Below are 56,753 nucleotides of genomic sequence, written 5' to 3' on the forward strand. Positions count from 1 at the left end.
CGCGTGCAGGTCGACCAGGGTGTCGACCAGGCCCAGGACCGCCCGCCGGGTGCGCTCGGGGCCGATCGCGGCGAGCTGGCCGGCCGAGCGGTAGGGCACTCCGTCCACGTACTCCATGACGTAGAACGGCGCCCCGAGGACCGACTCGTCCTCGCACAGCAGCACCGTCTCCGGCACCGGCACGGCCGTGCCGTGCAGTGCCCGGATCACCCGGTGCTCGCGCCGCATGTCGTGCGCCGTGGCCAGGACGTGGCCGAGCGGCGGGCGGCGCACCACCCAGCGGGCGGTCCCGTCGGTGATCTCGTACGTGAGATTCGACCGGCCGCCTTCGATCAGCCGGCCGCGCAGTGCCCCGGCCACGAGCCCCGGCCGCGCCCGGTCGAGATGACCGCGCAGCCGCTCCAGATCGAGGCCCAGGGGGCCGGCTGAAGCGGACGCTGACGCTGAGGTCATGGTGCGCACCTCCGTACGGAGTGGACGAGGACGAGACGAACGAGAGACATCATGCCGACCAGTCGGTATGTCGTCCAGTGCGCGGGGTGGACGAGTGCGGGCCGGAGGGGATCCTCCGGCCCGTCGGCGGGTCAGAACGGCGGCGTCACGCGTGGCAGAGGATCGGCGTCCCGCCGTTCATCACGGTCATGTCCTGGAGCACCGTCAGTATGTTCAGCGGCACCCCTTCCGGCTCGCCGGCCAGCTCCGCGTACGCCCGGTGCAGGTTCGCCACCAGCCGCTCGCTCTCCCGCCAGGACCCGAACTCGCCGAGATCGGCCTCGCGGGCCACCTCCAGCGGGGTCAGCCCCTTCGCCCGGCCCTCCCCGGCGAGCTCGGCGACGTACCGCAGATAGCGCTCGGTGGCCTCGTAGGCGGACGGGTCCGTCAGCGGCCCGTGACCCGGTACGACGGTCTCCGCGCCCAGCGAGCGCAGCAGCTCCAGCGCCCGCAGCGAACCGGCCAGAGAGCCCATCGCCAGGAACGGCGTGCCCTCGGCGAAGACCAGGTCGCCGGTGAAGACGGTCCGCTGCCGCGGGAGCCACACGATCGAGTCCCCGGTGGTGTGCGCGACGCCCGGGTGGATGACCTGCACCTCCGTCTCGCCGAGGTGGAGGGTCATCCGGTCGGTGTACGTGAGGTCGGGTGCGGTGATCTCGATCGCGCCGAAGTCGGTCGCCGGCCAGATCATCTCCAGCTGGTGCCCGGCGGCGAGCTGCTCGGTGCGCGCGTTGTCGTGCCCCAGGATCAGGGCCTCGGGGGCGAAGACACCGTTGCCGTACGTGTGGTCGCCGTGGTGGTGGGTGTTGACCACCGTGCGCGGCAGCGGCACCCCGGCCGCCACGACCGCCTCGCGCAGGGCCAGCGCCCGCCGCTCGGTGGCCGCGGTGTCGATGAGCAGGGTCCGGCCGCCGTCGTTCACGAAGCCGGCGTTGTTGAGGCACCAGCCCCCGTCCGGCTGGACGTAGGCGTACACCCCGGCCGCAGGCTGGACGAGGTACGGCTCTTCGGCGGTCATGTGTGCTCTCCCCGGGTGGCTTTGACGGGCGTTCGGCATCCTGCCAGTCGCGGCGGCGCGAGGGGAGGGCGGGGCGGCGGGCGTTGCGGGGCGGGTGGGGCCAGTTCGGCGCGGGGCTGTGGTTCCGGCGGGGCGGGGGTGACGGTGCCCCAGTCGGCAGGAGGGCCCGTGACGGGCGGTCGGGAGGCGGGGAGGGCGGGCCGCTGGGGCTGCCTTGGCTGCACCCCGGTGGGGATTTCGTGCTCCCGGTTCTGCGGCTTCCGCCCACACCCCCGGTCGGCATTTCGTGCTCCCGCCCGCCGGGCCCCGGCCCGCGGCGCGGCGGGGTCAGAAGATGACCGCCACCGCGGAGACCGACAGGGCCACCGTGCACGCCACCGCCGCCAGTGCCCACCGCGGGGCGAGCCCGGGCGGCCGGTCCGCCGCCAGCTGCCGCAACCGCCGGTGCGCGACCCCGAGGAACGCCAGCCAGATCAGCGCGATCGCCGCCGCCCCGATCACCTCCAGCGGCGAGCCCGACCCGCGCAGCGCCGCCCGCAGCGCCAGCACCGCCGTCACCGAGCACGCCAGCGTCGTACGCCGCCACGCGAGGCGGGTCCGCTCGGGCTGCAGCCCCGCGTCGCGGCCCGTCGTACCGGAGGCCGTCACCGACTGCTCGTCCAGCCCAGCAGCACCACCAGCACCATCGACACGGCGACCAGCCCCACCCCCAGGCTCAGCACCACCGGGAACCGGGACAGCGGCAGGTCCTCGCCCCGCCGCATCGCCCGCTCGCACCGCACCCAGTGGTTCACCGCGCGCAGCGCACAGGCCGCCCCCACCGCGAGCAGCGAGAGGGCCATCCCGACCCGCACCCCCCAGCGCAGGTCGGGCAGGAACTGGTCCACCGCGAAACCGCCGCCCACCAGGGCGAGGGCGGTCCGGATCCAGGCCAGGAAGGTCCGCTCGTTGGCCAGCGAGAACCGGTAGTCGGGGGTCTCGCCCTCGTCCCTCAGCCGCTGCGGCGCGAACCAGAGGCGCACGTCCTTGACGAAGTCGATCACCCGATCAATCTACTGGGGGGACTCCCGGTGCGCGCGCAGCCGCCGGTACGCCTCCAGCCCGTCCGGCACCCACTCCCACTCCCCGGCCGCGACCCGCTCCGCCAGCTCCTCCTCCGAGAGCCACGCGTGCCAGGCCACCTCCGACTCCTGCGGCCGCACCGGCAGATCGCAGCGCACCTCGTGCACGTACGACCACCAGGCCCCGCCCGGCCCCTCGTACAGGAACTTGAACAGCGGCACCGGCTGCGCCAGCCCCGCCACGCCCAGCTCCTCCTCCGCCTCCCGCAGGGCGGCCCGCGCGTAGCTCTCGCCGGCGCCCAGCACCCCGCCCACGAACATGTCGTAGGCCGACGGGAAGACCAGCTTCGACGCCGTCCGCCGGTGGACGAAGATCCGCCCATGCGCGTCCCTGGCCTGCACGAACACGCACCGGTGGAGCAGCCCGCCCGCGTACACCTCGCCCCGCGGCGCCTGCCCCGTCACCCGGTCGTCCCGGTCCACCACGTCCAGCACTTCATCAGCAGCAGTCACACGGTTCATCCAACCACCGCTGTTGACTGGTTACCGCTCCGTAGCCAAGGATCTGCCCCACCACCGACCGGAGGACGGGTTCGCCATGACGTACGACGCAGACGTGATCGTGATCGGGGCCGGGCTCGCGGGCCTCGCGGCCACCGCCGAGCTCGTCGACGCGGGCCGGAAGGTCGTCCTGCTCGACCAGGAGCCCGAGCAGTCGATCGGCGGCCAGGCGCACTGGTCCTTCGGCGGGCTGTTCTTCGTCGACTCGCCCGAACAGCGGCGGATGCGGATCAAGGACAGCCGCGAGCTCGCCCTCCAGGACTGGCAGGGCACCGCCGGCTTCGACCGCAAGGAGGACGCCTGGCCGCGCCGCTGGGCCGAGGCCTACGTCGACTTCGCGGCGGGCGAGAAGCGGCCCTGGCTGCACGCCCAAGGCGTCCGTTTCTTCCCGGTGGTCGGCTGGGCGGAACGCGGCGGCTACGACGCGAACGGGCACGGGAACTCGGTCCCCCGCTTCCACATCACCTGGGGTACCGGGCCCGGCCTGGTCGAGCCCTTCGAGCGGCGGGTCCGCGCCGGGGTGGCCCGCGGCCTCGTCCAGCTCCGGTTCCGCCACCGGGTCACCGGGCTCGCCCGGACGGCCGGCGCCCTGGACACCGTCACGGGCGAGATCCTGGAGCCCTCCGACGCCGTACGGGGCACCGCGAGCGGCCGCGAGCGCACCGGGGACTTCTCGCTCCGGGCCCAGGCGGTGATCGTGACCAGCGGCGGGATCGGCGGCAACCACGACCTCGTACGCAAGCAGTGGCCGGCGCGGCTCGGCACCCCGCCGCAGCGGATGCTCTCCGGGGTCCCGGCGCACGTGGACGGCCTGATGCTGGGCATCGCCGAGGAGGCCGGCGCCAGCCACATCAACAAGGACCGCATGTGGCACTACACCGAGGGCATCGAGAACTGGAACCCGATCTGGTCCCGGCACGGCATCCGCATCCTGCCCGGCCCGTCCTCGCTCTGGCTGGACGCCACCGGCAGGCGGCTGCCCGTACCGCTCTTCCCCGGATTCGACACCCTCGGCACCCTCGACCACATCATGAAGACCGGCCACGACCACACCTGGTTCGTGCTCAACCAGCGGATCATCGGCAAGGAGTTCGGCCTCTCGGGCTCCGAGCAGAACCCGGACCTGACGGGCAAGTCGATCCGCGACGTCATCGACCGGGCGCGGCAGGCCGTACCGGGACCGGTGAAGGCCTTCATGGACAACGGCGCGGACTTCGTCGTCGAACGCGACCTCGCCTCGCTGGTGCGCGGCATGAACGCGGTCACCAAGGAGGACCTGCTCGACGAGGAGACCGTCCGCCGCGAGATCGTGGCCCGGGACCGGGAGATCGCCAACCCGTTCACCAAGGACCTCCAGGTGACGGCCATCCACGGTGCCCGCAAGTACCTCGGCGACAAGCTGATCCGCACCGCCGCCCCGCACCGGATCCTGGACCCCAAGGCGGGCCCGCTGATCGCGGTACGCCTCTCCATCCTGACCCGCAAGTCCCTGGGCGGCCTGGAGACCGACCTGTCCTCACGGGTCCTCACCGGGTCCGGCGACCCGCTGCCGGGCCTCTACGCGGCGGGCGAGGCGGCCGGCTTCGGCGGCGGCGGGGTCCACGGCTACCGCGCCCTGGAGGGCACCTTCCTCGGCGGCTGCATCTTCTCGGGCCGCGCGGCCGGTCGCGCCGCGGGCAGGGCGGTGGGCTGAAGCCGGCTCCGGCCCCTCGCCGCGCTGCCCTAGGGCAGCGGCAGGCGTTCGACGACCCGGAAGCGTTCCGCGACGACCAGTGTGTCGTCGGCCACCGTGAACCCCGGGTCGCCGAGGACCTCCCGTATCTGCGGCCCGTGCCAGTACCGCTCGTGGGAGGAGCGCCATTCGGCCACAGACGTGTACCCCTCGCCCTCGTCCACGGCGTGCCCGAGGTCCACCTCCGCGAGCGGCAGCACCCGTACGTCCGTCACCTCCAGGACGGCCACCGGACGCTCGGCGGAGTCCATGACCGCCATCTGCCCGCCCACCACCGGCAGGGGGTCGCCGGTGACCTCGTATTCGGTCAGCAACCCGGTCGTCGTGGTCTTCGCGCCGCTCAGCACCGCTGCCACCAGGGTGTCGCGCAGCGGCCCGGGGAAGGCGAACAGGGCCGGCGGGAGAGCGTCGTACGTCGTCATGGGCCCACCCTACGGTCGCGCCGGCAGTGGCCGCGAACAGGTTTGAGCGCCTCAACTGGCGTCATGTACATACCAGTTGAAACGCGCCACGCGGTGGACTGGACCTTGACGCGGAGCTGTACCTACCGCTTTGCTGTGCGTGATCATCCAGCCGAACCGTCCGCCCGCGCCCGTGCCCTGGAGGGAATCCCGCGGATGTCCCCGCCTCCGCCGCCCCTCGGCCGCGCCCGCAAGCGGGACGCCCAGCTCTTCGACCCGGCCCTGTGCGACACCGAGCTGGTCGACGTACGCGCCCAGTTCACCCAGGGTCGCTGGGCCAAGGCCCGCTCCCTCCTCGTCGGCACCGGCGACGACTGGGACCGCCGCGGCCACCGCGTCGTCGTCCTGGCCGAGACCCCGGCGGCCACCGCCTGGGCCCGCGAATGGCTGCTCGCCGAACCCGAGAGCGCCGACGCCGCCACCCTCCTCGCCTGCGCCGCCGTCTTCACCGCCCTGCGCCGCAAGGGCACGCCCGAGGCCGCCGAGGAGGCCTGCCGCCGGGCCGCCGCCCTGCTCCCCACCGACCCCACCCCCTGGCTGGCGCTGCTCATGCTCTCCCGTGCCTTCGGCACCGAGGAGGAGTTCAGCCGCCACTTCGACCAGGTCCGGGCCCGCCACCGCGAACACCACCACGCCCACCACCTGATGGTCGCCAAGCTGGCCGAGCACACCCCCGGCTCCGGCCACGACCCGCTCCACGAGGCCTACGACTTCGCCGCCTGGGCCGCCGAGGAGTCCCCGGCCGACTCCCCGCTCGCCGTCCTCCCGGTCATCGCCCACGCCGAGCGCTACCGGGTGCTCGCCGCCACCGAGGGCCGCACGCCCGACGGGGCCGCCGCCCACTGGTCGAGCCGCCGCGCCCGCCAGGTCCTGCGCTCCGCCTTCGACTGGTGGCTCGAATGGGAACGCGAGGACCACCCCCGCAACCGGGTCGACCTCAACTTCCTCGCCCACGCCAAGCTCTGCGAGGGCCGCCCGGCCGAAGCCGCCGCCCTCTTCCACCGCATCGGCAGCCACGCCACGCCCGCCCCCTGGTCCTATCCGGACCTCGACCCCCGCAAGGCCTTCCTCGCCGCCCGCAGCGCCGCGCTCGGCACGGCCTGACGCACACCCCCGCTCGACCGCACCCCGGCACTCCTGCTCGACAGCACTCCCGCTCGACTGCACGCCGCTCGATCGCACCCCCGCCCCACAGCACCCCGCTCCGCTCGACCTCCCCCCGAAAGGACACCCCGCCATGGCGACGGGCAGATCCAACACGCTCAGCACCGCGCCCGAGATCCGCACCTACAAGGGCCAGGACCGCGCCCTGCGCGCCGACCGACTCGGCACCGCCGGCCTGCTGCTCTCCGTACTCGCCGCAAGCGCCCCGCTGATGGTGGTCGCCGGCGTGATGCCCACCACCTTCGGCGTCATGGGCGTCGTCGGCCAGCCGCTGCTGTTCGTGATCCTCGGCATCGTGCTCGCGCTCTTCAGCATCGGCTACGCCGAGATGAGCCGGCACGTCCACAACGCCGGCGCCTTCTACGCGTACATCGCCCGCGGTCTCGGCCCCACCGCGGGCGCCGGTGCCTCGCTCGTCGCCCTCGTCGCGTACAGCGCCATGCAGGTCGGTGTCTACGGCATCCTCGGCTTCGAGATGTCCGGCCTCTTCGCCAGCTACCTGCACATCACCGTCGCCTGGTGGATCCCGGCCCTGGCCGCCGTCGCCGTCACCGGCGCGCTCGGCTGGCTCAAGATCGACCTCAACGCCCGGGTCCTCGGCGTCCTCCTCCTCATCGAGTGCGCCCTCGTCGTCGTCTTCGACGTCGCCGCCCTCGGCGACCCCGGCCCCGAAGGCCTCTCGATGCACGCCTTCAACCCCGACACCCTCGGCGGCGCCGGACTCGGCACCGCCCTCTGCTTCTGCATCGCCGCCTTCGTCGGCTTCGAGCAGTCCCCGGTCTACGCCGAGGAGACCAGCAAGCCCCACATCGTCGTCTCCCGTGTGATGTTCCTCGCCGTCGGCTTCGTCGCCCTCTTCTTCGCGTTCAGCGCCTGGGCCCTCACCGTCGCCACCGGCCCCTCCGAGGTCGTCAAGACCTCCGCCGGGGCCGGCCCCGGCCTGCTCTTCCAGCTCACGGAGGGCCGCCTCGGCACCACCTTCACGGACGTCCTGCACGTCCTCTTCGTGACCGGCATGTTCGCGGCCATGCTCAGCTTCCACAACGTGGTCGCCCGCTACGCCTTCGCCATGGGCCGCGAGGGCCTGCTCCCGGCGGCCTTCGGCCGGACCAGCGCGGGCACCGGCGCCCCCGCCACCGGCTCGCTCCTGCAGACCGTCATCGCCACCCTCGTCGTCCTCGCCTTCGCCTTCACCGACGACAAGCCGGCCGGCGACCCCACCACGCCCGTCCTGCACCTGTTCACCTGGATGGGCAGCGTCGGCGCCCTCGGCGTGACCCTTCTCATGGCCGCCGCCTCCTTCGCCGTCATCGCCTTCTTCGTCCGCCGCGGCACCGCCGGGGCGCAGGTCTGGCGGCTCGTCGCGGCCGGCGCCGCCGGGGTCGCGCTGCTCGGCATCGCCGTGTACACGGTGAAGGACTTCGGCGTCCTGATCGGTGCCGAGGAGGGCTCCGCGCTCAGCTGGCTCCTGCCCGGGATCACCGGCGCCGCCGTCGTGGCCGGGCTGCTGTACGGGGTCGTCCTGCGCAGCAGCCGCCCCGAGGTGCACGCCCGCATCGGCCTCGGGAACGAAGCCTTCCGCCTCGATCAGGCGGCGGAGGCCGCCCCGCGCGACTGACCTCCACGGCCTCGCTTTCGTGCTCGTACGAAGCCCCCGGTACCTGTTTCCATGGTCGCCGGGGGCTTCTGTGCGCGGAGGTCGGGTTTTGGCCGTGGCCGGGGGCTCATGGTCTCCTGGGGCGACAAAACCACCGGACCGCCCCACAGGTGACACCACCCAGCTCCCCTGCGCGGCGGTCCGGACCTGCCTGTCCCACCCACGAAGGCGAAGTCCTACATGAGTGACCGCACCTTGACCGAGGCCCCGGCCCCGGCGTCCTCCCGCCACGTCGACGCCGGTGACGAGGGCTACAGCAAGGACCTCAAGTCCCGCCACATCAACATGATCGCGATCGGCGGGGCGATAGGCACCGGCCTGTTCCTCGGCGCCGGCGGCCGCCTCGCCAATGCGGGCCCCTCCCTCGCGATCGCCTACGCGGTGTGCGGCATCTTCGCCTTCTTCGTCGTCCGGGCCCTCGGCGAGCTCGTGCTCTACCGGCCCTCCTCCGGCGCGTTCGTCTCCTACGCGCGCGAGTTCATGGGGGAGAAGGGCGCCTACACGGCCGGCTGGCTGTACTTCCTGAACTGGTCCACGACCACCGTGGCCGACATCACCGCCGCCGCGACCTACGCGCACTTCTGGTCCATGTTCACCAGCGTCCCGCAGTGGGTCCTGGCCCTGATCGCCCTCGCCGTGGTCCTGACCGCGAACCTGATCTCGGTGAAGTACTTCGGCGAGATGGAGTTCTGGTTCTCCCTGGTCAAGGTCGCCGCCCTGGCGGTCTTCCTGCTCGTCGGCATCTACCTGGTCGCCACCAGCCACGAGATCGACGGACACACCCCGGGCCTGTCCTCCATCACCGACAACGGCGGCATCTTCCCGTCCGGCATGCTCCCGATGCTCCTGCTGCTCCAGGGCGTGGTCTTCGCGTACGCCTCCGTGGAGCTGTGCGGCGTCGCCGCCGGTGAGACCGAGAACCCCGAGAAGATCATGCCGAAGGCGATCAACTCGATCATGTGGCGTGTCGGCCTCTTCTACGTGGGCTCCGTCATCCTGCTCGCGCTGCTGCTGCCGTACTCCGAGTACTCCTCCGACCAGAGCCCCTTCGTCACGGTCTTCGACAAGCTCGGCATCCCGGGCGCCGCGGGCGTCATGAACCTGGTCGTCCTGACCGCGGCCCTCTCCAGCCTGAACTCCGGCCTCTACTCCACCGGCCGCATCCTGCGCTCGATGGCCATGTCCGGCTCCGCGCCGAAGTTCACCGCCCGCATGAACAAGGGCAAGGTCCCCTACGGCGGCGTGCTCTTCACCGCCGCCTTCGGCCTCGCCGGCGTCGGCCTGAACTACCTGATGCCGAAGGACGCCTTCGAGCTGGTGCTGAACTTCGCCTCGCTGGGCATCCTCGGCACCTGGGCGATGGTCATGATCTGCTCGCTGTTCTTCTGGCGCCGCGCGCAGCAGGGCACCCTGGAGCGCCCGTCCTACCGCCTGCCCTGGGCCCCGTACACGCAGATCGTCACGCTGGTGTTCCTGCTCGCCGTGCTGGTCCTGATGTGGTGCGACGGCGGCGTCGGCCGCACCACGGTCCTGTGCGTCCCCGTCATCGGGGCCGCCCTCGTCGGCGGCTGGTTCCTGGTCCGCCGCCGCGTGGCGGAGATCGCAGCCGGCCGCTGAGGCCTGTCGGCGGCCGTACCGGCCCCACGAAGAAGGACCCCGCCCGAGGCGGGGTCCTTCTTTTCGCTGCGGGGCTCCTTGCCGCGAGGCCGCGGATCAGGCCTTCTTGACCACGCTGGACTTCAGCTGCATGGCTCCGAAGCCGTCGATCCGGCAGTCGATGTCGTGGCCGTCCACGCCGTCGATGAGCCGGATGTTACGCACCTTGGTGCCGGCCTTGATCCCCGAAGGGCTCCCCTTGACCTTGAGCGCCTTGACGACGGTCACGGTGTCACCGTCGGTCAGCACGTTGCCGACGGCGTCCTTGACGACGCGCTCCCCGGCGCTCTCGCCGTCCTGCGCGCCACTCTCGCCGGGCACCCACTCGTGGCCGCACTCGGGGCACACCACGAGGGCGTTCATCTCGTAGGTGTACTCGCAGGAACATTTCGGGCAAGGCGGAAGATTCTCAATCACCCCTCCAGGATATCCCCACCCGGTCCGGGGCCCGGCTCCGCATATCAGGTCCCCAAACGCCGAGAACCCCACCGAAGTGGGGTTCTCGCTCTGTGTCCGAGGGGGGACTTGAACCCCCACGCCCGATAAAGGGCACTAGCACCTCAAGCTAGCGCGTCTGCCATTCCGCCACCCGGACAAGGTGTCTGTCTCGCGTCCCTCGCGGGCCGTTCCGACGTGGAAAACATTACCAAACATTCCGGGGTCCTCGATCACACCCCCCGACGGCCGGGGATCGCCCTTGGGGAGAGCTGCCCAAAGCGGGAGGATGGAGAGGCAGTCGGTTTACCGATCAGTGGGAGGAAGCAGCGTGAGCGAATCGAGCGCGGGCAGGACCGTCTCCGGCGAGGACGAGGTCGTCGACCTCTGCCGGGACCTCATCCGGATCGACACCAGCAACTACGGAGACCACTCCGGCCCCGGCGAGCGCAAGGCGGCCGAGTGGGTCGCGGAGAAGCTCGCCGAGGTCGGACTGGAGCCGCAGATCTTCGAATCCCACAAGGGGCGTGCCTCCACCGTCGCGCGCATCGAGGGGGAGGACCCGTCGAGGCCGGCGCTGCTGATCCACGGGCACACCGACGTCGTGCCCGCGAACGCCGCCGACTGGACGTACGACCCCTTCGCCGGCGAGATCGCGGACGGCTGCGTGTGGGGCCGCGGCGCCGTCGACATGAAGGACATGGACGCGATGACGCTGGCCGTCGTACGCGACCGGCTGCGCAGCGGCCGCAAGCCCCCGCGGGACATCGTGCTGGCCTTCCTCGCCGACGAGGAGGCGGGCGGCGTGTACGGCGCCCGGCACCTCGTGGACAAGCACCCCGGGCTGTTCGAGGGGGTCACCGAGGCGATCGGCGAGGTCGGCGGCTTCTCGTTCACCGTCAACGAGAACCTGCGGCTGTACCTGGTGGAGACCGCCCAGAAGGGCATGCACTGGATGCGGCTCACGGTGGACGGCACCGCGGGCCACGGCTCGATGACGAACAACGACAACGCCATCACGGAGCTGTGCGAGGCCGTGGGCCGGCTCGGCCGCCACCAGTGGCCGGTGCGGGTCACCAAGACCGTACGGTCCTTCCTGGACGAGCTCTCGGACGCGCTCGGCACCCCGCTCGACCCGGACGACATGGACGCGACCCTGGCCAAGCTCGGCGGCATCGCCAAGATGGTCGGCGCGACCCTGCGGAACTCGGCCGCCCCGACCATGCTCGGCGCCGGCTACAAGGTGAACGTCATCCCCGGCCAGGCCACCGCGCACGTCGACGGCCGTTTCCTGCCCGGCTACGAGGACGAGTTCTTCGCCGACCTCGACCGGATCCTCGGCCCGCGCGTGAAGCGGGAGGACGTGCACGGGGACAAGGCCCTCGAGACGGACTTCGACGGGAGGCTCGTCGACGCCATGCAGGGCGCCCTCAAGGCCGAGGACCCGATCGCGCGCGCGGTCCCGTACATGCTCTCCGGCGGCACCGACGCCAAGTCCTTCGACGACCTCGGCATCCGCTGCTTCGGCTTCGCTCCGCTCCAGCTGCCGCCGGAGCTGGACTTCGCCGGGATGTTCCACGGAGTGGACGAGCGGGTGCCGGTGGACGGGCTGAAGTTCGGCGTGCGCGTGCTCGACCGATTCATCGACAACTGCTGAGTTTCGGGAACGTGTGCGTTTTCCACTGAGAAGAGTGAATGCGCTCATACGCTCGTAGCCCTGGTGATCCCTCCTCGTTACAGGTGGTGCGGTCCGCGGCTGGGACCGCATTGCCAACTAGGAGGAACAATGTTCAAGAAGGTTGTCGCCGCTGCGGCTGCCACCGGTGGTCTGGTTCTCGCGGGTGCGGGCCTGGCTGTCGCCGACGCGGGTGCCCAGGGTGCGGCCATCGGCTCCCCCGGCGTCCTGTCCGGCAACGTCGTCCAGGTCCCGGTCCACGTTCCCGTGAACGTCTGCGGTAACACGATCAACGTGGTCGGCCTGCTGAACCCGGCCTTCGGTAACCACTGCGTCAACGCCTGACGCATCTGAAGTCTTGGGCCCCGGAGCGCATTCCAGCGCTCCGGGGCCGCCGGGCTTTTGGGGCCCGGCTGTTCGTACACAGCAGGGGGATTGATCACAGATGCGACGACAGGCAGCGGTCACCAGGAAGACCCTGATCACCATGGCGGCCGCGGGGGGTGTGCTCGCGCTGGGTGGGGGTTACGCACATGCGGACTCCGGCGCTTCCGGCCATGCCGCCAACTCCCCGGGCGTGCTGTCCGGGAACACCGTCCAGGCGCCCGTGGACGCTCCGGTGAACGTCTGCGGCAACACGATCACGGTCGTGGGGCTGCTGAATCCGGCCTTCGGGAACGGCTGTTCCCCTCACTCGGCCACGCAGGACCCCCAGCCCGGACACCCGGGCCAGCCCGGTCAGCCGGGCCAGCCCGGTCAGCCGGGCCAGCCCGGACACCCGGGCCAGCCGGGTCACCCGGAACAGCCCGAGGAGCCGGACGAGCCGTGCGACCAGGATGAGCCGGGCCACCCCGGACACCCCGGCACGCCGGGCCACCCCGGACAGCCGGGCAACCCCGGAAACCCGGGCACCCCGGGCCAGCCGGGTAACCCCGGGACCCCCGGTAACCCGGGGACGCCGGGTAACCCCGGGACCCCCGGTAACCCGGGGACGCCGGGTAACCCCGGGACCCCCGGAAACCCGGGCACGCCCGGCCACCCCGGCGGTGCCACCGGCCCCGGCACCGGCGGCGTCACTCCGGCCACGCACCCCGGCCAGGGGATCGCGCCCGCTCAGCACGCGGGGCTCGCCGCCACCGGCGCGGGAGACGTCCTCGGCGTGGGCCTCCCGCTCGCCGCCGGCACGCTGCTGGCCGGTGCCGTGCTCTACCGGCGCGCCCGCAACGCGGCCTGACCGGGCCCTCACGACGCGGGCCCCGGACTCGGGGCCCGCGTCACCAGGTCGCGCGGACCTGACGGATGATCCGGCGGCGCAGCCGCACGCGACGGCTGCCGTCCCGATGCAGGGTGAGTCGGTCGAGTTCCCAGTTCCCGTACTCGGCATGGTCGGTGAGCAGGCGGGTCGCCTCCTTGCGGGGCACACCGCGGGGCACGTACACGTCGACAAATTCGTATTCCGGCATCGAATCTATTGTGCGGGCAGACCCCTGCTACGGATAGCGTCTGCACTATGTCTGATGCCGCTCTGCCCAGTGTTGCCGAGGTACGCGCCGCCGCCGAGGCGGTCAAGGCCGCGCTCGACCGTCACCTCGCCGCGGTCGAGAGCAGGATCGGGGACGAGGACCCGGCCGTCTACGCCGCATTCAACGAACTCGCCGCCGCTGCCGAGGAGTACGACGAACTCCTCTACGACCGGTACGACGAGGTCACCCCCTTCGAGATCCCCACGCCCGAGGACGGTGTCCCGTACACCGGGCCCGCCGAGCCCGCCGCCTTCAGCGTGTTCATCCGCCGCGACTACGCCGTCGCCGAACCGCCGAGGCTCATCGCCCAGGCCGAGCGGGTCGCCGCGCACGACCGGGAGGCCGACCTCGTCCACGACGGCGGCACCGCCGGTGCGCTGGGCGTGCTCTTCGGGGAGTACGAGCCCGACGAGATCGCCTCCCGCTACAAGGAGTTCGGCCTGGAGGAGGGGGACTCCACCCTCTGGATCGCGGCCTCGGAGGAGGTCGCCGAACCGGGGGAGTGGCTGGGCTCGCCCTTCGGACACACCGATCCGCAGGACGTGCTGCACCGGTTCGACGTCAGCTCCGTCTTCGACGAGGAAGCCGACGACTTCGACGACGACGAAGAAGAGGAAGCGGAGGCGGAGGCGGACGAAGCGGAGGACGCGGGCGGCCATGCGGCGGCGCCGGGCCTGACGCCCGCCTGACCCCGGCCCGCACGCACGACACCGCGGCCCCCGACCCGGACAGGGCGGGGGCCGCGGTGCGCGCGGGTCACTCCGGCTGGTCCTGCGCCGCCGCCAGGGCCCGCAGCAGGCCGGTCAGCCGGGTCGTACGCGGCTTCGGCAGCACCTCCGCGACCGCGCGCGGCAGCGCCTGGTCGACGCCGTGCACCACGGACAGATGCCGCTCCGCCCGCCCGAACGCCGTGTACACCCAGTCCCGGGAGAGGGCCTGCGCCGCGTCACCGGGCAGCACGACGACCACGGCCGGCCAGCGCGCCCCGACGGCCTGGTGCGCCGTCACCGCCCAGCCGTGCCGCACCTGCGACTCCACCTGCTCCTTCGGTACGACGATCCGCGCGCCCGCGGCGTCCAGGTGCAGGCCCTGCGCGTCGGCCGACACCACCCGGGCCGGCACGGCCCGCCCGGGCGAGGGCACGTGGACGACGCGGTCGCCGGGATCGAAGCCGCCGAACCGGCCGGGGCCGGGGTTCAGCCGCTCCTTGAGGGCCGCGTTCAGCGCCCGGGTGCCCGCCGAGCCGCCGTGGCCCGGGGTGATCACCTGGACGGCATCCGCCGGGATCCCGAAGGCGCGCGGCACCGACTCGGCCACCAGCTGCACGGCGCGGTGCACGGCCTCCCCGGCGCCCTGCACCGGGACGATGACGACCTCCTTGCCGGGGGCTTCGACCTGGTTCAGCTCGCCGATCCCGACCCCGGAGACCAGCTCGCCGAGGGGGCCCGGGTCGGGCGTGCGGGAGACCAGCTGCGGGCAGGCCCGGGCCGCCAGCACATCGCCGAACACCCGCCCGGGCCCGGCGGATCCGAGCACCCCGGGGTCCCCGGACAGCACCAGCCGGGCCCCGTCGGGGACGGACTCGACGAGCGCGGCGGCGGTCTCCACGTCCAGCTGCGGGGCGTCGAGGACCACGAGCAGGTCCAGCGCGAACTGCCCGTCCGCGTCCCGTCCGGGCCCCTCCGTCCCGGCGAGCAGCCCGGCCACGGTGACGGCGCCCTGCGCGGGGGTGTGCGCGGCCAGGCAGACGCGCAGGCCCAGGTCGCGGCAGGCCGCCAGCAGGGCCAGCGGCTCGGTGCGGGCGGCCTCGCCGCCGGTGTGGGTGACCAGGCCGTGTCCGGAGACGGCGCGGATCAGGTCGGCGCCGGGGCCGGTGGCGGCCTTCTCCCAGTCCGCCGGGTCGTTGAAGGTGCTGGCCAGCCGGGCCAGGCCGTCGGCCAGGCTCTCCTCGGCGAGCGCGTACCCCTCCAGGCCGACGAGGACGCGTACGGGCTGCTCCTCGCCTTCGGCGACGGGCGGGCCGAGCGGTTCGTGGAACACGAGGACGGTGCCCTCGCCGATGGCCTGCTCCAGGGACGCGGCGGGATCCGGAACGCCGTACTGGGCGAGGGCGGATTCCAGGGTGGCGGCCTCCAGGGCGGTGTGTCCCTTGAGCGCGGCCTGCTCCAGCAGCCAGCCCACGAGGGCGGTGGCACGCCGCTCGTCGCCGGGACCGGCCTCGGGGCCGAGCAGGGCCCGGGCGAAGCCGTCGGCCTGGGCGGGGCGGACGCCGGCGACGGCGAGGAGCCGCCAGGGGTCGTGGGCGAGCTGCTCCGCGGCGCCTTCGCCGAGGGCGGTGGCGGCCGGCCCGGCCAGCGCCTCGGGGGCGCCGCCGCGAGCCAGTACGGAGCGCACGCCCTCGATGCCGGCTGCGGAGGGGGCGGGGGGTGCGGTGGGTGCGGAACGGGGGGTCGGGTGAGCGGCGGGGGCCGCGGCCCTGCGGGGTGCGGTCGGAGCCTCGTCGAAGTACACCGGGGAGGCCTTCTCCCCGCTCTCCACGGCCCGTACGGCGGCCAGCAGATCGGCGGCCTTCCCGCTGAGCTTGGCTCCGGCGTCGACGGGCCCCTGCCGCTCCGCCTTGCGGCGGGCGATGCGCTCCCGTTCGATCTTCTGCGCGGCCAACTCCGCCTCGGCCTCACTGAGCACGGGCGCCGCAGCCTCACCCTCCCCCTCTGCGGGGCCGCCGCTGCCCGTCCCGGCCTCCTCTGCGGGGCCGCCGCTGCTCGTCCCGGCCTCCGCCGCGGGGTCCTGCGCCGTCCCCTCGGCTTCCGGTCGGCCGGGTACCTCGGCATCGGGCTCGGCGGCGGTGTCCTGGTCGGCGTGACCGTCGCCGGTGCTCGTCCCTGCGGGGCCTTCCCCCACCCCGCCCCTTCCCGAAACCCTGGGCTCCGCCCCCGGCCCCCCGTCACCGGCGGCCTGCGGCTGCGCCGCTCCCGCGTCGCCGTCCGCACCCCCGGCTTCGCCGGAGTGCGCCGGCTCGCCACCGGCGGCTTGCTGTTGCGGCGCGTCCACGGGATCGCCGGGGGGCTGTGGCTCCCCGCCGGGGTGCGGCCGGGCTGCTTCCGCCGCCCCGGCTTCGCCGTCAGCCGCGGTCTGCGGGTGCGCCGTCACCGGGTCGGCGGCTTCGCCGGAGCGGGACGAGTCCCCGGCGGCCTGCGGCTCCGGCGCGGTGGGGTCCTCCGTGGGGGTGGCCGCCTCGGCCCGGGGGCCGGGGGTGGGGTCCTCCGTGGGGGTGGCCGCCTCGGCCCGGGGGCCGGGGGTGGCCGGGTCCTCCGCGGAAGCGGCTTGGCGGTCCGTACTCACAGCGTGCTCCAGTCCTGATCGGGATAGCGATGCACAGGCGCCGAAACGTCGTCCAGCGCCTGGCAGATCTCCTCCGGAAGACTAAGGGCCTCCACCGACAAAGCCGCCTCGAGCTGCGCGGACGTCCGCGCGCCGACGATCGGCGCGACCACCCCCGGCCGGTCCCGGATCCACGCCAGGGCCACCTGGAGCGGGGTCACGGCCAGGCCCTGGGCCGCCGTCGCCACCGCGTCCACGATGCGGCTCGCGGCGTCGTCCAGGTACGGGTCCACGAAGCCGGCCATGGTCGGCGAGGCTGCCCGCGAGTCCGCCGGGGTGCCGTCCCGGTACTTGCCCGTCAGGACGCCGCGGCCCAGCGGGGAAGAGGGGAGCAGCCCGACGCCGAGGTCCAGCGCCGCGGGGAGGACCTCGCGCTCCACGCCCCGCTGGAGGAGGGAGTACTCCATCTGCGTCGACGCCAGCCGGGTCCGCACCCCCGGGGTGGCGAGCTGCCAGGTCGCCGCCTTCGCCAGCTGCCAGCCGCTGAAGTTCGACACCCCCGCATACCGGGCCCGGCCGCTGCTCACCGCCAGGTCCAGCGCCTGGAGGGTTTCCTCCAGCGGGGTCCCCGGGTCGAAGGCGTGGACCTGCCAGAGGTCCACGTAGTCGGTGCCCAGGCGGGCCAGCGAGTCGTCCAGCGCCGACAGGAGATGGCCGCGCGACCCGTCGACCCGGCGGTCGGGGTCCCGTACGGAGCCCGACTTGGTGGCGATCACCAGGTCCCGGCGGGGGACCAGCCCGCCCACCAGCTGCCCCAGGAGGTACTCGGCCTCACCGCCCCCGTACACGTCGGCGGTGTCGACGAGCGTCCCGCCCGCCTCCCAGAACGTCTTCAACTGCTCGGCAGCGCCCGACTCGTCCGGTCCCTCCGCGGTCCGGCCCCAGGTCAGCGTGCCGAGGCCGATCCGGGACACGCGCAGTCCGGTGCGGCCGAGATGCCTCTGCTCCATGAGCGCTGACCCTACTGGGGCACTGACGCGGGGAGCCCTGGCGCGCTACAGTCCCCGCAGACCTACGTTACTGATCGGTAAACCGGTAAGGGGACGACACATGCGGCTCGGCATCAATCTCGGCTACTGGGGCGCTGGCATGGACGCCGACAACCTCGCCGTGGCCCAGGAGGCGGACCGCCTCGGCTACGACGTCTGCTGGGCCGCGGAGGCCTACGGCTCCGACGCCCCGACCGTCCTCGCCTGGGTCGCCGCCCAGACCGAGCGCATCGACGTCGGCTCCGCGATCCTGCAGATCCCGGCCCGCCAGCCCGCGATGACCGCCATGACGGCCGCCACCCTCGACTCCCTCACCAAGGGCCGCTTCCGGCTCGGCCTCGGCGTCTCCGGCCCCCAGGTCTCCGAGGGCTGGTACGGCGTCAAGTTCGACAAGCCGCTCGCCCGCACCCGGGAGTACGTGGAGATCGTCCGCAAGGCGATGAGCCGCGAGCGGCTGAGCTACGAGGGCGAGCACTGGACCCTCCCGCTGCCCGGCGGCCCCGGCAAGCCGCTCAAGCTCACCGTGCACCCGGAGCGCGAGCACATCCCGCTCTACATCGCCGCCATCGGGCCGAAGAACCTGGAGCAGACCGGCGAGATCGCCGACGGCGCCCTGCTCATCTTCCCGGCCGCCGAGCACCTGGAGGCCACCGCGCTCACCCACATCCGGGCGGGCCGCGAGAAGGCCGGGCTGCCCCTGGAGGGCTTCGACGTCTGCCCGACCGTGCCGCTCGCCGTCGGCGACGACGTGACCGCCCTCGCCGACATGTTCCGCCCCTACACCGCCCTGTACGTCGGCGGCATGGGCAGCCGGAAGCAGAACTTCTACAACCAGCTCGCCCAGCGCATGGGCTACGAGAAGGAAGCCGCCGAGATCCAGGACAAGTACCTGGCGGGCGACAAGACGGGCGCCGCCGAGGCGGTCCCGCACTCGCTGATCGACTCCACCACCCTGCTCGGCTCCGTCGAGCGGATCGCGGACGGGATGCGGGCCTACGCCGAGGCCGGGGTCACCACCCTCACGCTCGCCCCGGCCGGGTTCACCCTGGACGAGCGGATCACGGCCCTGCGGGCCGGCACGGAGGCGATGGAGCTGGCCGGCCTGGCCTAGGGGGTGTCCGTCGGACGGAGTCCCGCGTCCGGAAATGGTCCTGCGGCCGTGGTGGGGGCTCGGGGGTCTTCCCCGCCACGGCCGACACAGCAAACAACGCGCGCGGCGCCCTCCGGGTTACGCCCGCGCGTCCACCCCTTCGCGTCGTTCATTCGGCCGATTGGTACGACCTATCGGTTGCCCGGCCCCCGGATCGGCCGTTGACTCGATGCATGCTCTCTGCCCGCAGCCTGTTCCAGGAGATCGTCGACCACGACGACTCGTTCCAGCTGTTCTGCTCCATCGCCGCCAGCGGGGAGTCGCAGGGCGGCTGGGAGAACGCCCGGATCGCGGCCCTGGTGCCCGACAGCATGCGCGAGCTCGCGCCCAAGATCGCCCGGCACGGCGCCGACGAGGACAAGCACGGCCGGATCTTCCAGGCCCTGCTCCGCAAGCGCGGCCTGCCGCCCGTCCCCGTGCCGCCCGAGACCGACTACACGATGCTGCTGGAGCGGCGCGGCATCGGCCTCGCGCACGAGAAGCTGCGCCGCGAAGAGCCGCTGACCGAGAGGGACATCGTCGTCTACCTCACGCACAGCCGGGTCACCGAACAGCGCGCCGCCGACCAGATGGTCATGCTCGTCCGGAAGTTCGGGGACCACCCCGAGGTCGGCAAGGCCATCCGCATGATCAGCCATGACGAGGACAACCACCTCGCCTACTGCCACGAGGAGCTGCTCCGCCTCGTGCGCGAGGGGCACGGCCGGACCATCCAGCACGTGCTGCGCGAGAGCGCCCTCGTCGAGATCTCCGTCTACCGGGACGTGAGCCTCGCCGTCATGGGCCACATGGGCCGGCTGCTGCGCTGGCCCGCCCCCAAGGCGGCCGCGCTGGCCGCCGGGATCCGCGGCGTGTACGCGTACGAACGGTTCGCCGGCTGGCACCGGATGATCAGCCTTCGCCCGCCGGAGCGGCGCGACGCGCTGGGCGGCGTACCAGTGGGCGCCACCGAGTTCGTCTAGCAGCCCGGGCGGCTACAGCCAGCCGCGGGTCTTGAACAGGCGGTGCAGGCCCAGACAGGTGGCCGCCATCACCAGCAGCACCCCCGGGTAGCCCCAGGCGTGCCTGAGCTCCGGCATGTGCTCGAAGTTCATCCCGTAGATCCCCGCCACCATCGTCGGGACGGCTGCCATCGCCGCCCAGGCCGAGATCTTGCGCATGTCGTCGTTCTGCCGGACGCCCATCTGCGCCAGGTGCGCGGCCAGCGCGTCCGACAGCAGCCGGTCCAGGCCCTCGATGTACTCGCTCGCCTTCGTCAGGTGGTCGGCGACGTCGCGGAAGAACGGCTGCGCGTGCTCGTGCACGAAGGGCACGTTCCCGAAGGCCAGGCGGTCCATCGGCTGGAGCAGCGGGCTCGTCGCCCGGCGGAACTCCAGCACCTGCCGCTTGAACCCGTAGATCCGGGCGGCGGTGTTCTTGGTGTCGGAGACGTGCGGCGCGAAGACCTCGGCCTCCACCTCCTCCAGGTCGGCCTGGAGCTCGGCCGCGACCTCGATGTAGTGGTCGACCACCGCGTCGGACACCGCGTACAGCACCGCCGTCGGACCGTGCCGCAGGACCTCCGGCTCCTGCTCCAGCCGATGCCGTACGGCGGTCAGCGCGGCCCCCTCGCCGTGCCGGACCGTGACCACGAAGGAGTCGCCGATGAAGAGCATCAGCTCGCCCGCGGTCACCGTGTCGGCGGCGTCGTCGTACGTCACCGGCTTGAGGACGACGAACAGGGAGTCGTCGTACACCTCGAGCTTGGGCCGCTGGTGCGCGGTCAGCGCGTCCTCCACCGCCAGCTTGTGGAGCCTGAACTCGCGGCTGACGTGCTCGAATTCCTCCTCCGTCGGCTCGTACATGCCGACCCAGAGGAAGGCGTCACCACTCGCCCGCGCCTCGTCCAGGGCGTCCGAGAGGTCCTCGGGCGCAGGGGAGCGGCGGCCGTCCCGGTACATGGCGCAGTCGACAATCACGAGAGGCATTCTCCCCTGCCCGCGCCCGGCCCGCACACGAGGCCGCCACCGCCCTCCTTCTCCCCGCCGGCAGCGCCTAGGCTTGCGTCATGGCCACGCTGATCCTCGTACGACACGGGCGGTCCACCGCCAACACCGCAGGGCTGCTCGCCGGATGGACCCCGGGAGTGGCCCTCGACGAACGCGGCGCCGAGCAGGCGGCTGCGCTGCCGGGGCGGCTCGCGGCGGTGCCGCTCGCCGCGGCCGTCACCAGCCCGCTGCAGCGCTGCCGGGAGACCCTCGCGCCGCTGCTCGCCGCGCGCCCGGAACTGGAGCTGCACACCGACGACCGGATCGGTGAATGCCACTACGGCGACTGGTCGAACCGCAAACTCTCGGAGCTCTCCGATGAACCGCTGATGAAGATCGTCCAACAGCATCCCTCGGCCGCCGCCTTCCCGGGCGGGGAGTCCATGCGCGCCATGCAGGCGCGCGCCGTGGACGCCGTACGGGAGTGGAACGCGCGGATCGAGGAGGAGCACGGGAGCGACGCCGTCTTCCTGATGTGCTCGCACGGGGACGTCATCAAGTCCCTTGTCGCGGACGCCCTGGGCATGCACCTGGACCTCTTCCAGCGCATCCACGTGGACCCCTGCTCGGTCACGGCCGTCCGCTACACGCCGACGCGGCCGTTCCTGCTCCGGCTCGGCGACACCGGGGACTTCGGCTCGCTCGCCCCGCGCCCGGCCCGCGCGCCGGACGCGGCCGCGGCGGACACCGAGACCTTCGAGAGCGCGACCGAAGACGGCGGGAACGCCGTCGTGGGCGGCGGCGCGGGCGCGGCGTGATCGAACGGCGCAGTAGGGTGGACTGGCCCAAATAAAAGAGCACAGCCGCACGCGCGCAGCCCCTGCCGCCGAGACTTGGAGACTGGACGTGCCCCGTCAGGTGTTCCTCTACGACCCGCCGGACCGCTTCGTGGCCGGCACGGTCGGCCTTCCGGGACGCCGTACGTTCTTCCTGCAGGCCTCGTCCGGGCCCCGCGTCACCAGCGTCTCCCTGGAGAAGACCCAGGTCGCGGCGCTGGCCGAGCGGATGGACGAGCTGCTGGACGAGGTCGTACGGCGCACCGGGGGCAATGCCCCGGTCCCGGCCGTCGCCCCCGCCGAGGCCACCGACACCGCGCCGCTGGACGTTCCGGTCGACGAGGAGTTCCGCGTCGGCACCATGGCCCTGGCCTGGGACGGCGAGGAACAGCGGATGATCGTCGAGGCGCAGGCGCTGGTGGAACTCGACGCCGACTCGGAGGAGGATCTCGCCGAGGCGGAGGAGCGGCTGCTCCAGGACGAGGAGAACGGCCCGCCGATGCTGCGGGTCCGCCTCTCAGGCGCCCAGGCCCGGGCCTTCGCCAAGCGGGCTCTGGACGTGGTCAACGCCGGCCGGCCGCCGTGCCCGCTGTGCAGCCTGCCGCTGGATCCCGAGGGTCACGTGTGCCCGCGCCAGAACGGCTACCGGCGCCAGGCGTGACCGTCATGGGGGAGCGTGAGGAGCTGCTCGCCAAGGGTGAGCTCACCGTCGTCGGCCGGATCAGCGAGGCGTCCAACGCCGTGCTGCTGTGCACGGTGACGTACGGGGACGAGAGCGCCGACTGCGTGTACAAGCCGGTCAAGGGCGAGCGCCCGCTGTGGGACTTCCCGGACGGGAGCCTGGCGCAGCGGGAGGTCGCCGCCTATCTGGTCTCCGAGGCCACGGGATGGGGCCTGGTGCCGCCGACCGTGCTGCGCGACGGGCCGTACGGCGAGGGCATGGTCCAGCAGTGGATCGAGTCCACGCCCGCCGAGGAGGGTCCGGGGGACTCGCAGGAGTCTGACGAGAGCGGCCTGCTGGCCCTCGTCGAGGGCGAGGAGGCGGGGGAGGGCTGGAAACCGGTCGCCCTCGCCGACGTGGGGGAGGGCCGCACCGCCCTGCTCGTGCACGCCGACGACCCGCGGCTGCGCCGGCTCGCCGTCCTCGACGCCGTGATCAACAACGGCGACCGCAAGGGCGGCCACCTGCTGCCCGCGCCCGACGGACGGCTCTACGGCATCGACCACGGGGTGACCTTCCACCGCGAGGACAAGCTGCGGACCCTGCTGTGGGGCTGGGCCGGCGAACCGCTGACCGACGAGGCGCGCGAGGTGCTGGCCTCCCTGGCCGGCCGGCTGGCCGACGGGGAGCCGCTCGCCACCCGGCTGGCTGAACTGATCACGCCGGTCGAGCTGGCCGCCGTACGGGCCCGGGTCGCCCATCTGCTGCGCACCGGGGTGCATCCGCAGCCGTCCGGGCAGTGGCCCGCGATCCCCTGGCCGCCGGTCTGAACCGGCCGGACCGGGCACGCACAGAATCAGCCAGACCGCAAGAGTGCTGATCAAGCCAACAGTGCAGGTCCGGTTAGTTTTCGGAACATGCGTCCGGTTAGGCTCGAGACATGCATGCCTGGCCCGCTTCTGAGGTCCCCGCCCTGCCTGGCAAGGGCCGCGACCTCCAGATCCACGACACCGCGACCCAGGGGACGATCACCCTCGCCCCCGGTCCCGTCGCCCGTATCTACGTCTGCGGCATCACTCCGTACGACGCGACCCACATCGGTCACGCGGCGACCTACAACGCGTTCGACCTCGTTCAGCGCGTGTGGCTCGACACCAAGCGGCAGGTCCACTACGTCCAGAACGTGACGGACGTCGACGATCCGCTGCTCGAGCGGGCGCTGCGCGACGGCCACGACTGGACCGAGCTCGCAGAGCGCGAGACGGCCCTCTTCCGCGAGGACATGACCGCCCTTCGGATGCTGCCCCCGCAGCACTACATCGGCGCCGTCGAGGCCATACCGGGCATCGTGCCGCTGGTGGAACGGCTGCGGGACGCCGGTGCGGCGTACGAGCTGGACGGCGACACCTACTTCTCGGTGGAGTCCGACGCCCACTTCGGCGGCGTCTCGAACCTCGACGTCCAGGCGATGCGCCTGCTCTCCGCGGAGCGCGGCGGCGACCCGGAGCGCCCGGGGAAGAAGAACCCGCTGGACCCGATGCTGTGGATGGCGGCGCGTCCGGGCGAGCCGAGCTGGGACGGCGGCTCGCTGGGCCGCGGCCGGCCCGGCTGGCACATCGAGTGCGTCGCCATCGCCCTGGACCACCTGGGCATGGGCTTCGACATCCAGGGCGGCGGCTCCGACCTGGCGTTCCCGCACCACGAGATGGGCGCCTCGCACGCGCAGGTGCTGACGGGCGAGTTCCCGATGGCCAAGGCGTACGTGCACGCGGGCATGGTCGCGCTGCACGGCGAGAAGATGTCGAAGTCGAAGGGCAACCTGGTCTTCGTGTCCGCGCTGCGGCGCGCCGGGGTGGACCCGGCGGCGATCCGCCTCGCCCTGCTCTCGCACCACTACCGCGCCGACTGGGAGTGGACGGACGAGGTCCTCGAGCAGGCGGTGGCCCGCCTGGAGCGCTGGCGCGCGGCCGTTTCCCGCCCGGACGGCCTGCCGGCGGACGCCGTCGTCGAGGAGGTCCGCGAGGCCCTGTCGAACGACCTGGACGCCCCGGCCGCGCTGGCGGCCGTGGACCGGTGGGTGGACGCGCAGAACGCCTCGGACGGGGACGACGAGTCGGCGCCGGGCCTGGTCTCGCGCACGGTCGACGCCCTCCTGGGCGTCGCCCTGTAGCAGCGTTGCCGGTGCCCCCTGCCCCGCCCGGGGCAGGGGGCACCGCCGTACCCGGGGCCGGAGCCGCTGCGCGGAGCCTCGCCCCGCCCCGCCCTTCTCCCGTTCACCGGGCTCTGCCCGGACCCGGTCCTCAAGCGCGGACGGGCAGGTAGATCCAGCCCCGTCGGCGCTTGAGGCGTGGGGCCCCGGTCAGGACTCCGGAGGGGTGTCGTCCTCATCCGGAGGGGACGGCTCCTCGCCCGAAGGGTCCGGCCCCCGCTTCGGGGGGCGGGTCAGGCCGCTGGTCGTGTCGCGGAGGTAGGAGCCGTCACCCGGCTGCTCCGGCCCCGCCGGATCGCGGCGCCGCAGGTACCGCTCGAACTCCCGGGCGATCGCGTCGCCCGAGGCCTCCGGCAGGTCGGCCGTGTCCCGCGCTTCCTCCAGCGTCTGGACGTACTCCGCCACCTCGCTGTCCTCCGCGGCCAGTTGGTCCACGCCGAGCTGCCACGCCCGTGCGTCCTCCGGGAGTTCACCCAGCGGGATCCGGATGTCGATCAGATCCTCCAGCCGGTTCAGCAGGGCCAGCGTCGCCTTCGGGTTCGGCGGCTGGGAGACGTAGTGCGGGACCGCCGCCCACAGGGACACCGCGGGCACCCCGGCGTGGGTGCAGGCCTCCTGGAGGATGCCCACGATCCCGGTCGGGCCCTCGTACTTGGTCTCCTCCAGGTCCATCGTCCGCGCCAGGTCCGGGTCCGAGGTGACCCCGCTGACCGGCACCGGCCGCGTGTGCGGGGTGTCCCCGAGCAGCGCGCCCAGGATCACCACCATCTCCACGCCCAGTTCGTGCGCGAAGCCCAGGATCTCGTTGCAGAACGACCGCCACCGCATGGACGGTTCGATGCCCCGCACGAGCACGAGGTCACGCGGCTTCGCGCCGCCGATCCGGACCACCGACAGTCTCGTCGTCGGCCACGTGATCTTCCGTACCCCGTTGTCCAGCCACACCGTCGGCCGGTTGACCTGGAAGTCGTAGTAGTCCTCGGCGTCCAGCGCCGCGAAGACCTCGCCCTTCCACTCCCGGTCCAGGTGCGCGACCGCACCGGAGGCCGCGTCACCCGCGTCGTTCCAGCCCTCGAACGCGGCCACCATGACCGGGTCGATCAGCTCGGGCACGCCCTCAAGCTCGATCACCCAGGTCTCCTTCCGAAGTTCCCTTGCGTACGTGGGTCAGCCTAAGCCTTGAGACGACACCAGCCACAGCCCACGACAGAGGGGCGGTTCCCCTCGGAACCGCCCCTCTTCCCCACCTGCGTGAGAGCTATGCCTTGCGGCCCAGCATCTCCTCGACCCGCGCGCGCACGGAGTCGTCGTCCAGGCCGCGGACCGTCACCGTGGTGCGTCGGCGCAGCACGTCGTCGACCGTCTCGGCCCACTCGTTGTCCCGGGCGTAGGCGACCTGCGCCCAGATCTCCGGGCCGTCCGGGTGGATCCGCTCGGCCAGCGCCGGGTCCTCGTTCGCGAGCCGCGCGATGTCGAAGGCCAGGGAGCCGTAGTGCGAGGCCAGGTGCCGGGCGGTCAGCGGGTCCATCCGCGTGCCCGGCTCGCGGTCCACCAGCAGGCGGTGCGCGACGGCGTTCGGGTTGGCGACACCGGGCAGCGGCACCCGGCGTACGAGCGACTTCACCGGCTCCATGTCGTCGGTGAGCGGGCTGCCGGGCAGCTTGGCCAGCTTGTCCATGACCACACGGCCGATGTGCCGGTACGTCGTCCACTTGCCGCCGGCCACCGACAGCATGCCGCCGGCGCCCTCGGAGACGACGGTCTCGCGCTTGGCCTTCTCGACGCCGCCGGGGCCGCCGGGCAGCACCCGCAGACCGGCGAAGGCGTACGTCATCAGCGAGCGGTCGAGGTCCGCGTCCTTCACCGAGAACGCCGCCTCGTCCAGGATCTGCTGGATGTCGGACTCGGTGGCCCGCACGTCCGCCGGGTCGCCCTCGTACACCTCGTCGGTGGTGCCGAGCAGGAGCTGGTCCTCCCACGGAAGGGCGAAGGTGATGCGGTACTTGTCGATCGGGGTGGCCATGGCGGCCTTCCACGGCGACTTGCGCTTCATGACGATGTGCGCGCCCTTGGAGAGGCGGATCGACGGCATCGAGTGCTTGTCTTCCATGCGCCGCAGGTGGTCCACCCACGGGCCGGTGGCGTTGAGCACGACGCGCGCGTCGACGCCGAACTCGGTGCCGTCGAGGCGGTCCTTGAGCTCGGCACCGCTGACCCGGCCGCGCGTCATGCGCAGGCCGGTGACCTCGGCGTGGTTGAGGACGACGGCGCCCGACTCGACGGCCGCGCGGACCGTCATGACGGCGACGCGGGAGTCGTTCATCTGGTGGTCGTAGTAGACCGCGACGGCCTTCAGGTTGTCCGTCTTCAGGCCCGGGTTGTCGGCGGCGGCACGGGCCGGGGATATGACCTTGCCCATGCCGTCGCCGAAGGCCGAGAGGGCGGAGTAGGCGAAGACGCCCGCGCCCAGCTTGGCCGCACCGACCGGTCCGCCCTTGTAGACCGGCAGGTAGAAGGTGAGCGGGTTGACCAGGTGCGGGGCCACGTCCTTGGCCAGCACCCGGCGCTCGTGGTGGTTCTCGGCGACCAGCTTGACCGCGCCGGTCTGCAGGTAGCGCAGGCCGCCGTGGACGAGCTTGGAGGAGGCCGAGGAGGTGGCGCCGGCGAAGTCGCCGGCGTCCACCATGGCAACCCGCAGACCCGACTGCGCGGCGTGCCAGGCCACCGAGGTGCCCAGGATTCCACCGCCGATGACCAGCAGGTCGTACGTGGCCTTCGCCAGCTGCTCACGGGTCTCGGCACGGCTCGCGTTCGAACCGGCGGTCGGGTGCGTACCCAGAGTGGGAACGCTCTGCGGGCTGCTCATATCTCTTAGCTCCTCGTCGATTGACTCAGCCGGTGTGTCAGCTGGCGTCTTCGTCGTCGATCCAGCCCATGGACCGCTCGACGGCCTTGAGCCAGTTCTTGTACTCGCGGTCCCGCTGATCGGCGGGCATCCGCGGGGTCCACTCCGCCGCGCGGCGCCAGTTGGCGCGCAGGGCGTCGGTGTCGGGCCAGAAGCCGACGGCCAGTCCGGCGGCGTAGGCGGCGCCGAGGCAGGTGGTCTCCGCGACCATCGGACGGACCACGGGGGCGTCCACGAAGTCGGAGAGGGTCTGCATCAGCAGGTTGTTGGAGGTCATGCCGCCGTCGACCTTGAGGGCAGCGAGCTCGACGCCCGAGTCCTTGGTCATGGCGTCGGTGATCTCGCGGGTCTGCCAGGCGGTGGCCTCCAGGACGGCACGGGCGATGTGCGCCTTGGTGACGTACCGGGTGAGACCGGCGATCACACCGCGGGCGTCGGAACGCCAGTACGGGGCGAACAGGCCGGAGAAGGCCGGCACGAAGTACGCGCCGCCGTTGTCGTCGACCGAGGACGCGAGGGTCTCGATCTCGGCCGCGGTCTTGATCATGCCCATCTGGTCGCGCATCCACTGGACGAGCGAGCCGGTGACGGCGATGGAGCCCTCCAGCGCGTAGACCGGCTTCTGGTCGCCGATCTTGTAGCCGACCGTGGTCAGCAGGCCGCTGTAGGAGTTGATGACCTTGTCGCCGGTGTTCATGAGCATGAACGTTCCGGTGCCGTACGTGGACTTCGCCTCGCCCTCGGCGAAGCAGGTCTGGCCGAAGAGGGCGGCCTGCTGGTCACCGAGCGCCGAGGCGACCGGGACACCGGCGAGGACGCCGTCCTTGACGTGGCCGTAGACCTCGGCGGAGGACTTGATCTCGGGGAGCACGTTGAGCGGGACGCCCATCGACTCCGCGATCTTCTCGTCCCAGGCCAGGGTGTGCAGGTTCATCAGCATGGTGCGCGAGGCGTTGGTGACGTCGGTGACGTGATGACCGCCCTGGGCGCCACCGGTGAGGTTCCAGATGACCCACGAGTCCATGGTGCCGAAGAGGATGTCCCCGGCCTCGGCGCGCTCGCGCAGGCCCTCGACGTTGTCGAGCAGCCAGCGGACCTTCGGGCCGGCGAAGTAGCTCGCCAGCGGCAGGCCGGTCTCGCGGCGGAAGCGGTCCTGGCCGACGTTGCGGCCGAGCTCCTTGCAGAGGGCGTCGGTGCGGGTGTCCTGCCAGACCAGCGCGTTGTGCACCGGCTCGCCGGTGTTCTTGTCCCACAGGACGGTGGTCTCGCGCTGGTTGGTGATGCCGACGGCCTTGACGTCAGCCGCGGTGATCTCGGCCTTGGCGATGGCGCCGGCGACGACCTCCTGGACGTTGGTCCAGATCTCGGTGGCGTCGTGCTCGACCCAGCCCGGCTTCGGGAAGATCTGCTCGTGCTCCTTCTGGTCGACGGCGACGATGCGGCCGTCGCGGTCGAAGACGATGCAGCGGGAGGAGGTGGTGCCCTGGTCGATCGCGGCGATGAAGGGGCCGGTGCTGCTGGTCATGTGGCTGCTCCTGGCAGGTCTCTGAGTAGGCGAATCAGGGGGCGGTGCGGATCTTGCGATACGTGCCGATGCTGATCAGGCGAACGCGATGTTGTACAGACCACCGGCGAGGGCGGCACCGACGAGCGGGCCGACCACCGGGATCCAGGAGTATCCCCAGTCGGAGCCGCCCTTGTTGGGAAGCGGCAGCAGGGCGTGGACGATGCGCGGACCGAGGTCGCGGACCGGGTTGATGGCGTAGCCGGTCGGACCGCCGAGCGAGAGGCCGATGCCGACGACGACGAAGGAGGTGATCAGGACGCCGATGACGCCGAGGCCCTTGCCGCCGTCCTGCAGGCCCTCGGTCAGGATCGCCAGGACCAGGACGAACGTACCGATGATCTCGGTCGTGAGGTTCTGGACGACGTTGCGGATCTCGGGGCCCGTGGAGAAGACGCCGAGCACGGGGCCGGCCTGGTCGTGCGGGTGCGGGTCCTCGGGGCCGAGCGTGGCGTCACGGATGTGCTCCGGGTCCGAGAGGTGCACCAGGAACTGGCCGTAGTACGTGACCCACATCAGGACCGCGCCGAGCATGGCGCCGAGGAGTTGTCCGGCGAAGTAGACCGGTACGTGGCTCCAGTCGCTGTTCTTGATGGCCAGGCCGACGGTGACCGCCGGGTTGAGGTGCGCACCGGAGAGCGGGGCGGACACGTAGGCGGCGATCAGAACGGCGAAACCCCAGCCGAACGTGATCGCGAGCCAGCCTGCGTTCCGGGCCTTGGAGCTCTTGAGTGTCACGGCGGCGCAGACGCCACCGCCGAGCAGTGTGAGCAGGGCGGTACCGATGGTCTCGCCGATGAAGATGTCGGAGGTGGACACCCGCGACTCCTTTGTCTTGCGTCCAGGGGGTGGGCGGACACCGGGTCCCGTCCGGCGGTCCGCGCACTCGGTGAGTGCTTCACCGGTCCGTGGCCTTGCCACACCCTAGCGCGTATTGCCGGTAGGTGTTCGGCAATGCCGACCGATGAACGGCAGTTTTCCGCCCAGGTGAAGAACGCGTCAAGGGTTGACCAGGCCAAAGTGTCGGATCGTTACCACTAGGTGCGATCAGCCAAACCCGGCCAACCGATGGCCGGGATATGACGAAAAGAGGGCAGAAAGCGGCCAGGTAGTGGCCGAAAAGAGCTGGAAGGGGCCTAGAACCGGCCCGCGCCGAGATCGCGTGAAACGGCGCGCGCACAGTCCCGAACGGACGCCACGAGGCTCGCCCGGGGCTCCCCGGACTCCCCGCAGACCCGCTCCACGGCCCCCGCGACCGCCACCGCACCCACCGGCATCCGGCGCCGGTCGTGGATGGGCGCCGCCACCGAGGCGATGCCGTCCCAGGTCTCCTCGACGTCGGCCGCCCAGCCGCGCGCCCGCGTCAGGTCGAGGATCTCCTCGAAGCCCGCGCCGTCGGTGACCGTCCGGGGCGTGAACGCCTCGCGCTCCGCCTCCATCGCCTCCGTGTGGGCGACCGGGTCGTACGCCGACAGCACCTTGCCCAGGGCCGTCGAATGGAGCGGCTGCATGGCCCCGACCTCCAGCACCTGACGGCTGTCGTCCGGGCGGAACACGTGGTGCATGATCAGCACCCCGCTCTGGTGGAGCACGCCCACGTAGACGCTCTCGCCGCTCGCCCGGGCCAGATCATCCGTCCAGACGAGCGCACGGGCCCGCAGCTCGTGCACGTCCAGATAGCTGTTGCCCAGGCGCAGCAGCTCCGCGCCCAGCTGGTAGCGGCCGGATGCGGGATCCTGCTCCACGAAGCCCTCGGCCTGCAGCGTGCGCAGAATCCCGTGCGCCGTGCCCTTGGCCAGGCCCAGGGCCCCCGCCACATCCGAGAGTCCCAGCCGGCGCTCGCCGCCTGCCAGGAGCCGCAGCATCGCAGCGGCTCGTTCGAGCGACTGGATGTTCCGTGCCATCGCGCAGCCTCCTGCTGACGTAGTTCGACAATGCTGAACAGTATCGGTCGATGTCGACCTTGTGCATGATTGGGCAACTGTTCAGGCCTCCGTCGACCAGGACACCCCTGGCAGACCCCCGCGCACAGAATGCAGTCCGCCACGTAAGACGCCCCCACCGGGGTTGGTGCCGCGCGGTTACCCTGACCGCGTGCACCCTTGACACAGCGAGGGTGCAAAGCCGACAGCCGTCGCATCCCAGGGAGCTCAACCATGGCCTCGTTGCCGAACCCGCCCGCTGACACCCAGACCCGGGCCGATGCCCTCCGTGAGGCGCTCGCGACCCGCGTGGTCGTCGCCGACGGGGCGATGGGGACGATGCTCCAGGCGCAGGACCCCACGATGGAGGACTTCCAGCAGCTCGAAGGCTGCAACGAGGTCCTGAACGTCACCCGCCCCGACATCGTGCGCTCCGTCCACGAGGCGTACTTCGCCGTGGGCGTGGACTGCGTCGAGACCAACACCTTCGGGGCGAACTACGCGGCGCTCGCCGAGTACGACATCGCCGAACGCAACTTCGAGCTGTCCGAGTCCGGCGCCCGCATCGCCCGCGAGGTCGCCGACGAGTACACCGCCTCCACCGGACAGCAGCGCTGGGTGCTGGGCTCCATGGGCCCCGGTACCAAGCTGCCCACCCTCGGACACATCACCTACGCACAGATCCGCGACGCCTACCAGATCAACGCCGAGGGCCTGATCTCCGGCGGCGCCGACGCGCTGCTCGTCGAGACCACCCAGGACCTCCTGCAGACCAAGTCCTCCATCATCGGCGCCCGCCGCGCCATGGCGGCCCTCGGCGTCACCGTCCCGCTGATCTGCTCCGTCACCGTCGAGACCACCGGCACCATGCTGCTCGGCTCGGAGATCGGCGCGGCCCTGACCGCGCTGGAGCCGCTCGGCATCGACATGATCGGCCTGAACTGCGCCACCGGCCCCGCCGAGATGAGCGAGCACCTGCGCTACCTCGCGCGCAACGCCCGCGTCCCGCTCTCCTGCATGCCCAATGCCGGCCTGCCCGTCCTGACCAAGCAGGGCGCGCACTACCCGCTCACCGCCCCCGAGCTGGCCGACGCCCAGGAGACCTTCGTCCGCGAGTACGGGCTCTCCCTCGTCGGCGGCTGCTGCGGTACGACCCCCGAGCACCTGCGCCAGGTCGTCGAGCGGGTCCGCGGCACGGCCGTCACCCAGCGCACCCCCCAGCCCGAGCCCGGCGCCGCCTCCCTCTACCAGACGGTGCCGTTCCGGCAGGACACCTCGTACATGGCGATCGGCGAGCGGACGAACGCGAACGGCTCGAAGAAGTTCCGCGAGGCCATGCTGGACGGCCGCTGGGACGACTGCGTGGAGATGGCCCGCGACCAGATCCGCGAGGGCGCGCACATGCTCGACCTGTGCGTGGACTACGTGGGCCGTGACGGCGTCGCCGACATGGAGGAGCTGGCCGGCCGCTTCGCGACGGCTTCGACGCTGCCGATCGTGCTGGACTCCACCGAGGTTCCCGTCATCAAGGCGGGCCTGGAGAAGCTCGGCGGCCGGGCCGTGATCAACTCGGTGAACTACGAGGACGGCGACGGTCCGCAGTCCCGGTTCGCGAAGGTCACCCGTCTGGCCCAGGAGCACGGCGCCGCGCTGATCGCGCTGACCATCGACGAGGAGGGCCAGGCCCGCACCGCCCCGCACAAGGTCGCCATCGCCGAACGCCTCATCGAGGACCTGACGGGCAACTGGGGGATCCGCGAGTCGGACATCCTCATCGACACCCTGACCTTCACCATCTGCACCGGGCAGGAGGAGTCCCGGGGCGACGGCATCGCCACGATCGAGTCGATCCGCGAGCTCAAGCGCCGCCACCCCGACGTCCAGACCACGCTCGGCCTGTCGAACATCTCCTTCGGCCTGAACCCGGCCGCCCGCGTGCTGCTGAACTCGGTCTTCCTCGACGAGTGCGTCAAGGCGGGTCTGGATTCGGCGATCGTGCACGCGTCGAAGATCCTGCCGATCGCCCGTTTCGACGAGGAGCAGGTGAACACGGCCCTTGACCTGATCTACGACCGGCGCACCGAGGGCTACGACCCGCTGCAGAAGCTGATGGCCCTGTTCGAGGGCGTCAACACCAAGTCGCTGAAGGCCGGCCGCGCCGAGGAACTCCTCGCGCTGCCCTTGGACGAGCGCCTGCAGCGACGCATCATCGACGGCGAGAAGAACGGCCTGGAGACGGACCTCGACGAGGCCCTCCAGACCCGCCCCGCCCTGGACATCGTCAACGACACCCTGCTGGAGGGCATGAAGGTCGTCGGTGAGCTGTTCGGGTCCGGTCAGATGCAGCTGCCGTTCGTCCTGCAGTCCGCCGAGGTCATGAAGACCGCGGTCGCCTACCTCGAGCCGCACATGGAGAAGACCGATGACGAGGGCAAGGGCACCATCGTGCTGGCCACCGTCCGCGGCGACGTCCACGACATCGGCAAGAACCTCGTCGACATCATCTTGACCAACAACGGCTACAACGTCGTCAACATCGGCATCAAGCAGCCGGTCTCCGCGATCCTGGAGGCCGCGCAGGAGCACAGGGCCGACGTCATCGGGATGTCCGGCCTGCTCGTGAAGTCGACCGTGATCATGAAGGAGAACCTGGAGGAGCTCAACCAGCGCAAGCTGGCGGCCGACTACCCGGTCATCCTCGGCGGCGCGGCCCTCACCCGCGCCTACGTCGAACAGGACCTCCACGAGATCTACGAGGGCGAAGTCCGCTACGCCCGCGACGCCTTCGAGGGCCTGCGCCTCATGGACGCCCTGATCGCCGTCAAGCGCGGCGTGCCGGGCGCCTCCCTGCCCGAGCTGAAGCAGCGCCGCGTCGCCAGGCGCACGGCGGCACCTGAGGGTCCCGCCTCCCAGGTGGAGGAGGCGCAGGAGCCGGGCGGCCGCTCCGACGTCGCGATCGACAACCCGGTCCCGACCCCGCCGTTCTGGGGCACCCGCGTGGTCAAGGGCATCCCGCTCAAGGACTACGCCTCCTGGCTGGACGAAGGCGCCCTGTTCAAGGGCCAGTGGGGTCTCAAGCAGGCCCGCGCCGGCGGGGCCACGTACGAGGAGCTCGTCGAGAGCGAGGGGCGTCCGCGCCTGCGCGGCCTCCTCGACAAGCTGCACACCGAGAACCTCCTCGAAGCCGCGGTGGTCTACGGATACTTCCCCTGCGTGTCCAAGGGCGAGGACCTGATCATCCTCGACGAGGCCGGGAACGAGCGAACCCGCTTCACCTTCCCGCGCCAGCGCCGCGGCCGCCGTCTGTGCCTCGCCGACTTCTTCCGCCCGGAGGAGTCCGGCGAGACCGACGTGGTCGGCCTCCAGGTGGTCACCGTCGGCTCGAAGATCGGCGAGGCCACGGCCAAGCTGTTCGAGTCCGACTCCTACCGCGAGTACCTGGAGCTGCACGGCCTGTCGGTGCAGCTCGCCGAGGCCATGGCCGAGTACTGGCACGCCCGCGTCCGCGCCGAGCTCGGCTTCGGCGGCGAGGACCCGGCCGCGGTCGAGGACATGTTCGACCTCAAGTACCGCGGCGCCCGCTTCTCGCTCGGCTACGGAGCCTGCCCCGACCTGGAGGACCGCGCCAAGATCGCCGACCTCCTCCAGCCGGAGCGGATCGGGGTCCACCTCTCCGAGGAGTTCCAGCTCCACCCGGAGCAGTCCACCGACGCGATCGTCATCCACCACCCCGAAGCGAAGTATTTCAACGCACGCTGACGCGGACCGACGTACACTTGTCGGTCCCATACAGGCCGGTCGCCTGTTCCCCGGGGGATGCCCCATGGGGAAGAGGCGGCCGGCCTTCCCGTCCCCTGAGAGAGGTGTGCCGGATGACCAGCACCGTTCCCGCGCCCGTCGCCCGTACGGCCGACGGGCATGCCCTGCAGGCGGTGCTGCTCGACATGGACGGCACCCTGGTCGACACCGAGGGCTTCTGGTGGGAGATCGAGGTGGACGTCTTCGGGGAGATCGGCCACCGGCTCGACGAGTCCTGGCGCGACATCGTCGTCGGCGGGCCCATGACCCGCAGCGCCGCCTTCCTCATCGAGTCCACCGGCGCCGCCATCACCCTTTCGGAGCTGAGCGTCCTGCTCAATGAGCGCTTCGAGGCGCGGATCGCCGACCAGGTCCCGATGATGCCGGGCGCCGAGCGGCTGCTGGCCGAGCTGGCCCGGCACAACGTGCCCACCGCCCTCGTCTCCGCCTCGCACCGCCGCGTCATCGACCGGGTGCTGCGCTCGCTCGGCCCCGAGCGGTTCGCGCTGAGCGTGGCCGGCGACGAGGTGTCCCGCACCAAGCCGCACCCCGACCCGTACCTGCTGGCCGCCCGCACCCTCGGTGCCCACCCCTCGCGGTGCGCGGTCATCGAGGACACCGCGACCGGCGTCGCCTCCGCCGAGGCCGCCGGCTGCCGGGTCGTGGCCGTCCCCTCCGTCGGCGTCATCCAGCCCGCCCCGGGCCGCACCATCGTCCGTTCGCTGGAGGACGTCGACCTGCCGTTCCTGCGCTCCCTGATCACTCCGATGAACTGATCGCATACGCTCAGTGCCGAACGGAACGCCGGTGGGTCCGAGGTCCCACGGGAGGATCTTCCGTTCAATGGTCCGGAGGCTGAAATTCCATCCTTTCCCTGGCAAGTTGTCCCAGGTGACCTTTGTCACCCGCCAAGCCCCCGACGGACCTGTCCGAGGGCTCGGAAAGCTTCCCTTGTGTCCGGATTGATCAGCTCCTGACCGAATCTGCGGTGACTCCCACATAGACAGGCAGTCCGCACCCATCACCGTGCGATTACGCCCCAAGTCCGGCCAGTTCAAGCCATCCCGCCCCAGGCCACTAATGTCGACGCGGGCACTACGCCGCACCTTTGCCGTACCGGACACACACCCTTGTGCCGGGACCGCGTGGACCGATCGTCACAACACCGGCCCGATCGTTCCGCCCTGAACGGGCGACCGTCGCGAAGTGCCCTTTACGCCGCTTTGAGCAAGTGCCGGTCAAGGGAGTACTTCCAGCATGAACCGCAAGACCCTGGTGCTGACGGCTGCGGCCGGACTGCTCACCCCCGCGCTCGCCGCATGCGGCAGCACGAGCGGAGACGGAGCAGGATCCGGAGCAATCGTCGTCGGCACCACCGACCGGTTCGAGGCAGCCGACTACGCTCCCGCACCGTTCGACCCGGCCTACGCCTACGACGCCGGCGCCTGGAACGTCCTGCGGCAGACCGTCCAGACGCTGATGCACACCCCCCGCGGCGGCGGCCAGCCCGTCCCCGAAGCAGCCTCCGACTGCCGCTTCACCGACACCGGCAACGAGAGCTACCGCTGCACCCTGCGCCCCGACCTGAAGTTCGCGAGCGGCGAGCCGCTCACGGCCAAGGACGTCAAGTTCTCCATCGACCGCGTCCTCGCCATCAAGGACGAGAACGGCCCCTCCTCGCTGCTCTCCAGCGTCGACACCGTCGAGGTGAAGGCCGCCGACACCGTCGTCTTCCACCTGAAGACCCCCGACGCGACCTTCCCGTACAAGCTCTCCACCCCGGCCGCCGGCATCGTGAGCGAGAAGAACTACGACGCCAAGAAGCTCCGCGAGGGCTTCGCCGTCGACGGCTCCGGCCCGTACACGATGAAGGCCGAGGTCAAGGACAACCACCTCGTCCGCGCCGTCTTCAGCAAGAACCCGAACTACAAGGGCGACCTCAAGCTGCAGAACGACAAGGTCGAACTGCGCACCTTCGCCGACTCCGCGACCATGGGCAAGGCGCTCACCGCCGGATCCGTCCACATGGTCTCCCGCACCCTGTCGCCCTCCCAGATCACCGAGTTCGCCGGCAAGCCGCCCAAGGGCGTCAAGCTGGTCCCGATGCCCGGCCTGGAGATCCGCTACATCGGCTTCAACACCGAGGCCCCGGCCGTCAAGGACAAGGCCGTACGCCAGGCCCTCGCCGCCGCGGTCGACCGCAACGCGATCATCGACAAGGTCTACGGCAAGTCCGCGCAGCCGCTGTACTCGCTGGTCCCCACCACCCTGACCGGCCACGTCAACTCCTTCTTCAACAAGTACGGCGAGGCCAACACCGCGAAGGCCGCCGACCTGCTGAAGGCCGCCGGAATCAAGACCCCGGTCAAGCTGACGCTGAACTACACCAAGGACCATTACGGCGACGGCACGGCCACCGAGTTCGAGACCCTCAAGAACCAGCTGAACTCCACCCAGCTGTTCGACGTCACCGTCCAGGGCTCCGACTGGTCCGACTTCCGGCCCGCGCAGAAGAAGGGCGACTACGCCGCCTACGGGCTCGGCTGGTTCCCCGACTACCCGGACGCCGACAACTTCCTCGCTCCCTTCCTGGAGCAGGACAACTTCCTGGGCACGCCGTACTCCAACAGCACGGTGCGCACCAAGCTCATCCCCGACTCCCGGCGCGCCGTCGACCGCAACGTCGCCGTCCCCGCGATCACGGAGATGCAGGACATCGTCGCCGAGGACGTGCCCGTCCTGCCGCTGTGGCAGGGCAAGCAGTACGTCGCCGCACGCGACGGAATCACCGGAGTGGAGTGGTCCGTCAACGCCATCTCCGACCTCCAGCTGTGGGAACTCGGCCGCGGTGTCAGCGGCTGAGACCGGCAGTAACCGGCAGCAACCGGCGGCGGGTGTCGCAGGCCGGCGCAACGAAACAGTGAGACTGTGAAGGACGTTCGCGTGATGAGACGTAACCAGTGGTTGGCGGCCCCGCTCGGCGCAGCCACCGCCGCCGCGCTGCTCAGCGGTTGCGGTTCGACCGACAGCCCGACAGCCGGCGGTGGCAAGGGCGTGGTCATGGGGATATCCGACAAGGTGAAGGCCACCGACCCCGCATCGGGTTACGACCCGGGGTCCTGGCTGCTCTTCAACAACGTCTTCCAGTCCCTGCTGAGCTTCCCCAAGGGCGGCACCTCCCCGGAGCCCGACGCCGCCCAGGCCTGCAACTTCGAAGGCGGCGACAGCAAGCTCTACAAGTGCACCCTGCGCACCGGCCTGAAGTTCAGCAACGGCAACGCCCTCACCTCCAAGGACGTCAAGTACTCCTTCGAGCGCACGCTGAAGATCAATGACGCCAACGGCCCCGCCGTGATGCTGTCTTCGATCGCCGGCATCGACACCCCCGACGAGAAGACCGTCGTCTTCCGCCTCAAGACGTCCGACGCGACCTTCCCCAGCAAGATCGCATCGGGCGCGGGCTCCATCGTCGACCACAGCGAGTACCCGGCCGACAAGCTCCGCACCGACGGCAAGGCCGTCGGCTCCGGCGTCTACAAGCTGGACTCGATGAACGACAAGAGCGCCAGCTTCTCCGTCAACGACTCCTACAACGGCAAGGCCAAGGCCAAGAACACCGGAGTCACCCTCAAGTTCTTCAACGAGGACCAGGCCGCCCTCAAGAAGGTCCTGGAAAGCGGCGAGGTCGACTTCGCCTTCCGCGGCCTCGCCGCCAAGGACATCGCGGGCCTGTCCTCCACCAAGACCGGAGACAACAAGGTCGAGGTCGTCCAGGGCACCGGCGCCGAAGTCGAGCACCTCGTCTTCAACATGAACGACCCCGTCGCCGGAAAGCTCCCCATCCGCAAGGCCATCGCCTACCTCGTCGACCGCGAAGCGCTCGTCAAGGACGTCTACGACGGCACCGCGACCTCGCTGTACTCGATCGTCCCGGCCGGCATCGGTTCCCACAACACCGCCTTCTTCGACCGCTACGGCGGCACCCCGCAGCCCAAGAAGGCCGAAGCCGTCCTGCGCGCCGCCGGCATCAAGGACAAGGTGAAGATCACCCTGTACTCGACGCCCACCCGCTACGGCCCGTCCACGGACCAGGAATTCCAGCTCATCGCCAAGCAGCTCAACGACAGCGGCCTCTTCGAGGCCGACGTCAAGTCCGTCGAGTTCGGGCAGTACGAGAAGGACATCCAGGACGGCAAGTACGGCGTGTACGTGAAGGGCTGGGTGCCCGACTACCCGGACGCCGACAACTTCACGCAGCCGTTCTTCGGCCCGGACAACGTCCTGCACAACAACTACGACAACAAGGAGATCACCGGGACCATCATCCCGTCGACCTCCACGAAGTCCGACCGCACCGCGGCCACCGTCGACTACAACCGCCTCCAGGACATCGTCGCCGACGAGCTCCCGATCCTCCCGCTCTGGCAGGGCAAGCAGTACGCCGTCACCCGCCAGAACGTGACGGGCCTGCAGTGGTCGCTGGACGCCTCCACCGTCTTCCGCTTCTGGGAGATCAGCAAGGGCTGACCCCCACCCGGTACGGCGAAGGGGCCGGCAGCCGCACGTTGCGGCTGCCGGCCCCTTCGGCCGCTCCCGGCGGGCCGCCGGCCCGCGCGCTACTGCTGCCCGGCGCCCGGCCGCACCAGACCGCTCTCGTACGCGTACACCGCCGCCTGGACCCGGTCGCGCAGGCCCAGCTTCGTCAGCACATGCCCCACGTGCGTCTTCACCGTCGTCTCGCTCACGAACAGATCCGCCGCGATCTCCGCGTTCGACAGGCCACGCGCCACCAGCTTCAGCACCTCGACCTCCCGTTCGGTCAGCGTCCCCAGTGTGTCCGGCACGCTCTCCTCACCCGACGGCAGGTGTCCCGCGTACTTGTCCAGCAGCCGCCGCGTGATGCTCGGCGCGATCAGCGCCTCGCCGCCCGCCACCACCCGGATCGCCTGCACCAGCTCATTGGCCGGCGCATCCTTCAGCAGGAACCCGCTCGCCCCCGCCCGCAGCGCCTCCACCACGTACTCGTCCAGATCGAACGTGGTCAGCACCAGCACCTTCGCCGGACCGTCCCGGCCCGGACCGGTGATCTGCCGCGTCGCCTCCACCCCGTCCATCCGGGGCATCCGGATGTCCATCAGCACCACGTCGGGCTGCAGCGCCCGTACCTGGTCCAGCGCCTGCAGACCGTCCCCGGCCTCACCGACGACCGCCAGGTCCTGTTCGGCCTCCAGGATCATCCGGAAGCCGGTGCGCAGCAGCGGCTGGTCGTCGACCAGAAGGACGCGGATCGCCACGGGGTGTACCTCGTATTCGTACGGCGGCATCGACGGACGCCGCCCATTCTGCCCTGATCGGCCTATCAGGATTCCTCGGGGCCGCCCGCCCCGGCTCCGCTCCCGGGCCTCGGGATGATCATCAGAGGATAGGCCGGGGGAGTCCCGCCGAACTCCGGACACACCGCCCTGTGATCGCACCAGCCGCACAGCTTCGTCGGCCGCGGCCGCCAGTCACCCGTCTCCGTCGCCTCCTTGATCGCATCCCACAGCGCCAGCAGCTTGCGCTCCACCCGCTCCAGATCCGCGACCACCGGGTCGTACGTCAGCACATCCCCACTGCCCAGATACACCAGCTGCAGCCGCCGCGGCACCACCTGCTTCAGCCGCCACACCACCAGCGCATAGAACTTCATCTGGAACAGCGCACCCTCCGCATACTCCGGCCGCGGCGCCTTGCCCGTCTTGTAGTCGACGATCCGCACCTCGCCCGACGGAGCCACATCCACCCGGTCGATGATCCCGCGCAGCCGCAGCCCCGACTCCAGCTCCGTCTCCACGAAGAACTCCCGCTCCACCGGCTCCAGCCGCGTCGGGTCCTCCAACGTGAACCACCGCTCCACCAGGGCCTCGGCCTCCGTCAGCCAGCCCGCCAGCCCCGCCCCCTCGTCCCCCTCCGGGAACAGCTCCGTCAGCTCCGGCTTCGACTCCAGCAGCCGGTCCCACTGCCCCGGAACCAGCGCCTTCGCCCGCGGCGCCGTCCGCTCCTGCGCCGGGTGGTCGAACAACCGCTCCAGCACCGCATGCACCAACGTGCCCCGCGTCGCCGCCGCACTCGGCTTCTCCGGCAGCTTGTCGATCACCCGGAACCGGTACAGCAACGGGCACTGCATGAAATCGCTCGCCCGCGAAGGGGACAGCGAAGAAGGCGCCACAGCGCGCGGCGCTGCATCGGCATCGGCTGCGCCAGGAACCGGACCAGGGCTCGTCGTCATGGACAAAACCCTACGACCCGCCACCGACAGCGCGCGCATACCATCGACGCCAAGCCCCCTCGCACTGCATGATCAGAGCATCACACCGCGCGACCAAGCACCCCGCCCCGCACCGACCGTGCACCTGCACCACACTGAATGCACCGCCGGCCGCAACCCGCCGGACAGCACCGAACGAAGGACAGCCGTGGCAGACAGCGACGAAACCGGCGAGCGCACAGGCAAGCGCCCCGGACCGGGCGGCGGCATCCTCATGGGCCGCCCCTTCGGCGTCCCCGTCTACGTCTCTCCCAGCTGGTTCCTCGTCGCCGCCCTCATCACCTGGGTCTTCGGCAACCAGCTCGACCGCGTCCTGCCCGACCTCGGCCCGGCCCGCTACCTCGTCTCCCTCTTCTTCGCCGTCGCCTTCTACGCCTCCGTCCTCGTCCACGAACTCGCACACACCGTCGCCGCCCTCCGCTTCAAACTCCCCGTGCGACGCATCCAGCTCCAGTTCTTCGGCGGAGTCTCCGAGATCGAAAAGGAGTCCGAGACCCCCGGCCGCGAATTCGTCCTCGCCTTCGTCGGCCCCCTCCTCTCCCTCCTCCTCGCCGGCGCCTTCTACCTCGGCATGGAACGCGTCGACCCCGCCAGCGTCCCCGGCGTCCTCCTCGCCGGCCTGATGATCTCCAACCTCCTCGTCGCCGCCTTCAACCTGCTCCCCGGCCTCCCCCTCGACGGCGGCCGCATGCTCCGCGCCGTCATCTGGGGCATCACCGGCAAGCCCATGGCCGGCACCGTCGCCGCCGCCTGGGTCGGCCGCGGCCTCGCCGTCGCCGTCCTCCTCGGCCTGCCGATGATCACCCACACCGGCAACCTCGGCACAGGTACCGGCGCCGTCGAGCCGACCGGAATGAACACCGTCATGGACGCCCTGCTCGCCGCGATCCTCGCCGCCATCATCTGGACCGGCGCCGGCAACAGCCTGCGCATGGCCCGCCTGCGCGAACACCTCCCCGAACTACGCGCCCGCACCCTCACCCGCCGCGCCGTCCCCGTCGAAAACGCCACCCCCCTCTCCGAAGCCCTGCGCCGCGCCAACACCCACGGCGCCCGCGCCATCGTCATCGTCGACGGCCACGGCGACCCCGTCTCCATCGTCCGCGAAACCGCCATCGCCTCCGTCCCCGAACACCGTCGCCCCTGGGTCGCCGTCAGCACCCTCGCGCAAGAGCTCACCGACGGAATGAAGGTTTCCGCGGAACTCACCGGCGAAGCACTCCTCGACCACCTCCGCGCCACCCCCGCCACCGAATACCTCGTCCTCGAACCCGGCGGCGAGATCTACGGCGTCCTGTCCACCCTCGACGTCGAGAAGGCCTTCGTGAAGGCCATGGCGCGGCCCCAGCCCTGAAGCCAATACACTGGTCACATGTCCGAACCGACCGGTGCCGCCCGCCGACGCGGGCCCTTCGAGGTCGGGGACCAGGTTCAGCTCACCGACCCCAAGGGCCGCCACTACACGTTCACGCTCGAAGCAGGGAAGAATTTCCACACCCACAAGGGTTCCTTCCCGCACGACGAGCTGATCGGTGCTCCCGAGGGCAGTGTTGTCCGTACCACGGGGAACGTCGCGTACCTCGCGCTGCGCCCCCTGCTCCCCGACTATGTCCTGTCCATGCCCCGCGGTGCCGCCGTGGTCTACCCCAAGGACGCCGGCCAGATCCTGGCCTTCGCCGACATCTTCCCCGGCGCCCGCGTCGTGGAGGCAGGCGTGGGCTCCGGCTCCCTGAGCAGCTTCCTGCTGCGCGCCATCGGCGACCAGGGCATGCTCCACAGCTACGAGCGCCGAGCGGACTTCGCCGAGATCGCCACCGCCAACGTCGAGCGCTACTTCGGCGGCCCGCACCCCGCGTGGCAGCTGACCGTGGGCGACCTCCAGGACAACCTGTCCGACACCGACGTCGACCGCGTGATCCTCGACATGCTCGCCCCCTGGGAATGCCTGGAAGCCGTCTCCAAGGCCCTGGTCCCCGGCGGCATCCTCTGCTGCTACGTGGCCACCACCACCCAGCTCGCCCGGACCGTCGAATCCATCCGCGAGTTCGGCTGCTACGCCGAACCGCAGCCGTGGGAATCGATGATCCGCAACTGGCACGTCGAGGGCCTCGCCGTCCGGCCCGACCACCGGATGATCGGACACACGGGCTTCCTCGTCACCGCCCGCCGTCTCGCCGACGGAGTCGAGCCCCCCATGCGCCGCCGCCGCCCCTCCAAGGGCGCGTACGGCGAGGACTACGACGGACCGGGCAGCGACCGCTCCGCCTAGCCCTCGGCACGCGAGACCGGCCGGCCGCACCCAACACCAAGGCGCTGTGGCGCAGTTCCCCGAACGATCCGGGAACTGCGCCACAGCGCCTTTTCGTTGTCCTCCACGCCGTCGCAGCCGACGCGGACCCGGCCGTTCCACCCCGGTGTGAGGTGTGGCACGATGCTGGCTCCCGGTCACCGTCCGCACAGGAGACACCCCGCGTGCCGCACCGCCCAGCCGAGCCGATGCCGACACTGGAAACCCTGGCGCACAACAGCGCCCGGCCCCTCCACTGGCTCACCACGGCCACCGCCATGGCCGCCGTCATAGCCGCAGCGGGACTCGTCCAGCCGGACGCGGCCGCCACCGGCCCCTCCGCAGCCCCCGCAAGCGGCCCCCCGGCCACCGCCCCCGACCCCGCCGGGGTCACGTACCCCCTGGACTGCAAGGGCCTCCCCGTGGCCGTCACGGCCACCGCCCAGGGCGACCTCGACGGCGACGGCCGCCCCGAGACCGTCGCCGCCGTCCGCTGCGACGCCGGCTCCGGCACCCCACCCCACGCGATCTACGTACTCACCCAGGACAAAGCCCCCGGCGCCACACCCAGGATCGTCGCCACCCTGCTCGAAGCCGGGAAAAAGCAGACCGCCACCGAGCTCACCATCCGCGACGGAGCCGTCACCGCGAGTCTCCTCGGCTACTCCTCGCCCGAGGTGCCGCGCTACAGCCCCGACGTGAAACAGCTCGCCAAGTGGCGCTGGAGCGGCGGAAAATTCCGCCAGGAGCTGACGAACTCAGACGCCAGGAGTGTTTGAACCGTCACTCCGCGTCGGGACCGTAGACCTCGACCCTGTCCGAAACACGCCTCACGTGGATGCAGTCACCCGGGCACTCCTTCGCCGAGTCCACCACGTCCTGCAGCAGCGTCAGAGGAACCGGAGTGGTCGCCCCCGCGTCCACCAGCAGCTCGTCCTCAGGGCTCTTCACATACGCCAGACCATCGATGTCCAGCTCGAACACCTCCGGCGCGTACTGGACGCAGATCCCGTCACCGGTGCAGAGGTCCTGGTCGATCCAGACCTCCAGCGGCTCGCCGGCCTGCCCGCCGCCGCCCGTGGGAGCCTCCTGCTGCACGGTCATATCTCCTGCCGTTCCCTGCGCTCAGTGATCCGTTTCCGCCACACGCCGCGGCAAGTCGCGCGAGCCCGGACGGGTGTTGAACAGTTCGACCTTACAACCGGCCGCTTTCCGATGTTGATGGGTGGGTATTTCCTTGGCGTGAGGGAGTACGCAAGGGTGAAGATCGGACACACCTCTACCGTCTTTGTGATCTAGGGGTTTCAATCACCACCAGCCCAGGTAGGGTCAGGAAGCGTCCAGCTCCCCTTGGAGGAGGTGAGGACCGTGGCAGCCCACGACGACGACAACAACCGCGGCATCCGGCCGGGGCGAGGGTCTGAGGACCCCGCCGGTCAGGTTGCCTATCTCGAGCAGGAAATCGCCGTCCTGCGACGTAAGCTCGCCGACTCTCCGCGACACACGAGGATTCTCGAAGAGCGGATCGTCGAGCTCCAGACAAACCTGGCCGGCGTCTCCGCGCAAAACGAGCGACTGGCAAATACGCTCCGTGAGGCCCGCGACCAGATCATCGCACTCAAGGAGGAAGTCGACCGGCTCGCACAGCCGCCCGCCGGCTTCGGTGTCTTCCTGCAGGCGAACGAAGACGGCACCGTCGACATCTTCACGGGGGGCCGAAAGCTCCGCGTGAACGTCAGCCCCAGCGTCGAACCGGAAGACCTCCGGCGCGGCCAGGAGGTCATGCTCAACGAGGCCCTCAACGTGGTCGAGGCCATGGAGTTCGAACGGGCCGGGGACATCGTCACCCTCAAGGAAATCCTCGAGGACGGCGAGCGCGCCCTGGTGCTCGGGCACACCGACGAGGAAAGGGTGGTGAGGCTCGCCGAGCCGCTCCTGGACATCACCATCCGCCCCGGCGACGCCCTCCTGCTCGAACCCCGCTCCGGCTACGTCTACGAAGTGGTCCCCAAGAGCGAGGTCGAGGAACTCGTCCTCGAAGAGGTCCCGGACATCGACTACGACAAGATCGGCGGCCTGGGCGACCAGATCGAGCTGATCCGCGACGCGGTCGAGCTCCCGTACCTCTACCCGGACCTCTTCAAGGAGCACGAACTGCGGCCGCCCAAGGGCATCCTGCTCTACGGCCCCCCCGGCTGCGGCAAGACGCTCATCGCCAAGGCCGTGGCCAACTCCCTTGCCAAGAAGGTCGCCGAGGTGACCGGGCAGCCCGCCGGGAAGTCCTACTTCCTGAACATCAAGGGCCCCGAACTCCTCAACAAGTACGTCGGCGAGACCGAGCGGCACATCCGCCTCGTCTTCCAGCGTGCCCGCGAGAAGGCCAGCGAGGGCACCCCCGTCATCGTCTTCTTCGACGAGATGGAATCCCTCTTCCGCACCCGCGGATCCGGAGTCAGCTCGGACGTGGAGAACACCATCGTCCCCCAGCTGCTCGCCGAGATCGACGGCGTGGAAGGCCTGGAGAACGTCATCGTCATCGGCGCCTCCAACCGCGAGGACATGATCGACCCGGCCATCCTGCGTCCCGGCCGGCTCGACGTGAAGATCAAGATCGAACGCCCCGACGCCGAAGCGGCGAGGGACATCTTCGCCAAGTACCTCAAGGCCTCGCTGCCGCTCCACAGCGACGACCTCTCCGAGCACTCCGGCTCGCCCGAGGTCGCCGTCCACAGCATGATCCAGACCGTCGTCGAGCAGATGTACGCCGAATCCGAGGAGAACCGCTTCCTCGAGGTCACGTACGCCAACGGCGACAAGGAAGTCCTGTACTTCAAGGACTTCAACTCCGGCGCCATGATCCAGAACATCGTCGACCGTGCGAAGAAGATGGCCATCAAGGCCTTCCTCGAGCACAACCAGAAGGGCCTGCGCGTCTCCCACCTCCTCCAGGCCTGCGTGGACGAGTTCAAGGAGAACGAAGACCTGCCCAACACCACCAACCCGGACGACTGGGCCCGGATCTCCGGAAAGAAGGGCGAGCGGATCGTATTCATCCGCACCCTCGTCACCGGAAAGCAGGGCGCAGACACCGGACGCTCCATCGACACGGTGGCAAACACCGGTCAGTACCTCTGATCAAACAGGGCGGCTGCGGATGCCCTCACCGGGCACCCGCAGCCGACTGCTTTACCGACTGCTCTTTTCAGCCGGTGACGGGGCAAAGTCAATGACTGAAATGATCTCCCCACCAGCGCGGAGTGGTTCTAGGCTCTTCCGTACCGCCGGTCGCGCAGTGCGGGGACGGGCACCGCACACGCACCGGAGCACCAGCGGTACTTGAGCGCCGCTCCCGAACGGGAGCGCCGCCGGGCAAGGAGGGCCGCATGACCGTACGGCGAGTAATGGGAATCGAGACGGAGTACGGGATCTCCGTCCCGGGGCACCCGAACGCCAATGCCATGCTCACCTCGTCCCAGATCGTCAACGCCTACGCGGCGGCGATGCACCGGGCGCGACGCGCCCGCTGGGACTTCGAGGAGGAGAATCCGCTGCGGGACGCCCGCGGCTTCGACCTCGCCCGCGAGGCCGCCGACAACAGCCAGCTCACCGACGAGGACATCGGCCTCGCCAACGTCATCCTCACCAACGGCGCACGGCTCTACGTCGACCACGCGCACCCCGAATACAGCTCCCCGGAGGTCACCAACCCGCTCGACGCCGTCCTCTGGGACAAGGCCGGCGAGCGGATCATGGCCGAGGCGGCCGTACGGGCCGCCCAGCTCCCCGGAGCCCAGCCCATCCACCTCTACAAGAACAACACCGACAACAAGGGCGCCTCCTACGGCACGCACGAGAACTACCTGATGAAGCGGGAAACCCCCTTCTCGGAGATCGTGCGCCACCTCACCCCCTTCTTCGTCTCCCGCCAGGTCGTCACCGGCGCCGGCCGCGTCGGCATCGGCCAGGACGGCCGCGATCACGGCTTCCAGATCAGCCAGCGCGCCGACTACTTCGAAGTCGAGGTCGGCCTCGAGACCACCCTCAAGCGCCCCATCATCAACACCCGCGACGAGCCCCACTCGGACGCCGAGAAGTACCGCCGCCTCCACGTGATCATCGGCGACGCGAACCTCTCCGAGATCTCGACGTACCTCAAACTCGGCACCACCGCCCTCGTCCTCTCGATGATCGAGGACGCCTTCATCAACGTCGACCTGGCCGTGGACCAGCCCGTGCGCACTCTGCACCAGGTCTCCCACGACCCCGACCTGCGACACCTGATCACCCTGCGCAGCGGCCGCACCCTGACCGCCGTACAACTCCAGATGGAGTACTTCGAGCTGGCCAGGAAGTACGTGGACGAGCGTTTCGGCTCCGACGCGGACGAGCAGACCAAGGATGTGCTGGTCCGCTGGGAGGACGTGCTGGGCCGGCTGGAGAGCGACCCCATGAGCCTGTCGGGGGAGCTGGACTGGATCGCGAAGCGCGAGATCCTCGAGGGCTACCGGAGGCGGGACGGGCTCGGCTGGGACGCCGCCCGGCTCCACCTGGTGGACCTCCAGTACGCGGACGTACGACCCGAGAAGGGCCTGTACAACCGCCTGGCGGCCCGCGGCAAGATGAAGCGGCTGGTGGGAGAGCCGGCGGTGGAGCGCGCCCAGGGCAAGCCGCCGGAGGACACCCGGGCGTATTTCCGGGGCCGGTGCCTGGAGCAGTACGCGGACGATGTCGCCGCGGCCTCGTGGGACTCGGTGATCTTCGACCTCCCGGGCCGCGACTCCCTCCAGCGGGTCCCGACGCTGGAACCCCTGCGGGGTACCCGCAAGCACGTGAAGGAGCTCCTGGACCGCTGCCGCACGGCGGAGGACCTGGTGCGGGTGCTCAGCGGGAACTGAGTTCTTTGGGGTGCCGGCCGGGGCCTGAAAAGGTCCCGGTCCGGGAATCATGGGAACACCCGGACGTTATGAAAGTGCGGGGACGAATACCGGACCCTCCTTGTAGGGTCCGGCGTAGGGTCTGATCTTGGGAGAGGTCCCGATCCGGGGCCTTTCTACGTGAGCGTGCGAACCGAGCGGGGTGAGGTAGACATGGCGACCAAGGACACCGGCGGCGGACAGCAGAAGGCGACTCGCTCGACCGAGGAGGTCGAAGAGCAGGCCGCGGAGGCACAGTCCGACCTCAAGGAACGACAGGAAAAGCTCTCCGACGACGTCGACTCGGTACTTGACGAAATCGATGATGTGCTCGAGGAGAACGCCGAGGACTTCGTGCGCTCCTTCGTTCAGAAGGGTGGAGAGTGATTTTCCCTTCGATTCGAAGGTGAGCGTCACTGGGGAGGGTGAGTGTCGGGGGCGGAGAAGCAGTGTCCGCGGTGTGGGTTACTCAAGCCGCTTGAGGCTTTTGCCTCGAACAAGGCCATGCGTGACGGCCTGCAGTGCTACTGCAGGCCGTGCGCGGCCGAATATCACCAGCAGCGCCAGAAGGCCAAAGGGAAGAACGTCCGCCCCCGTGTTGAAGCCCCGGAAGGGCACAAGTACTGCCGCCGATTCGGGGAGATCAAGCCTCACTCGGAATGGGATCGGAACAAGACCGCATCGGATGGGTTGTCGACGCGCTGCAAAGCGTGCCGGGCCGTCGAAGGCCGGGCAGCTCATCTCAAGCGTGCGTACGGCATGACAGAGGCTGAGCGGGACGAAATGATTGCAGCTCAGGGCGGTCTCTGTTGTATTTGCCTGAAGGCTCCGGCCGTGCATGTGGATCACTGCCACGAGACGGGTAGGGTCCGAGGCGTACTGTGCTTCAACTGCAACTCGGCCATCGGCAAGTTGGGAGACGATCCCGACACTCTGCGTCGGGCCATCTCATACCTGGAGGGACACGCGTGGAAGCCAACAATCGTGGCACAGGGCGTCTACCGGCAGCCTTCCTGACGCCGGGGTCCTCGTCCTTCATGGACTTCCTGGGTGCGCACGCGCCCGAGATGCTGCCGGGGAACCGGAAGCTGCCCGAGGGGATCGTCGAGGCGCCGCACGGGACGACCATCGTCGCCACCACCTTCCCCGGCGGGGTCGTGCTCGCCGGTGACCGGCGGGCGACCATGGGGAACATGATCGCGCAGCGGGACATCGAGAAGGTGTTCCCGGCCGACGAGTACTCCGCGGTGGGCATCGCCGGTACGGCCGGCCTGGCCGTGGAGATGGTGAAGCTGTTCCAGCTGGAGCTCGAGCACTTCGAGAAGGTGGAGGGGGCGACCCTCTCCCTCGAAGGCAAGGCGAATCGGTTGTCGACCATGATCCGGAGCAATCTGGGGATGGCGATGCAGGGGCTCGCGGTCGTGCCGCTCTTCGCGGGCTGGGACGAGGGCAAGGAGAAGGGCCGGATCTTCTCCTACGACGTGACCGGCGGCCGCTCCGAGGAGCACGGCTTCGCCGCCACCGGTTCCGGCTCGATCTTCGCTCGCGGCTCCATGAAGAAGCTGTACCGCCCCGACCTGACGGAGGAGCAGGCCACCACCCTCGTCGTGCAGGCGCTGTACGACGCGGCCGACGACGACTCGGCGACCGGTGGCCCGGACCTCTACCGCCACATCTACCCGATCGTCACCGTCATCACGGACGAGGGATTCCGCAGGCTCAGCGACGACGAGTCGCAGGAGCTCGCCCGTACGGTCACCAACCGTCGCCTGGAGCAGCCCGACGGCCCGCGCGCCGCCCTGCTCTGACCATCCGTCGCCCCGTAGGAGCCCAGAAGAAAGGGACGGACAGCCGGTGTCGACTCCGTTCTACGTCTCACCCCAGCAGGCCATGGCCGACCGGGCGGAATACGCCCGGAAGGGCATCGCCCGCGGTCGCAGCCTTGTCGTGCTGCAGTACGCCGACGGTATCGTGTTCGTCGGCGAGAACCCGTCCCGCGCGCTGCACAAGTTCAGCGAGATCTACGACCGGATCGGCTTCGCGGCCGCCGGCAAGTACAACGAGTACGAGAACCTGCGGATCGGCGGCGTGCGCTATGCCGATCTGCGCGGATACACCTATGACCGTGACGATGTGACGGCCCGTGGGCTCGCCAACGTCTACGCCCAGACGCTGGGCACGATCTTCTCCAGTGCCGGCGAGAAGCCGTACGAGGTGGAGCTGGTCGTGGCCGAGGTCGGTGCGACGGCGGCGGGTGACCAGATCTACCGGCTGCCGCACGACGGTTCGATCGTCGACGAGCACGGCTCGGTCGCGGTCGGTGGCAACGCCGAGCAGATCAGCACCTACCTGGATCAGCGTCACCGGGACGGGATGACCTTGTCCGAGGCGCTGAAGCTGGCGGTGCAGGCGCTGTCCAGCCAGGCGAACAGTGCGGACAAGACGATTCCGGCCGAGCGGCTGGAGGTCGCGGTGCTGGACCGGACGCGGGCCCAGCAGCGGAAGTTCAAGCGGATCCGGGGCCGGCAGCTGTCGCGGCTGCTGGAGGCGGATGTTCCGGCGGCGGCGCAGGCCGACGCGGTCTCGAACGACGAGGCTCCCGAGGACGATTCCGAGTAGGACTTCTCCGAGTGGCCCCGGTCCGTCCCTCTGAGGCGGGCCGGGGCTTCTTCGTGTTCAGGGGTGGGCGGGGGCCGGGCCCGAGGAGGCGCGGACGATCAGTTCGACGGGGATGTCGGGGGCGGTCCAGGGGGTGCCTTCGAGGACGGCGAGGAGGGCGGTCATGCCCTGTTCGCCGACGCGCTCGGCGGGCAGGTGGACGGTGGTGAGTTCGGGTTCGACGGCGGTGGCGAGGGCGAGGTCGTCGAAGCCGGTGACGGAGAGGTCGTCGGGGACGCGCAGGCCGAGGCGGCGGGCGGCCTTGCAGGCGCCGGCGGCGAGGATGTCGTCGTCGCAGACGACGGCGGTGGGCCGGCCTTCGGGGGCCGCCAGGGCCGTCTCCATGGCCGCGCGGGCGTCGGCGACGGTGAGCGGGGCCCGTACGGTGCGCAGCTCGGCGTGGGGCTTCAGGAGGGTGGCGAGGGCTTCGGCGCGGATGTCGAAGGTCCAGGTGTCGACGGCGGCGGCGAGGTGGAGGAAGCGGCGGTGGCCGAGGGGGAGGAGGTGTTCGGTGACTTGGCGCATGCCGTCGGCCATGGCGAGGTTGACGTGGGCGGCGGCGCGTCCGGTGGCGGGGTCGCTGTCGAGCATGACGAGGGGGAGTGCGGCGTCGCCGATGGCGTCGAGGGTGTGGGCGGCCATGGAGGAGGCGATGACTCCGTCGAGGGCGGCGCGGGCCGAGGCGAAGGGGTCGCGGGCGGGGCCGGTGCCGTCGGGGGAGGGGTAGAGGACGACGCCGAAGCCGTGTTCGGCGGCGATGCGGGCGGCGCCGGTGTAGACGCGGGCGAAGAATTCGTTGGTGAGGGCGGGGACGACGAGGAGGGCGGTGCGGGTGCTGCCGAGGCGGAGGTTGCGGGCGGCGAGGTTGGGGCGGTAGCCGAGGGCGCTGGCGGCTTCGCGGACGAGGCCGGCGGTGCGTTCGGAGACGCGGCCGTGCCATTTCTCGCCGAGGACGAGGGAGACGGTGGCCTGGGAGACCCCGGCGGCGGTGGCCACGTCCCGGCTGGTGGGTCTCGTCACACCGTGCTCCTGTTGTACGAGGTCGGCGGGGTGGGGTGCTCGTTCGGCTGGACCGCCGTGCTGCGGCCATGGTACGTATGACGTCCAACGTTATACGTATTACTTGATTGATTCCCGGCTGGGTTCCGGGCAGAAGGGGGCGGACATGGCCGCGGGATACGCGGAGCTGCTCAGGACCCGGCACGCCGCGAGGCTGCTGGCGGGCACGCTCGTCGGCCGGCTGCCGAACGCCACCGCGGCGATCGCGATCGTGCTGTTCACGCGGGCCGAGGGGGGCAGCTACAGCCTCGCGGGCGCCCTCGCCGCGGTCTACGGGGTGGCGAACGCGGTGGGTCAGCCGCTGCTCGGCCGTGCCGTGGACCTGTTCGGGCAGCCGCGGGTGCAGCTGCCGGCCGCGGTGCTCTCGGCGCTGGGCATGACGTGGCTCGCGTTCGCGGGTACCGGGTCGGCGGCGGCCGCGTACGGAGCCGTGGTCGTCGGAGGGTTCTTCGCGCCGCCGCTGGAGGGCGGGCTGCGGGCGCTGTGGCCTTCCGTGCTCGGCGGCAAGGAGGAGCGGGTGCACGCCGCGTACGCGATGGACGCGGTGGCCCAGGAGATCATGTACACGGTCGGTCCGCTGCTCGTGACCCTGTGCGTCTCGCTGTGGGATCCGGCCGGGGCGCTGCTGGTGATCCATGCGCTCGGTGTGCTGGGGGCGCTGTCCGTCGTGGTGTGCGAGCCCTCGCGGAATTGGCGTTCGGAGCCGCGCGAGGCGCACTGGCTGGGCGCGCTGCGCTCGCCGGGGCTGCGGGCGCTGCTGGGCGCGTTCTTCTTCGTGGGCATGGCGCTGGGTTCGATCACGGTGGCGGGTGTGGCGTACGCCGACGGCCACGGGGGCCAGGGGGTGTACGGCTGGCTGATGGCGGCTCTGGGCCTGGGCGCGCTGGCCGGCGGGGTGCTGTACGGGGCGCGGCAGTGGGCGGGTGCGCCGGAGCGGCGGCTGCGGCTGCTGGTGGCGCTGCTGGCGGTGTGTTATCTGCCGCTGATGCTGGTTCCGGGGCCGGTGTCGATGACGGCGCTGTCGGCGCTCGCGGGTGTGTTCCTGGCGCCCGCGCTGGCGTGTGCGTTCATCGTCGTGGACCGGCACGCTCCGGCGGGGACCGTGACGGAGGCGTTCTCGTGGCTGGTGACGTTCTTCGGGGTGGGTGCGGCGATCGGTACGGCTGTGGCCGGGCCGGCGGTGGAACTGGGCGGCACGGCGACGGGGTTCGGTGTGGCGAGTGTCGCGGGTGCGGCGGCGCTGCTGGTTCTGACGCTGACTCAGCGGATCCTGGCTGCTCCCGGCCGGTCCCGTACGGTGACGGGCTCGGTGCCGGCTTCTTCGGAGGGTGCGGAGGGGGGCCCGGTGGAGGGTCCCGCGGAGGGGCCGGCGGAGCGGCTCGTCGGCAACTGATCGAAACGGCGTTCACGAACCCGGTTTCAGAACAGTGCAGAAGGCGTAATGTTCAGTCATGGACCGCCGCATTTTCGGGCTGGAGAACGAGTACGGCGTCACGTGCACGTTCAGGGGACAGCGCCGACTGTCTCCTGACGAAGTGGCGCGCTACCTCTTCCGCCGTGTTGTGTCATGGGGCCGCAGCAGCAATGTCTTCCTGCGGAACGGCGCCCGTCTGTACCTCGACGTGGGTTCGCATCCGGAATATGCAACTCCCGAATGCGACAACGTGACCGAACTGGTCACGCACGACAAGGCGGGCGAGCGCATTCTCGAAGGCCTGCTCGTCGATGCCGAACGCCGCCTGCACGAGGAGGGAATCGCGGGCGACGTCTATCTCTTCAAGAACAACACCGACTCGGCCGGCAACTCGTACGGGTGTCACGAGAACTATCTCGTGGCCCGGCACGGAGAATTCTCCCGCCTGGCGGACATCCTCATTCCGTTCCTTGTCACGCGGCAGCTGATCTGCGGTGCGGGCAAGGTGCTGCAGACCCCTCGGGGTGCGGTCTACTGCGTGAGTCAGCGGGCCGAGCACATCTGGGAGGGCGTCAGCTCCGCGACGACCCGGTCCCGGCCGATCATCAACACCCGGGACGAGCCGCACGCGGATGCCGAGCGCTACCGCCGTCTGCACGTGATCGTCGGGGACTCGAACATGTCCGAGACGACCATGCTGCTCAAGGTGGGGGCCACCGACCTGGTGCTGCGCATGATCGAGGCGGGCACGGTGATGCGGGACCTGACCCTGGAGAACCCGATCCGGGCGATCCGCGAGGTCAGCCACGACATCACCGGCCAGCGCAAGGTGCGTCTCGCGAGCGGTCGCGAGGCCTCCGCGCTGGAGATCCAGCGCGAGTACTACGACAAGGCCGTGGACTTCGCCGAGCGCCGGGGGATCCGTACCGGCACGGTGGACCAGGTGCTGGAGCTGTGGGGCCGCACCCTCGACGCGATCGAGGCGGAGGACCTGGACCGGATCGGGACCGAGATCGACTGGGTCATGAAGTACCAGCTGATCGAGCGGTACCGGGCCAAGCACGGCATGACCATGTCGAACCCGAGGGTGGCTCAGATAGACCTCGCGTACCACGACATCCACCGTCGGCGCGGGCTGTACTACCTGCTGGAGCGCAAGGGGCAGGCGGCGCGGATCTGCAACGACCTGAAGATCTTCGAGGGCAAGTCGGTGCCCCCGCAGACCACCCGGGCGCGGCTGCGCGGTGATTTCATCCGCCGGGCGCAGGAGCAGCGACGGGACTTCACGGTCGACTGGGTGCATCTGAAGCTCAACGACCAGGCGCAGCGGACCGTGCTGTGCAAGGACCCGTTCCGGTCGGTGGACGACCGGGTGGAGAAGCTGATCGCCGGGATGTGACATCGCGCGGATCTTGCGGCGCTCGTGGCAGGGCCTCGTACGGAATCTCGTACGAGGCCCTGTGCACGCCTTAGAGTGGCGACGACCGCCAGCCGTCTGAGATCTGAGGAACCCGTGCGCCGACTTGCCGGCCTGCTTGTCGTACCCCTTCTGCTGCTGTCGACAGCAGCGTGTGGCGACAGCGGCTCCGACTCCGCCCAGATGAAGAACGGGGCGCCCGCGATCACGAAGGGTGCCAAGTTCGGAGAGACTCCCGCCCTGTCGAAGGGCAAGGGCGAGCCGCCGAAGGAACTGAAGGTGGTGACCGTCACCGAGGGCACCGGTCCGGTGCTCAAGAAGGGTGACATCGCCCAGGTCAACTACTACGGCCAGGTGTGGGACGGCAAGGAGCCGTTCGACCAGAGCTTCGGCAAGGGCAAGCCGTTCGACGTGACCATCGGCGCCGGAATGGTCATCAAGGGCTGGGACCAGGGCCTTGAGGGCAAGAAGGTCGGCAGCCGCCTGGAGCTGGTGATCCCGCCGGCCCTCGGCTACGGGGACAAGGGCTCGGGCGACAAGATCAAGCCGAATGCCACGCTGGTCTTCGTCGTGGACATCGTCAAGGGCACCTCGGTCCCGGTCTCGGCCACGGGCAAGGAGGTCCCGCAGGAGGACAAGGCCCTGCCGAAGGTCGGTACGAACACGGACGGCAAGGAAGTCTCCGTGACCGTTCCGAAGGACACCGAGCCGCCGGCGAAGCTGGTCTCGAACTACGTGCTCGAGGGTGACGGCCCGGCCGTCAAGGACACCGACAGCGTCGTGGTCAAGTTCAACGGCAAGACGTGGAAGGACGACAAGACCTTCGAAAGCACGTACGCCACCGACCAGACGGTGACGTGGCCGATGGACCAGCTCTCGGTCAAGGGCCTCAAGGACGGCCTGCTCGGCAAGAAGGCCGGCAGCCGCATCCTGCTGGTCATCCCGCCGGACCAGGCGTTCGGCGACAAGGAGCAGGGCACCATCCCGGCGAACTCGACGCTCGTCTTCAGCCTCGACATCCTCTCCGTGATGTAAGACTGTCCCAGTTGACCTGATTCAGTTTTGAGGAGCAGTTCCGTGAGCAACCAGCTCGAGAAGCCCGAGATCGACTTCCCCGAGGGCCCGGTCCCGACGGACCTCGTCATCGAGGACATCTGGGAGGGCGACGGCGCCGAGGCCACGGCCGGCAACAAGGTCTCCGTCCACTACGTGGGCGTGGCCTTCTCCACCGGTGAGGAGTTCGACGCCTCCTGGAACCGCGGCGCCCCGCTGCAGTTCATCCTGGGCATCGGCCAGGTCATCTCGGGCTGGGACCGGGGTGTCCAGGGCATGAAGGTCGGCGGCCGTCGCAAGCTGACGATCCCGGCCCACCTCGCGTACGGCGACCAGAGCCCGACCCCGGCCATCAAGCCGGGCGAGACGCTGATCTTCGTCTGCGACCTGATGGGCGTCTGATTCGACGACCCGTGACCGGTAAAGGGGCCCCCGCCGCGAGGCGGGGGCCCTCGCTTTTGCCGGGGCCCGCCGGGGCGGTACGGTCAACGGTCACGGACGTGTGCGTCGTGCGCGTCGCGCGCGTCGTGCAACGTGTAAGCGGAGAAGGGCGGAAGGGCGTCGATGGCGATTGCCAAGGCCGAGCGGCTGATGAATCTGGCGCTGTGTCTGCTGGGGACCCGTCGGCCGCTGAGCAAGCGCGAACTGCGCGGTTCCATCGAGGCGTACATGGAGGCCGGCAACGACGAGTCCTTCAACCGCATGTTCGAGCGGGACAAGGACGATCTGCGTGAACTCGGCCTGGTCATCGAGACGGTGGAGAACCTGGAGGGCGAGACCGGCTACCTCGCCCGCCGCGACAGCAACCGGCTGCCGCCCGTCTCCCTC

Annotated in this window: 52 protein-coding genes and 1 tRNA gene (2 of these 53 cut by a window edge); 32 read left to right on the top strand and 21 right to left on the bottom strand. The window is 70.6% G+C overall.

Annotation, left to right across the window (positions count from 1 at the left end; translation table 11 throughout):
* The 5 genes from AB0I68_RS15895 to AB0I68_RS15915 form a co-directional block, all read right to left on the bottom strand.
* Positions 1-453, bottom strand: the beginning of a protein-coding gene (locus tag AB0I68_RS15895; protein WP_363177878.1) for a phosphotransferase family protein. The gene continues 600 nt to the left of window position 1, outside the view; 453 of the gene's 1,053 nt are visible here — the first part of the coding sequence; it begins with the start codon at positions 451-453; its stop codon lies off the left edge, out of view.
* A gap of 145 nt (positions 454-598) precedes the next feature.
* Positions 599-1,510, bottom strand: a complete 912-nt coding sequence (locus AB0I68_RS15900; RefSeq protein ID WP_363177879.1) for an MBL fold metallo-hydrolase — start codon at positions 1,508-1,510, stop codon at positions 599-601.
* Between the two features lie 327 nt (positions 1,511-1,837).
* The gene (locus tag AB0I68_RS15905) at positions 1,838-2,158 is read right to left on the bottom strand and encodes a DUF202 domain-containing protein (protein WP_363177880.1); all 321 of its coding nucleotides are present in this window, start codon (positions 2,156-2,158) and stop codon (positions 1,838-1,840) included.
* Positions 2,155-2,553 carry a DUF202 domain-containing protein gene (locus AB0I68_RS15910; RefSeq protein WP_363177881.1) on the bottom strand — a complete coding sequence of 133 codons (399 nt, stop codon included), beginning with the start codon at positions 2,551-2,553 and terminating at the stop codon, positions 2,155-2,157. Before AB0I68_RS15910 ends, AB0I68_RS15905 begins: the two co-directional genes overlap by 4 nt.
* Positions 2,554-2,562: 9 nt before the next feature.
* On the bottom strand, positions 2,563-3,084 hold the full coding sequence (locus tag AB0I68_RS15915; RefSeq protein ID WP_363177882.1) for an NUDIX domain-containing protein: 522 nt from the start codon (positions 3,082-3,084) through the stop codon (positions 2,563-2,565).
* Positions 3,085-3,169: 85 nt separating this feature from the next.
* Here AB0I68_RS15915 and AB0I68_RS15920 point away from each other — a divergent pair, with 85 nt between their 5' ends.
* On the top strand, positions 3,170-4,825 hold the full coding sequence (locus tag AB0I68_RS15920; RefSeq protein WP_363177883.1) for an FAD-binding dehydrogenase: 1,656 nt from the start codon (positions 3,170-3,172) through the stop codon (positions 4,823-4,825).
* 29 nt (positions 4,826-4,854) lie between these two features.
* On the opposite strand, the gene AB0I68_RS15925 is transcribed toward AB0I68_RS15920, so the two are convergent.
* Positions 4,855-5,286: an ASCH domain-containing protein gene (locus AB0I68_RS15925; RefSeq protein ID WP_363177884.1), complete on the bottom strand. Its 432-nt coding sequence runs from the start codon at positions 5,284-5,286 to the stop codon at positions 4,855-4,857.
* A 195-nt stretch (positions 5,287-5,481) separates the two neighbouring features.
* On the opposite strand from AB0I68_RS15925, the gene AB0I68_RS15930 reads away from it, so the two are divergent.
* The 3 genes from AB0I68_RS15930 to AB0I68_RS15940 all read left to right on the top strand — a co-directional run bounded on the left by AB0I68_RS15930 (position 5,482) and on the right by AB0I68_RS15940 (position 9,763).
* Positions 5,482-6,429 carry a hypothetical protein gene (locus AB0I68_RS15930; RefSeq protein ID WP_363177885.1) on the top strand — a complete coding sequence of 316 codons (948 nt, stop codon included), beginning with the start codon at positions 5,482-5,484 and terminating at the stop codon, positions 6,427-6,429.
* Positions 6,430-6,562: 133 nt separating this feature from the next.
* Positions 6,563-8,107, top strand: a complete 1,545-nt coding sequence (locus tag AB0I68_RS15935) for an APC family permease (RefSeq protein ID WP_363177886.1) — start codon at positions 6,563-6,565, stop codon at positions 8,105-8,107.
* A gap of 219 nt (positions 8,108-8,326) precedes the next feature.
* Positions 8,327-9,763 (top strand): amino acid permease, encoded by a 1,437-nt coding sequence (locus tag AB0I68_RS15940; RefSeq protein WP_363177887.1) that lies wholly within the window; start codon positions 8,327-8,329, stop codon positions 9,761-9,763.
* A gap of 96 nt (positions 9,764-9,859) precedes the next feature.
* On the opposite strand, the gene AB0I68_RS15945 is transcribed toward AB0I68_RS15940, so the two are convergent.
* Positions 9,860-10,219, bottom strand: a complete 360-nt coding sequence (locus AB0I68_RS15945; RefSeq protein WP_363177888.1) for a zinc ribbon domain-containing protein YjdM — start codon at positions 10,217-10,219, stop codon at positions 9,860-9,862.
* A gap of 93 nt (positions 10,220-10,312) precedes the next feature.
* A tRNA-Leu gene (locus AB0I68_RS15950) sits at positions 10,313-10,397 on the bottom strand.
* 171 nt (positions 10,398-10,568) lie between these two features.
* Between AB0I68_RS15950 and AB0I68_RS15955 the strand changes: the two genes are divergently transcribed.
* From AB0I68_RS15955 to AB0I68_RS15965, 3 genes are all read left to right on the top strand, one after another.
* Positions 10,569-11,894 (top strand): M20/M25/M40 family metallo-hydrolase, encoded by a 1,326-nt coding sequence (locus AB0I68_RS15955; protein WP_363177890.1) that lies wholly within the window; start codon positions 10,569-10,571, stop codon positions 11,892-11,894.
* A 129-nt stretch (positions 11,895-12,023) separates the two neighbouring features.
* Complete coding sequence (gene chpH, locus AB0I68_RS15960; RefSeq protein WP_363177891.1) at positions 12,024-12,257, top strand: chaplin ChpH; 234 nt, start codon at positions 12,024-12,026, stop codon at positions 12,255-12,257.
* Positions 12,258-12,357: 100 nt separating this feature from the next.
* Positions 12,358-13,146 (top strand): chaplin family protein, encoded by a 789-nt coding sequence (locus AB0I68_RS15965; protein ID WP_363177892.1) that lies wholly within the window; start codon positions 12,358-12,360, stop codon positions 13,144-13,146.
* Positions 13,147-13,186: 40 nt separating this feature from the next.
* Here AB0I68_RS15965 and AB0I68_RS15970 read toward each other — a convergent pair whose 3' ends face one another.
* The gene (locus tag AB0I68_RS15970) at positions 13,187-13,375 is read right to left on the bottom strand and encodes a DUF5703 family protein (protein WP_031146791.1); all 189 of its coding nucleotides are present in this window, start codon (positions 13,373-13,375) and stop codon (positions 13,187-13,189) included.
* A gap of 47 nt (positions 13,376-13,422) precedes the next feature.
* On the opposite strand from AB0I68_RS15970, the gene AB0I68_RS15975 reads away from it, so the two are divergent.
* Positions 13,423-14,124 carry a hypothetical protein gene (locus tag AB0I68_RS15975; protein ID WP_363177893.1) on the top strand — a complete coding sequence of 234 codons (702 nt, stop codon included), beginning with the start codon at positions 13,423-13,425 and terminating at the stop codon, positions 14,122-14,124.
* Positions 14,125-14,191: 67 nt separating this feature from the next.
* Here AB0I68_RS15975 and AB0I68_RS15980 read toward each other — a convergent pair whose 3' ends face one another.
* Positions 14,192-16,777 carry a helix-hairpin-helix domain-containing protein gene (locus tag AB0I68_RS15980; RefSeq protein ID WP_363177894.1) on the bottom strand — a complete coding sequence of 862 codons (2,586 nt, stop codon included), beginning with the start codon at positions 16,775-16,777 and terminating at the stop codon, positions 14,192-14,194.
* Positions 16,774-17,766: an aldo/keto reductase gene (locus tag AB0I68_RS15985; protein WP_363177895.1), complete on the bottom strand. Its 993-nt coding sequence runs from the start codon at positions 17,764-17,766 to the stop codon at positions 16,774-16,776. The genes AB0I68_RS15980 and AB0I68_RS15985 overlap by 4 nt, the downstream gene beginning before the upstream one ends.
* A gap of 100 nt (positions 17,767-17,866) precedes the next feature.
* Here AB0I68_RS15985 and AB0I68_RS15990 point away from each other — a divergent pair, with 100 nt between their 5' ends.
* Complete coding sequence (locus tag AB0I68_RS15990; protein WP_363177896.1) at positions 17,867-18,916, top strand: LLM class F420-dependent oxidoreductase; 1,050 nt, start codon at positions 17,867-17,869, stop codon at positions 18,914-18,916.
* A gap of 212 nt (positions 18,917-19,128) precedes the next feature.
* Positions 19,129-19,917, top strand: coding sequence for a ferritin-like domain-containing protein (locus AB0I68_RS15995; protein WP_363177897.1), 789 nt, complete (start codon positions 19,129-19,131; stop codon positions 19,915-19,917).
* Between the two features lie 12 nt (positions 19,918-19,929).
* Here the strand turns inward: AB0I68_RS15995 and corA are convergent, their stop codons facing one another.
* Positions 19,930-20,922: a magnesium/cobalt transporter CorA gene (gene corA / locus AB0I68_RS16000; RefSeq protein ID WP_363177898.1), complete on the bottom strand. Its 993-nt coding sequence runs from the start codon at positions 20,920-20,922 to the stop codon at positions 19,930-19,932.
* An 80-nt stretch (positions 20,923-21,002) separates the two neighbouring features.
* On the opposite strand from corA, the gene AB0I68_RS16005 reads away from it, so the two are divergent.
* From AB0I68_RS16005 to mshC, 4 genes are all read left to right on the top strand, one after another.
* Positions 21,003-21,740, top strand: a complete 738-nt coding sequence (locus AB0I68_RS16005) for a histidine phosphatase family protein (RefSeq protein ID WP_363177899.1) — start codon at positions 21,003-21,005, stop codon at positions 21,738-21,740.
* An 88-nt stretch (positions 21,741-21,828) separates the two neighbouring features.
* Positions 21,829-22,419, top strand: coding sequence for a DUF3090 domain-containing protein (locus tag AB0I68_RS16010; protein ID WP_266630776.1), 591 nt, complete (start codon positions 21,829-21,831; stop codon positions 22,417-22,419).
* A 5-nt stretch (positions 22,420-22,424) separates the two neighbouring features.
* Positions 22,425-23,249 (top strand): SCO1664 family protein, encoded by an 825-nt coding sequence (locus tag AB0I68_RS16015; RefSeq protein WP_363177972.1) that lies wholly within the window; start codon positions 22,425-22,427, stop codon positions 23,247-23,249.
* Positions 23,250-23,359: 110 nt separating this feature from the next.
* On the top strand, positions 23,360-24,589 hold the full coding sequence (gene mshC / locus AB0I68_RS16020; protein ID WP_363177900.1) for a cysteine--1-D-myo-inosityl 2-amino-2-deoxy-alpha-D-glucopyranoside ligase: 1,230 nt from the start codon (positions 23,360-23,362) through the stop codon (positions 24,587-24,589).
* A 189-nt stretch (positions 24,590-24,778) separates the two neighbouring features.
* Here mshC and AB0I68_RS16025 read toward each other — a convergent pair whose 3' ends face one another.
* The 5 genes from AB0I68_RS16025 to AB0I68_RS16045 all read right to left on the bottom strand — a co-directional run bounded on the left by AB0I68_RS16025 (position 24,779) and on the right by AB0I68_RS16045 (position 31,001).
* On the bottom strand, positions 24,779-25,759 hold the full coding sequence (locus AB0I68_RS16025; RefSeq protein WP_363177901.1) for a PAC2 family protein: 981 nt from the start codon (positions 25,757-25,759) through the stop codon (positions 24,779-24,781).
* Positions 25,760-25,886: 127 nt separating this feature from the next.
* Positions 25,887-27,494, bottom strand: a complete 1,608-nt coding sequence (locus AB0I68_RS16030) for a glycerol-3-phosphate dehydrogenase/oxidase (RefSeq protein ID WP_363177902.1) — start codon at positions 27,492-27,494, stop codon at positions 25,887-25,889.
* 37 nt (positions 27,495-27,531) lie between these two features.
* Positions 27,532-29,058 carry a glycerol kinase GlpK gene (glpK, locus tag AB0I68_RS16035; protein ID WP_363177903.1) on the bottom strand — a complete coding sequence of 509 codons (1,527 nt, stop codon included), beginning with the start codon at positions 29,056-29,058 and terminating at the stop codon, positions 27,532-27,534.
* A 75-nt stretch (positions 29,059-29,133) separates the two neighbouring features.
* On the bottom strand, positions 29,134-29,916 hold the full coding sequence (locus AB0I68_RS16040) for an MIP/aquaporin family protein (protein WP_363177904.1): 783 nt from the start codon (positions 29,914-29,916) through the stop codon (positions 29,134-29,136).
* 317 nt (positions 29,917-30,233) lie between these two features.
* The gene (locus tag AB0I68_RS16045; protein WP_363177905.1) at positions 30,234-31,001 is read right to left on the bottom strand and encodes an IclR family transcriptional regulator; all 768 of its coding nucleotides are present in this window, start codon (positions 30,999-31,001) and stop codon (positions 30,234-30,236) included.
* Positions 31,002-31,253: 252 nt separating this feature from the next.
* Between AB0I68_RS16045 and metH the strand changes: the two genes are divergently transcribed.
* From metH to AB0I68_RS16065, 4 genes are all read left to right on the top strand, one after another.
* Positions 31,254-34,778: a methionine synthase gene (gene metH / locus AB0I68_RS16050; RefSeq protein ID WP_363177906.1), complete on the top strand. Its 3,525-nt coding sequence runs from the start codon at positions 31,254-31,256 to the stop codon at positions 34,776-34,778.
* 113 nt (positions 34,779-34,891) lie between these two features.
* Complete coding sequence (locus AB0I68_RS16055; protein ID WP_363177907.1) at positions 34,892-35,593, top strand: HAD family phosphatase; 702 nt, start codon at positions 34,892-34,894, stop codon at positions 35,591-35,593.
* 481 nt (positions 35,594-36,074) lie between these two features.
* Positions 36,075-37,679, top strand: coding sequence for an ABC transporter substrate-binding protein (locus AB0I68_RS16060; RefSeq protein ID WP_363177908.1), 1,605 nt, complete (start codon positions 36,075-36,077; stop codon positions 37,677-37,679).
* A gap of 84 nt (positions 37,680-37,763) precedes the next feature.
* Positions 37,764-39,344: an ABC transporter substrate-binding protein gene (locus AB0I68_RS16065; protein ID WP_363177909.1), complete on the top strand. Its 1,581-nt coding sequence runs from the start codon at positions 37,764-37,766 to the stop codon at positions 39,342-39,344.
* An 89-nt stretch (positions 39,345-39,433) separates the two neighbouring features.
* Here AB0I68_RS16065 and AB0I68_RS16070 read toward each other — a convergent pair whose 3' ends face one another.
* Both AB0I68_RS16070 and AB0I68_RS16075 read right to left on the bottom strand, forming a co-directional pair.
* Positions 39,434-40,111 (bottom strand): response regulator transcription factor, encoded by a 678-nt coding sequence (locus AB0I68_RS16070; RefSeq protein WP_363177910.1) that lies wholly within the window; start codon positions 40,109-40,111, stop codon positions 39,434-39,436.
* A gap of 65 nt (positions 40,112-40,176) precedes the next feature.
* A complete protein-coding gene (locus AB0I68_RS16075) occupies positions 40,177-41,085 on the bottom strand; it encodes a RecB family exonuclease (RefSeq protein WP_363177911.1) in 909 nt (302 codons plus the stop codon).
* Between AB0I68_RS16075 and AB0I68_RS16080 the strand changes: the two genes are divergently transcribed.
* The 3 genes from AB0I68_RS16080 (at position 40,982) to AB0I68_RS16090 (ending at position 44,190) form a co-directional block, all read left to right on the top strand.
* Complete coding sequence (locus tag AB0I68_RS16080; RefSeq protein ID WP_363177912.1) at positions 40,982-42,478, top strand: site-2 protease family protein; 1,497 nt, start codon at positions 40,982-40,984, stop codon at positions 42,476-42,478. The genes AB0I68_RS16075 and AB0I68_RS16080 overlap by 104 nt on opposite strands.
* An 18-nt stretch (positions 42,479-42,496) precedes the next feature.
* Positions 42,497-43,393, top strand: coding sequence for a tRNA (adenine-N1)-methyltransferase (locus AB0I68_RS16085; protein WP_363177913.1), 897 nt, complete (start codon positions 42,497-42,499; stop codon positions 43,391-43,393).
* A 227-nt stretch (positions 43,394-43,620) separates the two neighbouring features.
* Positions 43,621-44,190 carry a hypothetical protein gene (locus AB0I68_RS16090; protein WP_363177973.1) on the top strand — a complete coding sequence of 190 codons (570 nt, stop codon included), beginning with the start codon at positions 43,621-43,623 and terminating at the stop codon, positions 44,188-44,190.
* Positions 44,191-44,194: 4 nt separating this feature from the next.
* On the opposite strand, the gene AB0I68_RS16095 is transcribed toward AB0I68_RS16090, so the two are convergent.
* Positions 44,195-44,515, bottom strand: a complete 321-nt coding sequence (locus AB0I68_RS16095; protein WP_363177914.1) for a ferredoxin — start codon at positions 44,513-44,515, stop codon at positions 44,195-44,197.
* A 264-nt stretch (positions 44,516-44,779) separates the two neighbouring features.
* On the opposite strand from AB0I68_RS16095, the gene arc reads away from it, so the two are divergent.
* The 6 genes from arc to prcA all read left to right on the top strand — a co-directional run bounded on the left by arc (position 44,780) and on the right by prcA (position 50,943).
* Positions 44,780-46,546 carry a proteasome ATPase gene (gene arc, locus AB0I68_RS16100; RefSeq protein WP_363177915.1) on the top strand — a complete coding sequence of 589 codons (1,767 nt, stop codon included), beginning with the start codon at positions 44,780-44,782 and terminating at the stop codon, positions 46,544-46,546.
* Positions 46,547-46,794: 248 nt separating this feature from the next.
* On the top strand, positions 46,795-48,306 hold the full coding sequence (dop, locus tag AB0I68_RS16105; protein ID WP_363177916.1) for a depupylase/deamidase Dop: 1,512 nt from the start codon (positions 46,795-46,797) through the stop codon (positions 48,304-48,306).
* A gap of 192 nt (positions 48,307-48,498) precedes the next feature.
* Complete coding sequence (locus tag AB0I68_RS16110) at positions 48,499-48,711, top strand: ubiquitin-like protein Pup (protein ID WP_045947082.1); 213 nt, start codon at positions 48,499-48,501, stop codon at positions 48,709-48,711.
* Positions 48,712-48,828: 117 nt separating this feature from the next.
* On the top strand, positions 48,829-49,341 hold the full coding sequence (locus AB0I68_RS16115; RefSeq protein WP_363177917.1) for an endonuclease VII domain-containing protein: 513 nt from the start codon (positions 48,829-48,831) through the stop codon (positions 49,339-49,341).
* The gene (gene prcB / locus AB0I68_RS16120; protein WP_363177918.1) at positions 49,293-50,132 is read left to right on the top strand and encodes a proteasome subunit beta; all 840 of its coding nucleotides are present in this window, start codon (positions 49,293-49,295) and stop codon (positions 50,130-50,132) included. The genes AB0I68_RS16115 and prcB overlap by 49 nt, the downstream gene beginning before the upstream one ends.
* Before the next feature lie 46 nt (positions 50,133-50,178).
* Complete coding sequence (prcA, locus tag AB0I68_RS16125; protein ID WP_363177919.1) at positions 50,179-50,943, top strand: proteasome subunit alpha; 765 nt, start codon at positions 50,179-50,181, stop codon at positions 50,941-50,943.
* A gap of 57 nt (positions 50,944-51,000) precedes the next feature.
* Here the strand turns inward: prcA and AB0I68_RS16130 are convergent, their stop codons facing one another.
* Complete coding sequence (locus tag AB0I68_RS16130) at positions 51,001-52,002, bottom strand: LacI family DNA-binding transcriptional regulator (RefSeq protein WP_363177920.1); 1,002 nt, start codon at positions 52,000-52,002, stop codon at positions 51,001-51,003.
* A gap of 145 nt (positions 52,003-52,147) precedes the next feature.
* Between AB0I68_RS16130 and AB0I68_RS16135 the strand changes: the two genes are divergently transcribed.
* The 5 genes from AB0I68_RS16135 to AB0I68_RS16155 form a co-directional block, all read left to right on the top strand.
* Complete coding sequence (locus AB0I68_RS16135) at positions 52,148-53,434, top strand: MFS transporter (protein WP_363177921.1); 1,287 nt, start codon at positions 52,148-52,150, stop codon at positions 53,432-53,434.
* Positions 53,435-53,492: 58 nt separating this feature from the next.
* Entirely contained in the window at positions 53,493-54,854 is a 1,362-nt protein-coding gene (gene pafA / locus AB0I68_RS16140) for a Pup--protein ligase (protein ID WP_030294339.1), read from the top strand.
* A gap of 114 nt (positions 54,855-54,968) precedes the next feature.
* Positions 54,969-55,907 carry an FKBP-type peptidyl-prolyl cis-trans isomerase gene (locus AB0I68_RS16145; RefSeq protein WP_363177922.1) on the top strand — a complete coding sequence of 313 codons (939 nt, stop codon included), beginning with the start codon at positions 54,969-54,971 and terminating at the stop codon, positions 55,905-55,907.
* A gap of 42 nt (positions 55,908-55,949) precedes the next feature.
* A complete protein-coding gene (locus AB0I68_RS16150; protein ID WP_363177923.1) occupies positions 55,950-56,327 on the top strand; it encodes an FKBP-type peptidyl-prolyl cis-trans isomerase in 378 nt (125 codons plus the stop codon).
* A gap of 162 nt (positions 56,328-56,489) precedes the next feature.
* On the top strand, positions 56,490-56,753 hold the 5' portion of the coding sequence (locus tag AB0I68_RS16155; protein ID WP_363177924.1) for a WYL domain-containing protein. Its footprint extends 693 nt past the window's final position; only the first 264 of its 957 coding nucleotides appear in the window; it begins with the start codon at positions 56,490-56,492; its stop codon lies beyond the right edge, outside the window.

It is taken from the genome of Streptomyces sp. NPDC050448, from assembly GCF_040655295.1.
Taxonomy (GTDB): domain Bacteria; phylum Actinomycetota; class Actinomycetes; order Streptomycetales; family Streptomycetaceae; genus Streptomyces.

Coding starts and splice junctions, on each gene's coding strand:
- AB0I68_RS15990 (WP_363177896.1), top strand. CDS start 17,867: ATGCGGCTCGGCATCAATCTCGGCTACTGGGGCGCTGGCATGGACGCC.
- AB0I68_RS16065 (WP_363177909.1), top strand. CDS start 37,764: ATGAGACGTAACCAGTGGTTGGCGGCCCCGCTCGGCGCAGCCACCGCC.
- AB0I68_RS15900 (WP_363177879.1), bottom strand. CDS start 1,510: ATGACCGCCGAAGAGCCGTACCTCGTCCAGCCTGCGGCCGGGGTGTAC.
- AB0I68_RS16015 (WP_363177972.1), top strand. CDS start 22,425: ATGGGGGAGCGTGAGGAGCTGCTCGCCAAGGGTGAGCTCACCGTCGTC.
- AB0I68_RS16110 (WP_045947082.1), top strand. CDS start 48,499: ATGGCGACCAAGGACACCGGCGGCGGACAGCAGAAGGCGACTCGCTCG.
- corA (WP_363177898.1), bottom strand. CDS start 20,922: ATGCCTCTCGTGATTGTCGACTGCGCCATGTACCGGGACGGCCGCCGC.
- AB0I68_RS16135 (WP_363177921.1), top strand. CDS start 52,148: ATGGCCGCGGGATACGCGGAGCTGCTCAGGACCCGGCACGCCGCGAGG.
- AB0I68_RS16005 (WP_363177899.1), top strand. CDS start 21,003: ATGGCCACGCTGATCCTCGTACGACACGGGCGGTCCACCGCCAACACC.
- AB0I68_RS16095 (WP_363177914.1), bottom strand. CDS start 44,515: ATGACCGTGCAGCAGGAGGCTCCCACGGGCGGCGGCGGGCAGGCCGGC.
- AB0I68_RS15920 (WP_363177883.1), top strand. CDS start 3,170: ATGACGTACGACGCAGACGTGATCGTGATCGGGGCCGGGCTCGCGGGC.
- AB0I68_RS15935 (WP_363177886.1), top strand. CDS start 6,563: ATGGCGACGGGCAGATCCAACACGCTCAGCACCGCGCCCGAGATCCGC.
- AB0I68_RS16115 (WP_363177917.1), top strand. CDS start 48,829: ATGCGTGACGGCCTGCAGTGCTACTGCAGGCCGTGCGCGGCCGAATAT.
- AB0I68_RS16080 (WP_363177912.1), top strand. CDS start 40,982: ATGAAATCGCTCGCCCGCGAAGGGGACAGCGAAGAAGGCGCCACAGCG.
- metH (WP_363177906.1), top strand. CDS start 31,254: ATGGCCTCGTTGCCGAACCCGCCCGCTGACACCCAGACCCGGGCCGAT.
- AB0I68_RS15925 (WP_363177884.1), bottom strand. CDS start 5,286: ATGACGACGTACGACGCTCTCCCGCCGGCCCTGTTCGCCTTCCCCGGG.
- glpK (WP_363177903.1), bottom strand. CDS start 29,058: ATGACCAGCAGCACCGGCCCCTTCATCGCCGCGATCGACCAGGGCACC.
- AB0I68_RS15965 (WP_363177892.1), top strand. CDS start 12,358: ATGCGACGACAGGCAGCGGTCACCAGGAAGACCCTGATCACCATGGCG.
- AB0I68_RS16045 (WP_363177905.1), bottom strand. CDS start 31,001: ATGGCACGGAACATCCAGTCGCTCGAACGAGCCGCTGCGATGCTGCGG.
- AB0I68_RS16085 (WP_363177913.1), top strand. CDS start 42,497: ATGTCCGAACCGACCGGTGCCGCCCGCCGACGCGGGCCCTTCGAGGTC.
- AB0I68_RS16060 (WP_363177908.1), top strand. CDS start 36,075: ATGAACCGCAAGACCCTGGTGCTGACGGCTGCGGCCGGACTGCTCACC.
- AB0I68_RS16075 (WP_363177911.1), bottom strand. CDS start 41,085: ATGACGACGAGCCCTGGTCCGGTTCCTGGCGCAGCCGATGCCGATGCA.
- AB0I68_RS15940 (WP_363177887.1), top strand. CDS start 8,327: ATGAGTGACCGCACCTTGACCGAGGCCCCGGCCCCGGCGTCCTCCCGC.
- AB0I68_RS15975 (WP_363177893.1), top strand. CDS start 13,423: ATGTCTGATGCCGCTCTGCCCAGTGTTGCCGAGGTACGCGCCGCCGCC.
- AB0I68_RS15930 (WP_363177885.1), top strand. CDS start 5,482: ATGTCCCCGCCTCCGCCGCCCCTCGGCCGCGCCCGCAAGCGGGACGCC.
- AB0I68_RS15985 (WP_363177895.1), bottom strand. CDS start 17,766: ATGGAGCAGAGGCATCTCGGCCGCACCGGACTGCGCGTGTCCCGGATC.
- AB0I68_RS15970 (WP_031146791.1), bottom strand. CDS start 13,375: ATGCCGGAATACGAATTTGTCGACGTGTACGTGCCCCGCGGTGTGCCC.
- AB0I68_RS16090 (WP_363177973.1), top strand. CDS start 43,621: ATGCCGACACTGGAAACCCTGGCGCACAACAGCGCCCGGCCCCTCCAC.
- dop (WP_363177916.1), top strand. CDS start 46,795: ATGACCGTACGGCGAGTAATGGGAATCGAGACGGAGTACGGGATCTCC.
- AB0I68_RS16030 (WP_363177902.1), bottom strand. CDS start 27,494: ATGAGCAGCCCGCAGAGCGTTCCCACTCTGGGTACGCACCCGACCGCC.
- mshC (WP_363177900.1), top strand. CDS start 23,360: ATGCATGCCTGGCCCGCTTCTGAGGTCCCCGCCCTGCCTGGCAAGGGC.
- AB0I68_RS16055 (WP_363177907.1), top strand. CDS start 34,892: ATGACCAGCACCGTTCCCGCGCCCGTCGCCCGTACGGCCGACGGGCAT.
- chpH (WP_363177891.1), top strand. CDS start 12,024: ATGTTCAAGAAGGTTGTCGCCGCTGCGGCTGCCACCGGTGGTCTGGTT.
- AB0I68_RS15995 (WP_363177897.1), top strand. CDS start 19,129: ATGCTCTCTGCCCGCAGCCTGTTCCAGGAGATCGTCGACCACGACGAC.
- pafA (WP_030294339.1), top strand. CDS start 53,493: ATGGACCGCCGCATTTTCGGGCTGGAGAACGAGTACGGCGTCACGTGC.